Genomic DNA, 54402 nt, shown 5'->3' with positions numbered 1-54402 from the left:
CACCTGGAGGTCGCTCACCGGGTTGTGCGGCTCGGTGAGCGAGCTGGTGAGCAGGCCCGAGTCCGTCTCGCTGATCAGGCCGAGCCGCTCCGACTCCTCGATGAGACGGGTGAGCTGCTCGCGGTCGTGGACGGCGGCCAGCTCGTCGCGTGGCGTCACGCGGCACAGCCGTACCAGTGCGTTGCTCACCCTGTTCAGCAGCCCGATGACGGGTCGTACGGCTTTCACCACGCCGCGGAAGGCCGGCGCGAGCAGCATCGCCGACCGTTCCGGGTGGGCGATGGCCCAGGACTTGGGGGCCATCTCGCCGACCACCATGTGCAGGAAGACGACGACGGTCATCGCCACGGCGAACGCGATCGCGTAGCTCAGTGAGGCGGGCAGGCCCAACCGGTGCAGCAGGGGGTCGAGTTCGTGCGAGATCGCGGGCTTGGAGACCGAGCCGAGACCCAGCGTGCACACGGTGATGCCGAGCTGGGCGCCGGCCAGCATGAGCGACAGCTCGCGCATCCCGGCCAGCGCGGCCCCGGCGCCCCGCCTCCCCTCGGCCACCGCCTTCTCCACGCGGTGCCGTCTGGCGGCGACCAGCGCGAACTCGGCGGCGACGAAGAACCCGCTGCCGATCAGCAGCAGCACGGTGACGAAGAGCGCCATCGGGAAACTCATGCCTGCTCCTCCACCGTGTCCGCCTGCTCGTTTGATCGCTCGATGCGCACGCGCTCGGGCACGTGCCGGTTCAGCGTGTGCACGTCGATCACGGCACGGCCGCCGTCCGGCAGCCCGACGGTGACGCGGTCGCCGATCGTCGGGAAGCGGCCCAGCCGGTCGACGATCAGACCGGAGACGGTGTCGTAGTCCTCCTCCTCGGGCAGTGCGACGCCGGTGGCGTCGGCCACCTCGTCGAGCCGGCGGCCGGCGTCCACCAGCCAGCCCTCGCCGTCGCCGACGGCCAGTTCCGTGACGGTGTCGGACTCGTCGGCGATGTCGCCGACCAGTTCCTCGGCGATGTCCTCGTAGGTGACGATGCCCGCCACACCGCCGTGCTCGTCGAGAACGACCGCGAACTCGTCGCCCCGCTCGCGCATCCGTTCGACCGCGTGCGGGAGCGGCAGGGTGTCGGGCAGCAGCAGGGGTCGGCGGCCGAGAGCGCCGGCGGTGGTGGCGGTCAGCAGGCCGGCGGGCAGACGCGTCAGCTCGCGCACGCCCAGCACGCCGGCGACGTCGTCCGGGTGGTCGCCGAGGACGGGGTAGTTGGAGTGCCCGTGCGTGCCGATCAGGTCGATCGCCTCGGCGGCACTGGCGTCCTTGCGGACGAAGACGGCGTCGGCGCGCGGCACCATCACCTCGTCCAGGGTGCGCTCGGAGAAATCCAGCGCGTGGTCGAGCAGCGCGGCCGTGTCCTTGGGCAGTTCGCCCTGCTCGTGGGACTCGCCGATGAGGTGGCCGAGCTCCTCCAGGGTGGCGCCGTGGTGCAGCTCCTCGACGGGCTCGATGCCTACCCCGCGCAGCAGCCTGTTCGCCGCGCCGTCGAAGACGCGCACCAACGGGCCGACGACCCTCAGGTACGCGATCGTGGAACCGGCGAGTGACTTCGCCAGCCGTTCGGGCACGGCGATCGCGAGGTTCTTCGGGGCCAGCTCGCCCAGCACCATCTGCACGACCGTCGCGCCGACGAAGGCGATCACGACGGAGACGACGGAGGCGGCGGCGTCGGGCACGGCCAGGCCGGACAGTGCGGGCTCCAGGAGCGCGGACACGGACGGTTCGGCGATGAAGCCGACGATCAGCCCCGTCACGGTGATGCCGAGCTGCGCGCCCGACAGCATGAACGACAGCCGCTCGAGCACCGTCAGCGCACGGGCGGCCTTCCGGTCCCCCGCCTGCGCCTCGCGGGCGAGGGCGAGCCGGTCGGCGGAGACGTAGGCGAATTCCTGGGCGACGAAGTAGCCGGTGCCGGCGGTCAGCACGAGCACCGCCAGCAGGCCCAGTACGGCGCTCATGACACTCACCGGGCATCACCGCCCTGCCGTGCGCCGTACGGGGGCGGGGCGTGGCCGGACGGCTGGGGATCGTGCCCCGAGGGGTCCGTCGACGTGGCGGACAAGCGTTGCTCTCCTGAGGTAGCGGTGTGACTGGAGGAACGACAAAGTCCCCGTCAGGGTTCCCCGCGCCCGAGGGGCCCTCGCCGTTCGCCGTGGAAGCACGCTGATGCCGGTCGCCGTGGCAGCACGCCGGTGCCGTGGCCGGAACTAGGCGGAGCCGCGGACCGTGCCGACGGCCCTCAGGGTGCGTACCGCCGCGCCTTTGAGAGCGGGGTGTTCGCGCACCAGTCGGTGGGCCGCCCGCAGCGGCTCACGGCGGAGCCAGTGCAGGGCCGCGCCCGGGCCGGACGTGCGCAGTGCTCCTTCGTGGACCATGAGGTCGCCCGTCTTGAAGGAGTTCTTGTACGCGGCCTCGCCTCTGCCGAAGTCGACGAGCCGGATGCCGGACGCGGCGGCGGCCTCGATCATGCGCAGGTAGAGGATCCGGCCGGGTGAGAAGGTGGCGACGCTTCGGTCGTAGGAGGGGAACCAGCAGGAGAGGACCGTGCGGGAGCGCAGGCCGAAGTGGGCGGCGACGGGCCTGTCACCGGCGTAGAGCACCGAGAGGTCGCCGGAGCAGTGGGGTGAGTCCGAGTCGGCGAGCAGGGCGACGAGGTGGGCGATCCATGGCTGGGTGAAGGGGTCGCGGCGGCCGGTGCGCCGGTAGTGGGCGGACTTCCAGCCGACGAGGGTCCGCAGCGCCGCCGGGCCGCGTTCGCCGTGGACGAACCGCAGCGGGCCGAGGTGCCGGGCCAGGCGGCGCTCCTGGGCCCGGGTCGCCTTCAGCAGGCTGCGCGAGTGGGCGCGCAGGTGAGCCTCGTACGCCTCGTATCCGTGTGCGAGGTCGACGACGGGGGACGCGAACCGGCCCGTCGCGTACGGCAGGAAGAGGTCCTGGCCGCTTTCGAGGTGGTTGAACTCCCAGGCGTTCAGGGAGCAGGCGCGCAAGAGGTGGTGCGGGTCGAGGTGTGAGTCGTCCGGGTGCAGGACGGCGCCCTGGCAGTCGGAGACCCCCAGGCCGACCGCACGGCCGTGGCCCCATCGGCCCCGCTGATAGGGGAAGTAGCCGACCGCCTGCCGCTTGCGGCGCAGCACCGCCACGCGGGCGTCTCGGCGTACCCGGCCGACGGCCTGGGTGAACTCGGCGCTCATGAAGGGGTTGGCGGGGGCGGCGGTCGTGGCGCGTCGGAGTTCGTTCCAGAGGGCGAGGTCGCCCGGCGTGAGTTCGCCGGCGTGCACGATGTCGATGCGTGGAGTCGTCATGGGGGGTCCCTGGGTTCCTGGGTTCCTGGTTCGCGGCAAGAAGGTCGTCGTCCGCCGGGGCCGTGCGAGGCGCGCGACGGGTCGGACCCGCGGGGGGAGGCGTACGGCGCGACGGCGTGCGGTGCCATGTCGCGTGCGTGCGGGCGTTACCGGTCGGGCAGCGCTAGGGAGGGCCCCGTCGGCCGGACGCGCCGGTGAGCAGCACCTCGGAGCGGCACCGTTCGTCGGCGGGACGGCCTCCCGGGAAGCGGCTCGGGTCGACGGCGGGGACCGTGGACGTCCGCGCGGACAGCAGAGCGCAAAGGCGACGGAAAAGGCTCCGCAGACCCGACTGGACCATGCCCGAGAGCCGGAACCGCGAACGTGCCACGGCGCGCAGCGCGCACACCGTGACCAGGGTCATCGCCAGATGGATCGCGCCGCCCACGCCTTCGTGGAGCGTCCCTCCGGCGGGACCGGGACCGAGGCCGGGGCCGGGGGCGAAGGAGAACCAGCAGCTGGCCGCGACCTGTGCCGACACCATGGCGGCGAGGTCGGGCAGCAGGGCGCCGGACCCGGAGGCACGCGGCCGCAGCAGGGCGCCCGCGAAGAAGACCAGCGCCACCACCAGGCAGGCGGCGAACGAGGCGGTGCGCGCGAAGACCAGGTGATGGCCGGCGGCGGCCAGGGCCGTCGTGGTCGCGGCCAGGCCGACGGCCGACAGTGCTCCGGTACCGGCCGCGCCGTCAGCGTGCGGAAGGCCGCGGCAGGCGAGAGGGAGCGGGTGCGCGGTCATGTCTCGTCCATGGTCGAGGAGACACGCGTGCCGACGGTCCGGAACGGCGAAACCGCCCGGTGCGAACGTTCGGGCGACCGGTCACGTCTGCGGGTGAACCCGCGCGTGAGCGGTGCGGGTGCTCGAGGTGCCGCTTCCTCCCGTCCGGCAGACCCGCGGACCGGCCGACACGGCCGACACGGCCGACACGGCCGACTGAAAGTGCGGCAGCCCGGAAGCCCAGAAGCTGGCGGACCGCAAGTCCGGCAGTCAGCCGTCCTGCCGTGTCGTCGCCGTGTCCGGCCCGGCCGCCGCGTCGAGGAGGGGGCGAAGCTCGTGGGTGACGGCCTTCAGGGCTCGTACGTCCTGCTCGGCGCGGGCGATGAGGAGCGCGCCCTCCAGGGCGCTGATCATGAGGGTGGCGAGCGCGCGGGACCGCTCTTCGGGGACGCCCATGTCCGTCAGCGCACGGGCAACCGGCTCCGTCCAGGCGGCGAACGCGGCGGCCGCGGCGGCCCGGGTGGACGCCGCGGTCTGGGCGCAGTCCACCGTGGCGGCCGCCACCGGGCAGCCTCCCGCGAAGCCGGCGGACGCGTACTCGTCCGTCCACTGCCTCACCATCTCGGCCAACAGGCCGCCGGGAGTCGGCTCGGGCAGCGCGGCGAGGAAGCGGGCGACCCGGTTGCCCGCGTACCGGCCCGCCCAGCCCACCGCCTCGTTGACGAGCTGCTCCTTGCCCCCGGGGAAGTAGTGCTGGAGCGATCCGCGGGGCGCCCCCGCGTGGGCGGCGACCTCGCGCATGCCGGTCGCGGCGACACCGCCACGCCGGATGAGCTGGGCGGCACTGAAGACCATCCGCTCGCGCGGTCCTCGCTCGGACACCGCCATCGCCCGCCTCCCAGCCCGTGATCGGCACTCGCGTCGGCTCCCACTCTATGACCGGCGTCATAGAACGGACTACTATGACCGCTGTCATAGTCAGGGGCGGCGGCGGCAGCGGTCCGCCGGCCGCCCGGCGGAAAGCGCGGTGCATCGTGGACGACGTCAAATCCGCCGGTCTCGCCGGTCTCGCCGGTTTCATCGGGCTCGGGGTCATGGGGCAGCCCATGGCGCTCAACCTCGCCCGCACCGGTGTCCCCCTCCTGGTGTGGAACCGCACGGCGGGCCGGTGCGACCCCCTGCGCGCCGCCGGCGCCGAGGTCGCGGCGGGCCCCGCCGAGGTCTTCGCCCGTGCCGGGACCGTGATCCTCATGCTGGCCGACGAGGCCGCGGTCAACACGGTGCTCGCGCGCGGCACGGCGGAGTTCGCGGCACGCGTCGCCGGACGCACCGTCGTGCACATGGGAACGACCTCGGCGGAGTACTCGGCCGGCCTTCAGGACGACGTCCGGGCCGCGGGCGGCCGCTATGTCGAGGCACCGGTGTCCGGTTCCCGTGTTCCTGCCGAGCAGGGGGAGCTGGTGGGGATGCTGGCGGGCGACCCGGACGCCGTGTCGGCCGTACGGCCGCTGCTCGGCCCGCTGTGCCGGGAGACCTTCGCCTGCGGGACGGTTCCGGAGGCGCTGCTGATGAAGTTCTCGGTGAACCTGTTCCTGATCACGCTGGTCACCGGCCTCTCGGAGGCGTTCCACTTCGCCGACCGGCACGGGCTCGACCGGCGCCTGCTCCGGGACGTCCTGGACGCGGGCCCAATGGCCAGCGCCGTCTCCCGGACGAAGGCGGCGAAGCTGCTGACCCGGGACTTCAGCGTGCAGGCGGCCGCGGCCGACGTCCTGAAGAACAACCGGCTGATCGCCGAGGCCGCCCGCCGGACCCGGCTGGCCTCGCCGCTTCTCGACGTCTGTCACGCCCTGTACGGCGAGGCCGTCGAGCAGGGGCACGGCGGCGAGGACATGGCGGCCGTGCTGCACGCGCTCGAGACCCGGACCGGAACGGGCGTCGGCGTCGGAGCCGTCGACGGGGCCTGAGCCGGCCGGGCCGCGAGGGAACGGAAGAGCCGGTTCCCGACGAGGTCGTGTCGGCCTCCCGTCCTCGGGTACGCGGTGGTCGACGCACGGCGAACCGGCCGCGCACCCGGGGAATCTCGCGGAACTCCGCGGAACGCGGGAACCCGGAACCGACCCGGACCCGGAACCCGGAACCCGGGAAACAAGGATCACGCCGCAAGGACACGGAAAGGACGTGGGAAAACCATGCGCATCGCGTTTCTGACGGCGCCCGAGGGCGTCGAGCAGGTCGAGCTCACCGATCCCTGGCAGGCGGCGGTCGACGCGGGTCACGAGCCCGTTCTGGTGTCGACCGAGCCGGGCAAGGTCCAGGCATTCAACCATCTCGACAAGGCGGACACGTTCGGTGTGGACGAGGTCGTCGGCGAGGCGTCCGCGGACTCCTTCGACGGGCTGGTCCTGCCCGGTGGCGTCGCGAACCCCGACGCCCTGCGCTCCGACGACAAGGCCGTGGCGTTCGTCAAGGACTTCCTCGGCCAGGGCCGGCCGGTCGCCGCGATCTGCCACGCGCCGTGGACCCTCGTGGAGGCGGACGTCGTGCGGGGCCGGGTGCTCACCTCATGGCCGAGCCTGCGGACGGACATCCGCAACGCGGGCGGCACCTGGGTGGACGAGCAGGTGAAGGTCTGCGACCACGGACCCGGCAAGCTGGTCACCAGCCGCAAGCCGGACGACCTCGAGGCGTTCTGCGAGACGTACCTGCGCGTGTTCGCGCAGGAGGCGGCCTGAGGCGAAACCGGGTGGCCCCGCGTGCCGTCCCCGGAATCGGGTCCCGGATGCGGCCGAGGAATCCGGCCCCGGTGCGGGCTCACGCCTCGCCGGGGCCGCGCCTCGAGCCCGGGCCCCACTTGCCGACGGGCGTGGCCACGGGACCGGGCTCCCCGGTGGCCCTGATCCCGGCCGGGGTCTGACGGGCGCCGCCGTTCGCCCCGGGGCCCCGTTCCCTGGCCCCCTCGCGGGTGCGCCCGGGCGAGACGAACCGGCGCGGGTTGCGGCGCAGGTACTCGCCCTCCAGCTGGGCCATGCGGTCGTTGTGGGCGCGCAGGGCGTCGTTCGAGCCGTGCAGCAGGGTGTCGTGGCGCGTGCGGTGGATCGTCTCCAGCTCTTTCATCAGCTGCTGGTCGTCCAGCCGGTCCGGGTCGACTCCGGTCATCGTGGTGCCCCGCTCGTCGTGTTCGTCCATGCGGTCCGGGTACCCGCCCGGGAGTGGTGTCAGCACTCCGGCGCGGCGCAACCCGGGAGGGAACCGGGGAGCTCGTGTCTCTGCCTCCACTGTACGAACATTCCGGCCCCCGGGCCTCCGTGCACGTCGACGCCCCGGCGGCACGGGGAACGCCCGGCGCGGGCCGTCTCCGCACGGACCGCCTGGTGGCGACGGCCTGCGCGGGCCGTCTCTGCACGGACCGCCTGGTGGCGACGGCCTGCGCGAACGGCCCGCGGCGCCGGTCAGCGGGCGCGCTCCACGCGCCGTTCGTCCCACACCGGCTCCGGGGTCTCCCGGACGCGGCCGTCGCTGCCGAAGACCAGGTAGCGGTCGAAGGAGCGGGCGAACCACCGGTCGTGCGTGACGGAGAGGACCGTCCCCTCGAAGGCTTCCAGGCCCTCCTGGAGTGCTTCCGCGGATTCCAGGTCGAGGTTGTCCGTCGGTTCGTCGAGGAGCAGGGCCGTGACGCCCTGCAGTTCGAGCAGCAGGATCTGGAAACGGGCCTGCTGTCCACCGGAGAGGCGATCGAATGCCTGTTCGGCTTGCTGGGTGAGCTCGTAGCGCCGCAGCCGGGACATGGCCGCCCCCCGGTCCTGCGCGTGTTCGCTCCACAGGATGTCCAGAAGGGTGCGGCCCAGCAGCTCGGGATGGGCGTGGGTCTGGGCGAAGTGCCCGGGCACCACCCGCGCGCCGAGCTTCCACTCCCCCGTGTGCGCCACGGACTCGCCGGCCAGCAGCCGCAGGAAGTGCGACTTGCCCGAGCCGTTGGAGCCGAGGACGGCGACCCGCTCGCCGTAGAACACCTCCAGGTCGAAGGGCTTCATCAGGCCGGTGAGCTCGAGTCCCTTGCAGGTGACGGCCCGTACGCCGGTGCGGCCGCCCTTGAGACGCATCGTGATGTCCTGTTCACGCGGCGGCTCGGGCGGCGGACCCGCCTCCTCGAACTTGCGCAGCCGGGTCTGGGCGGCCTGGTAGCGGGACGCCAACTCATGGCTGATGGACGCGGCCTGACGGAGGTTCAGCACCAGCTTCTTCAGCTGGGCGTGCTTCTCGTCCCACCGGCGGCGCAGCTCCTCGAAGCGGGCGAAGCGTTCGCGGCGGGCCTCGTGGTAGGTGGTGAAGCCGCCGCCGTGCACCCAGGCGTCGGCGCCGGCCGGCCCCGGTTCGACGGAGACGATCTTCTCGGCGGCGCGGGAGAGGAGTTCGCGGTCGTGGGAGACGAAGAGGACCGTCTTACGGGTCTCCTTCAGCCGTTCCTCCAGCCACCGCTTGCCGGGCACGTCCAGGTAGTTGTCCGGCTCGTCGAGCAGCAGCACCTCGTCGCCGCCGCGCAGCAGCGCCTCCAGCACGAGCCGCTTCTGCTCGCCGCCGGAGAGGGTCCGCACGAGACGGAACTGGGCCTTGTCGTAGGGGATGCCGAGCGCGGCCGTGGTGCACATGTCCCACAGCGTCTCGGCCTCGTACCCGCGCACCTCGGCCCAGTCGGAGAGGGCCTGCGCGTACTGGAGCTGAGCGGCCTCGTCGTCGACGGTCAGGAGGGCGTGCTCGGCCTTGTCGACGGCCCCGGCCGCCTCGCGGATACGGGGCGGGGCGACGGACACCAGCAGGTCGCGCACGGTCGTCTCGTCCCGTACGGAGCCCACGAACTGGCGCATCACGCCCAGGCCGCCCGAGACGGTGACCGTCCCGCCGTGCGGTTTCAGCTCACCCGAGATCAGCCGCAGGAGCGTCGTCTTGCCGGCGCCGTTGGGCCCCACCAGGGCCACCACGGCCCCTTCGCCCACCCGGAAGGACACGTCGCCGAGCAACGCCCTCCCGTCGGGGAGGTAGTACTCGAGGTGCGCGGCTTCCAGGTGTCCCATGGTGAGGCATTCTGCGGGCCGCTCCCGACCCGCGGCAAACCGAATATCCGCGCCCCGCACGGTGTCCACATAATGGAACAGACTGTCTCATCATGCGAGCGGCGGCATACGGTGGTGACGCCGGGCGACCGGGCGGCCGGTTCGCCGAGCAGTCGAGAGGGGAACAGCCATGCCGAAGGCACGGGAGACCGCCGTCTACACGCACGGACACCACGAATCGGTGCTGCGGTCGCACACCTGGCGGACCGCGGCCAACTCCGCGGCCTACCTGCTCGGCTCTCTGAAGCCGCACATGAAGATCCTCGACATCGGCTGCGGCCCGGGCACCATCACCGCCGATCTGGCCGCCCTGGTCCCCGAAGGACACGTCACCGGCGTCGACCACGCCCCCGCGATCCTGGAGCAGGCCCGCTCCACCGCGGCCGAGCGGGGGCTCGCCAACGTGGACTTCGCGGTCGCCGACGTCCACGCGCTGGCCTACCCCGACGACACGTTCTGCGTCGTCCACGCCCACCAGGTGCTCCAGCACGTCGGCGACCCCGTGCGGGCGCTGCGCGAGATGCTGCGGGTGACCAGGCCGGGCGGCTTCGTCGCGGTCCGCGACTCGGACTACGCGGCCATGACCTGGTACCCCGCCTCGCCCGGCATGGACGACTGGCTGGACCTGTACCACCGGGTGGCCCGGGCCAACGGGGGCGAACCGGACGCCGGGCGCCGGCTGAAGTCCTGGGCCCTGGCTGCCGGGTTCACCGACGTGACGGCGACCTCCGCCACCTGGACCTTCAGCACGCCCGAGGAGCGGGCCTGGTGGGGCGGCCTGTGGGCCGACCGCACGGTCGCCTCGGCGTACGCTGAGCGCGCCACAGGGGGCGGGCATGCCACGCCGGAACAGCTGCGGGCCGTGTCACAGGCCTGGCGGGAATGGGGGCGGCGGGAGGACGGCTGGTTCAGCGTTCTGCACGGAGAGATCCTCTGCCGCAAGGCCGCCTGAAGCGCCGGCCCGTCATTCCCCCGGGGAACTGCCCGGCATCCCCCGGGGGAATCCGACCGTCATTTGGCCGGGGGAATCTGCCCGCCGTTCCCGGAGGGTCTGCCCGTCATTCGCGGGGAAGCAGCGGCCCGAGCGGCCCGAGGTCCAGATTGAGGTCTTCGGGTCGCAGTCCGTAGCGCTCGCGCAGTTCGGTCATGCGCTCGTCGAGCAGCATCAGGGTGAGTCCGATGCGCTCCTCCTGCTCCTCGCTCAGGTCCCCCGTGTCGAAGCGGCGCACCGCCTGCCGTTCCATCAGCTGGCGCAGCAGTTCCACGACGGTCAGGACGAGCTTGACCAGATCGCGCTCGACGGTGTCGGGCTCGAGGTCGACACGGTGGCGGCGGTCCGTCACAGCAGATCCTCCCAGGGCGACGGCACCTGCTCGTTCACCGAGCTGATCAGCGCGTTGAGATCGATGCGGACGAGATCGACGTCCGCGATGCGCAGGGTGATGTCCCCCGTGATCACGACCCCGCCGGCCAGCAGCCGGTCGAGCAGGTCGACGAGGGCGACCTCACGGCGCTCCACGACGGTCATGCGTCCTCCCCCGGCCCGCCGGCCCCGACTTCCTCCGTCATGTCCACGAAGGAATAGGCCGCCCACGGCCCGGTGAGCTCCACCCGTATCCCGGGCTCCTCGCCCTTTGTGCGGTCCACGATCTCCACGAACTCCTCGGACTGTGCGCGCGGCACCAGATAGGCGGCGTTCAGCACGTTCTGCCCGGACGCCTCGGAGAGCGCGGAGTTCTGCGGCGGGTGGAGCCTGGCGTCCTCGGCCCGCGCGGACAGCGTCGCGTGCAGCCGTGCGGCGAACTCCTCGGCCCGCTGCCAGGTGTCCTCCTGGGCCCGCGCCAGGGTGCGCCGCTGCCTGAGGTAGTCACGGCCCGAGACCGGCCTGGCGGCCGCCGGCTCGGGCTCCCGCGCCTCGGGCTCGACGTACACCTTCACGCCCCACTCGACCCGCCCGTCGAGCCGGTCCAGGGTGCGCAGGAAGTCCTGCTCGCGCTCCTCCATCATCACGCGGACCCCGCTGTCGTCCCGGAAGACCGTGGCGAGCCGGAGCGGCAGCGGCGTGGTGACGGCCGTCAGGGCGTCGATGACCTGCTGATGGGCCCTGGCGGTCTCCGTGAGCCAGTCCAGGTCCTCCAGACGGCGGCGGAGCGGCTCCTCCGCGAAGTCTCGCTCCGGCACATGGCTCACCACGGCGATCAGGCCGTGGTGAGCGAGCAGCCGGGGCGGATCCCCCGCCACACCCGACAGGGCGGTCTGCAGGGGCGCGCCGAGGGGGCGGCAGACGGCGTACACGTAGCGCAGTCCGTTCACGGGGACTCCTTCCTGGCGTTCCCACGGGCCTCACGCGGAGCGTCCCGCCGCGGTTTCTGCCGCGCGCGGGCCGGCTCCAGTTCCTCCGGTTCGGCCAGCTCCTCCGGCTCGGCCAGTTCCTCGGGCTCGGTCAGCTCCTCCAGCCGGGCGAGCCGCTCGCGCAGCTCGGCGTTCTCCCGCGCGAGCTCCTTGCGGCGGGCGCCGGAGGACAGGGCCGGGTCGTCCTCCCACCAGTCGATCCCCATCTCCTTGGCCTTGTCGACCGAGGCGACGATGAGCCGCAGCTTGATGGTGAGCAGTTCGATGTCGAGCAGGTTGATCCGGATGTCGCCCGCGATCACGATGCCCTTGTCCAGGACACGCTCGAGGATGTCGGCCAGGTTGGCTCCGCCGCCCTGGCCGTACGGCTCCGGCATCCGGCTCGCCATGGTCATCGACGACTCCTGCGCTTGTCGTCCACGTCCTCGTCCTCGGGCTCCTCCTCGTCGTACTCCTCGTACTCGTCCTCGGCCTCGGCGTCCGTCGGCTCGCCGCCCTCTTCCGCTTCGGGCCGCTCCTCGTCGTCGTACGCCTCGTCCTCGGCGTCCTCGTCGTCCTCGTACTCGTCCTCGGCGTACGGGGCGTCCTCGTCGTCCTCCTCATCGTCCTCCCGACGGCCGTCCTCGGCATCCCGCGGCTCGCCGTCGTCGTCGACCTCGCCGTCGTCCGCGCGGGCCTCGGCGTCCTCGTTCTCGTCGTCGTCCCGGTTCTCCTGCTCCTCCTCCTCGGCCATCGCGTCCTCATGGGAGGTGACGACCTCGCCGTCGCGGATCTCGCCGCGCCAGCTGTCCTCCGCCTCCCCCTTGATGGTGATGAAGCGGGCGAAGTTCTTCAGGTCGAGACGGGCACGGCGGCCCTGGGCACGCCAGATGTTGCCGGTCTTCTCGAAGAAGCCCGTGGGGTAGTACTCGATGACCAGCAGGATCCGGGTGAGGTTCTCGGCGAGCTCGTGGAAGGAGACGACGCCCTTCGTCGTGCCCTTGGCGCCCTCCGACGTCCAGGCGATCCGGTCGTCCGGCACCTGTTCGGTGGTCTTCGCCTTCCAGCTGCGGTTGGACCAGAAGACCTTCGCCTGCCAGTCGCTGGTGACGTCGTCGGCGCGGTTCGCGCTCTTGACGCCCTTGGCGAAGGTGCTGAAGTCCTGGTACTGCGTCCACTGGTCGTAGGCGGTACGCAGCGGCACGCCGACATCGATCGTCTCCATGATCACGGTCGGCTTCTTGCCCGCGCTCTTCTTGCCCTTACCGCCACCGAGGCTCTTGAAGGCGCCGGTCACCTTGTCCTTGGCCCGTGAGGCGCCGAGTTCCAGCGCGGAGCGCAGCGGCCCCTTGCCCTCGGCGAGCTTCTTACCGCCGTCGAGGGCCAGTTTGGCGAAGCCGGGGCTGTTGCCCTCGGCGATGTCGTTGAGCTTGGACGTGGTGTCGCCGAGCTTGTGGCCGACGCCGGTCAGCACGCGCGTGGCCTGGGCGGCGAGGTACTCCTGCACCTCTTCCTTGAGCCGGTCGGCGGCCTCGCTGTGAGCCAGTCCCGAGAGCGGGTTGCCGTTGCCGCCGGCTGTCTTGCCCGCGGTGTCGGAAGCCGCGGAGGTCGCGGACTTGGCGGATCCGAGAGTCTCGGTCATCGGTCGCCGCCTCCCTTCGGCCGCCGGGACCGGGACGCGGTGCCCGAGGCGGTCTTCGCTGCGGTCCTCGTGCCCGGCTTACCGGCCGACGCGGTCTTCTTCGCGGCCGACGTGCGGGCCGGGGCCTTCCTGGCGGGCGCCTTCTTCGCCGGTGCCTTCTTCGCCGACTTCTTGGCGGGCGCCTTCTTGGCCGGCGCCTTCCTGGCCGCGGTCTTCCTCGGCGGCGCCTCCTCCTCGTCGTCCTCCTCGTCGTCCTCGGCCGTGTCCTCGGCTTCGTCGTCCTCGGCCGCGTCCTCGGCTTCGTCGTCCTCAGCCGCGTCCTCGGCTTCGTCGTCCTCAGCCGCGTCCTCGGCTTCGTCGTCCTCAGCCGCGTCCTCGGCTTCGTCGTCCTCAGCCGTGTCCTCGGCGGTGTCCTCGGCGTCCTCGTCCTCAGCGGTGTCCTGAGGCTCGTCGTACTCCTCGTCCGCCTCGTCGTCCGCGTCCTTGCCCGGCACGACGCCCTCGAGCTGGTCGCGCACCTCGGCGGTGCGGCCGTGCAGACGGTCGGCCAGAGCCTCGATCTGGCGCTCGACCAACGCCCCGGAAGCCGCCTTGCCGACGCCGCGCAGGTCGTTGCGGAGCTGGTCGCCGATCTCCTTGAACTGCGGGTTCTCCTTCAGCTGCTGGGAGACCAGGTCGCCGATGCCCTTGGGCGTCAGGTTCATCTTCTTGCCCGCCACGAACGAGCCCACGGCCAAGGCCAGCTTCAGCTTCTTGGTACGTCCGAGGAAGTACCCGGCGCCTATCGCGAGGCCCAATCCCATTCGGTTCATCCTGACCACCCGTCGTCCGTTCCCGCGCTTCTGCGCGTCGCGCTCTCCATCCGGTCGAGGAGTTCGTCCTCTTGGCGGTCGAACTCCTCCTCCGTGATCTCACCGGCGTCCAACTGCTCCTCCAGCCGGGCGAGTTCGGCCCGAATGGTGCTCGGGTCGTAGTAGATCCGCTCGGCCTCCTTCAGCACCTGGCCCATCACCCAGCCGCTGCCGCGGACCGGGGCGAACGGCAGAAGAAGCACCTCTGAGATGAGTCCCATGACACGCCTACTCCCCAGTGGCGCCCGCGGGTTCGGGTTCGGCCGGACCGGGCTCCACGAAGCTGTACGGCGGAAGCGGCCCGTTGACCCGCACCTCGAGATGCGGACGGCTCTTGCGGAGCTCCTCCGCGGCCTCCAGGAAACCGGCCGCCGAGTCGCGATCCACCAGGAAGGACACGTTGACCAGCCAGCCCGTGGACTCGGGGCCCACGCTGACGTGCGCGGCGAGCGGCTCGAGGTGCTGCCGCACGTCCGCCGCGTCCTCGGCCTCCTTGGCCTTGACCGCGGCGGCCACCATCTCACCGAGCTGCAGACGCTCCTCGTAACTGCCACCGCCGGACTGGCGGTTTGCCTCGGCCAGGCCCCGCAGCTCGGGGCTCTCGGCCATCACCTGGTGCAGCACCGCCTCCTCGACGTGCGAGGCCTTGACGTTGTACTCCACCCGGCCCTCGAGGACGTCCAGACGCTCCTTGTAGTGGTCGGCGCGCTCGGCGAGGACCCCGGTGACGGAGCTGTCGTCCGGTGCGACGCTGCCGAACCGCATGGGCAGCACGCAGCCGCCGGCGCCCGCCTCGGCGAGCACGGCCTGGTGGGCGAGCAGCTCCCTGCGCTTGGGCCGCAGCCCCTCGGGGGCGTCGCTGACGATCGCCGCCAGCTCGCCCTCGGTCAGGACGCGCACCGGCAGCGGCGGCTCGCCGACACCGGCCAGGCCGTCGGGAAGGGCCGGGTGCGCGCCCGCGACGATGCCGTAGACGTAGGTGCTCACTCCTGCTCCTCCTTCCGGCGCGTGGAGGTGCTCTTACGGGCCCGGGGCCTGGCCTCGCGCTCACGCTCCCCCGAGGAGCCGTCGTCACGGGCCTGCTTGAACGCGTCGGAGATGGTCTCCGCCGCGCCCGACAGGGCTCCCTTGGACTTACCGCGGGCGCCGGACTCGGTCATCTCGCCGACCAGGCCGGGCAGGCCCGGGTCCTTGCGCGGCCCTGCCTCCAGGTCCAGTCGGTTGCACGCCTCGGCGAAGCGCAGATAGGTGTCGACGCTGGCCACCACGACCCTGACGTCGATCTTGAGGATCTCGATGCCGACCAGGGACACCCGCACGAACGCGTCGATGACGAGACCCCTGTCGAGGACGAGCTCCAGCACGTCGTAGAGGCCGCTGGAGCCACCTCCACCGCCGGACTGTTGTGCCGGGACAACGGTCATGTCTACCGCGCCTCCTTGTCTTGAAGATCTTGAAGTGGATGGTTGGACACCGGTACGAGCGGGCGGCCTAGCGACCGCCCTGCCGATGTGCGTCGGCCCGCCCGCGCTCGTAGCGGCGGACACGCCGGTAACCGGTGAGCTGTCCCGCGGAATCGAGGTCGACCTGGTAGCTCGCCATCAGGCTCATCGTGTCGGGCACCCGGGCCAGCTCCATGACCTCGATCTCCAGGGCCCAGCCGTCCTCGGTCTGCTCGAAGGACGAGACGCTCTCGGCGGTCATGCCGGTCAGCTCCGCGAGCTGGGCGCGCGCCTGTCGCAGCACGTCCATGGGGCCCGGCCGGTCTTCTGCCACGTCGTCTCCGCCTTTCCCGTGCCGAGGAGCCTTCGGCCTGTCCGGATTCCTCGAATCGTCAGAACTGTTCGAACTACGTGAACTGTGTGAGCCATGTGAGCTGTGTGAACTGCGTGATTCGCCTGAAGGGCGTGAAGAGCGTGAAGTATCGGTATCGTCCCGATCGCGCGAACGTTCGGGATCACGTGGTCTGTGTGCCGGTGATGTGCTTTTCGTGTTCACGATGGCCACCTCTTCCTCCGGGTGGCCGGAACTCCCTTGGCCAAACCTTCACGAGCCTCGCAGTGCGTCGAGCCGGCGCCGGGCGGGGCCCAGCGCCCGTCCCCGCCCCGACGTCCCGGACCAGGGCCGCGTCCGGGCCTGCTCGACGGCGTCGGCGATGGTCCAGCGGCGCGGGCCGAGGTCGGGATCGTCGAGCTGCTCCCAGCTGATCGGCGTGGCGACGGGCGCCCCCGGCAGCGCGCGCACCGTGTAGGGGGCGACGGCGGTCTGGGCGTACCCGTTGCGCTGGACGTCCAGGTACAGCCGGTCCCCGCGGTCCTTCTTGCGGGCTGCCGTGGTGAGCCGGTCGGGATGCCCTGCGGCGAGCAGCTCGGCGACGTCCCGGGCGAATCCGCGGACCTCGTCGAAGTCGTCCTGTCCGTCGACCGGGACCACCACGTGCAGCCCGCGCGAGCCCGTCGTCATCAGGTCTGCGGGCAGCCGCAGCTCGCCGAGGAGCTCGCGCAGCCACAGGGCCGTCTCGCGGACGGCGGCGAAGCGGGAGCCGTCGGCCGGGTCGAGGTCGAAGACCATCAGGTCGGGGCGGTCGGCCCGGTCGGACCGGGACAGCCACCGGTGCAGGGTGAGACAGGCCTGGTCGGCGAGGAACGCCAGCGTGGCGGTGTCGTCGCACACCGTGTGACAGACCGTGCCGCCCTCCTTCGCCAGCTCCACCCGCGTGATCCACTCGGGGTAGTGCTCCGGCGTGTTCTTCTGCATGAACCGCGGGCCGTCCACGCCGTCCGGATGCCGTTCCAGCATCAGCGGACGGCCGCGCAGCTGCGGCAGCATGAACGGGGCGACGTCGCGGTAGTAAGCGACGAGGTCGCCCTTGGTGTACTCCTTCACGTCCCCGCCGCCCGGGAAGAGCACCTTGTCCGGGCGGTGCACCTCGAGGGTCCGGCGGCCGGCGCGCACCGTGCGCACCCGGTCGCCGCTCACGGCGTGATCGCCTGCTCCACCAGCAGCCGTGCGGACGCGGCGATCGACTCGGCGTCGATGCCGGCGGCGTGCAGCTGCTCCGCCGGGCTCGCCGAACCGGGCATCGTCCGGACGGCGAGTCGCACCAGGCGGGGCACCGGGCGGCCGTCGAGGAAGGCGTCGAGGACCGCGTCCCCGAGGCCGCCCTCCGCGTGGTGGTCCTCCACGGTGAGCAGGCAGCCGGTCTCCTCGGCGGCCCGCCGCAGCGTGGCCCGGTCGACGGGCTTGACGGAGTACAGGTCGACGACCCGGACCGCGATTCCCTCGCCGTCCAGCGCCTCGGCGGCCTTCAGCGCCTCGTGCACGGTGACGCCGGCCGCGACGACCGTCAACCGGTCCCGGTCCGAGGAGCGCAGCACCTTGCTGCCACCGACCGGGAACTCCTCGTCCGGCCCGTAGAGGACCGGCGCGGCGCCGCGCGAGGTGCGCAGGTAGCGCACGCCGTCCAGGTCCGCCATGGTGGCGACGAGCCGGGCGGTCTGGTTGGCGTCGCACGGGTACAGCACGGTGGAACCGTGCACCGCCCGCAGCATCGCCAGGTCCTCCAGGCCCATCTGCGAGGGGCCGTCCTGCCCGATGGCGACCCCCGCGTGGGAGCCGACCAGGTTGACGCCGGCGCCGCTGACGGCCGCCATGCGGATGAAGTCGTGGGCGCGGCTCAGGAAGGCGGCGAACGTGGAGGCGTACGGCGTCCGGCCGCGCGCCGCGAGGCCGACCGCGGCGGCGACCAGTTGCTGTTCGGCGATGTAGCACTCGAAGTAGCGGTCGGGGTGCTCCTTGGCGAAGGCCTCGGCGCGGGTGGAGTCGCCGACCTCGCCGTCGAGGGCGACGACGTCCTCGCGGGCGGTGCCGAGAGCGGCGAGTGCCTTGCCGAAGGCGTCCCGGGTCGCCGCCTCCTCGCCCTTCTCCCAGCGGGGCAGGTCCGGTCGGCCGGAGGGGACGGAGTGCAGCAACCGGGCGTCGGGCGGCTCGGGCACGCGCACCCGCAGGTCGCGGACGCCGCCGAGCTCCTCGATCGCCAGGTCGGCGTCCGGCAGCGGCTTGCCGTGCAGGCCTTCACGGTCCTCGACGTCGGCCACGCCCTTGCCCTTGAGGGTGCGCGCGAGGATCGCGGTGGGCTGCCCGCTGGTGGAGAGCGCCTCGCCGTACGCGCGGTCGACCGCGTCCACGTCGTGCCCGTCGACCTCGACCGTGTGCCAGCCGAAGGCCTGGAAGCGGCGGGCGTAGGCGTCCAGGTCGTGGCCGTGCCGGGTGGGGCCGCGCTGGCCGAGCCGGTTCACGTCCACGATGACGGTGAGGTTGTCCAGGTGTTCGTGGCCCGCGTGCTCGGCGGCCTCCCACACCGATCCCTCGGCGAGCTCGCTGTCCCCGCACAGCACCCAGACGCGGTAGCCGGTGCGCTCCAGCCGCTTCCCGGCCAGCGCGATGCCGACGCCGACCGGCAGGCCCTGGCCGAGCGATCCGGTGGCCGTCTCCACCCACGGCAGCCGCTGCGGGGTGGGATGCCCCTCGAGCCGGCTGCCGAGCCCCCGGAAGGTCAGCAGTTCCTCGTCGTCGACGGCCCCGGCGGCCTTGTAGGCGGAGTACAGCAGCGGGGAGGCGTGGCCCTTGGAGAGGACGAAGCGGTCGTTGCCGGGGTGGGCCGGGCGGTCGAAGTCGTAGCGGAGGTGGTGGGCGATCAGGACGGCCATCAGGTCCGCGGCCGACATCGAGGACGTCGGGTGCCCGGACCCCGCGGCGGCGGACGCGCGCACGCTGTCCACCCTCAACTGCTGTCCGAGTTCGACGAGTTCGGCGGTGTCCATCGGGTCAGCGGTCTCCTTCCGCGCGGTCGTCGCGCTGGGCGGCCCCGGGAACGGGCTGGTTCTTCGCGGGCTCCCCGCCGGGCTGGTTCTTCGCCGGCTCTCCGCCCGGCCGGCTCTTCGCGGGTTCCGCGGCGGACTCGCCGTCGCGGCCGTCGTGCGACGTCCTCGCCGGTCCGGAACTGTGCTGTCCCACCTCGGGGGTGGGCACGTCGATCGACTGGGAGCCGTCCTCCGGTGACGACCGGTCCCCGGCGGGGCGGGCGTCGCCGTCTCCGTGCCGTCCCACCTCGGGCGTGGGCGCGGTGATCGACTGGGAGTCGTCCTCCGGGGAGGGACGCGCCGGGCCGGACTCGGCGGTCGCGTGGTTCTGGTCGTTCACGTCGTTCCCCTCATCGTTGTCGTCGGTGTGCCCGCCGGTGCCGACGGAGTCCCCGGCGCCCCCGCGCCGACGATCACGCTGCGGGGTCGGCTCACGGCGGGCCTCCGACGGTGCCGGGCGGGCGTCGTACGAGGGTTTCCGCGTCCCCCGGGCAGGGGCGGCCAAACGTGCGGCGGTTTCCCGCCCGGGCACCGGGTACTCGGGCGGCGACACCGAACCACCCAGTCGCGGAGGTACCCCCCCATGCCCGAGTACGGCTACTTCCTGGCCTGCGAGGAGTTCGCCCCCGCGGACCTCGTCGAGCAGGCGCGCATGGCCGAGCAGGCCGGATTCCAGGCGCTGTGGATCTCCGACCACTACCACCCGTGGAACGGCGCGCAGGGCCAGAGCCCGTTCGTCTGGTCGGTGATCGGCGCGCTGTCGGAGGCGGTGTCGCTGCCGATCGAGACGGCCGTGACCTGTCCGACGGTGCGGATGCATCCGGCGGTGGTGGCGCAGGCCGCCGCCACGGCCGCGGTGATGACGAACGGCCGTTTCCGTCTCGGCGTCGGCTCGGGCGAGGCGTTGAACGAGCACATCCTCGGCGACGCCTGGCCGCCCGCGAACGTGCGCCTGGAGATGCTGGAGGAGGCCGTCCAGGTGATGCGCCGGCTGTTCACCGGCGAGGAGGTCAGCCATTACGGGGCCCACTACACGGTGGAGAACGCCCGTCTGTACACGGTGCCCGACGAGCCGATCCCCATCGACGTCTCCGGATTCGGCCCGAAGGCGACCTCGCTCGCGTCCCGGGTGGGCGACGGCTACATCACGATGATGCCGGACGAGCCGATGGTCGAGCAGTTCCGCAAGGGCGGCGGGGGCGCGGGGCTCGTCAGCGGCGGCACGAAGGTCTGTTACGGCGCGGATCGCGCCGAGGCCGTCCGCACGGTCCGCCGGCTGTGGTCGAACCAGCTGCTCCCCGGCGAGATGGCCCAGATCCTGCCCACGCCGAGCCATTTCGAGCAGCTGGATCCGCTGGTCAGCGAGGAGATGGTCGGCGAGAACACGGTGTGCGGCGACGACCCCGACGAGCACCTCGCCGCCCTCACCGCCTTCTCCGACGCCGGCTTCGACCGCGTCTACGTCGGCCAGATCGGCCCCGAGCAGCGCGGCTTCTTCGACTTCTACCGCACCAAGGTGCTTCCGGGTCTGCCGTGAGCGGCCCCGGACGGCGCCGGGTGGAAAATTCCGGGTGGGCGACGGCCCCGCGGCCGTAGAGTCGCACCTCCGACGGCGTCGACGGCGCCGACGCCATGCGCGAGGGAGCGGCAGCGGTGACTGAGCAGCACACCTACCGGGTGATCGTCCGGGGCACGTGGGACGGCCTGCGTGAGGAGGACCGCGCGCGGCTGCTCGCCGGCGCCGCCGACCACGGGCTGTCGAGCATGCGGTTCGCCGAGGAGGGCACACTGACCTACGAGCCGTCGCCGCTGAAGCACTTCTCGATGCGCTACGTGGTGGTGTCGGACGCGGCGGACGGCGACGAGATGGCGGGCGCGCTCGCCGAGGAGCGCGCCGAGACGGCGCTGCGGAAGCTCGGGTACGGCTTCACCGGGCTGCGGTCGACGGTCACGGACCTCGACACCATGAAGATCAACCGGAAGTCCGGGGCCCGGTCCGCTTCCCGGCGGTGATCGCCCACCGCTCGTGGTCGCGCCACTCCCCGTCGATGTGGATCATCTCCGGGGAGAACCCCTCCAGACGGAAGCCGCAGGCGCGGGCGAGGGCGATCGAGGCGGCGTTGCCCGGCTGCACGTTGATCTCCAGCCGGTGCAGCCGCAGCGGTCCGAACGCGTACCGCACCACGAGGTCGAGCGCCTCGCGCATCAGCCCCCGTCCGGCCGCGTGCGCGAAGGCGCCGTAGCCCAGTGCGCCGCACTGGAAGGCGCCTTCGACGATGTTGTTGACGTTGACGAACCCCGCGATGGCATCGTCCTCACGGGTGCACACCAGGAAGCCGGCCTTGGACGGGTCCTCGATGAGCCGACCCGCGTAGGCCGTGTAGGCGTCGGCGGTGGCGGGCGGGAACAGCCACGGGTGGTGCAGGTCCTTGCTCTCCCGCGCGCGGGAGGTGAACTCCGGCCCGTCCTCGTAGGTGAAGTGGCGTATCCCCACCCGGGGGCCCTCGGCGAGGTAGCGCGATGCGGCGTGCGGCATCGGACCAGCCTACGAGGCATCGGACCGGCGTACGACCGGGTCACCTCCGCCGGGTCCGGGAGTACGCGAAGTACGACCCGCACAAGGCGCCGACGACCCCCGTGGCCAGCAGGGCCGCCCACAGCGGCATCGTCACCACGGGGACCAGCAGCCGGATCTCCGTCTCCTGGGTGTTCTCGAAGATGAAGACCAGGGCGAGGACGGCGAGCACCAGGACGGCGATCCGGCCGGGCGTCATCGGCGTCCTCCCCCGGCTCTCGGAGGTCCTCGCGCTCTTCGAGGTCTTCGGGCTCATGACACCAGGGTCGGCCCGGCGGCCCGCTCACGCGCGGCGAGGGCTGCTCTTCGGGTGACGCGCCGAGTGACCGGTCGCGGGGAACGAGGCAGGCCGGCGGGTGAGGTCAGCGCAGGGCCGGGGTGTCGAGGGCGAGCGTGCCCTCGTCGGCGTCGAGCACGGCGCTCACGCCGAACGGCACGGTCAGCGCTCCCTCGCAGTGCCCGAAGCCGAGTTCCTCGACGACGGGGACGCCCAGGCCGCCGAGCCGGTCGGCGAGGACCGGACGGAGTTCCTCGTAGGGGCCGCACCGGTCCCAGGAGCCGAGGGCGACGCCCGCGACGCCGTCCAGCCAGCCGGTGCGCAGCAGCTGGGTGAGGGCCCGGTCGACGCTGTACGGCGGCTCGCCGACGTCCTCGAGCAGAAGGAGCCCGCCGCGGGCGCCGGCCCGGGTGTGCGGGGTGCCGTACCCGGTGGCGAGCAGTGTCAGGCAGCCGCCCAGGGTGACGCCCCGCGCCCGTCCCGGCGCGAGGGCGGAGCCGGCGGCGCCGACGACGCGGACGGTCTCGGGGGCGAACAGGGTGGCCCGCAGATGGTCCTGCGCCCGGGCGTTCTTGATGAAGTCGATGCCCGCGGCCACCGGCCCGTACAGCGTGACCAGGCCGAGCCGGACGGCGAACGCCTCGTGCAGGGTGGTGCTGTCGCTGAACCCCACGAACACCTTCGGGCCGGCGGCCCGCATCGCGTCCCAGTCGAGCAGGTCGACGACGCGCTGGGCGCCGTAGCCGCCGCGTGCGCACAGCACCGCGTCGACGCCGGGGTCGCACCAGGCCCGCTGGAGGTCGGCGGCCCGGTCGGCGTCGGTGCCCGCGAGGTAGGGCAGGGCGCTGTGCCGGTCCAGCACATGAGGGGCGACCACGGGGTCGAGGTCCCAGCCGCGCAGCAGGTCGAGACCGGCCTGCAACCGTTCCTCCGCCACCGGCCCGCTGGGGGCGACGACCGCGACCCGGGCGCCGGGGGCGAGCCGGGAGGGCCGGACGAGTTCCTTCACGGTACGAGCTCCAGCCTGGGGACGCCGGGCGGGTGCGGCCCGAACACCTGAGCCTACCGCGCGGGCTCGGCGTCCGGCGCGCGCACCGTCGTGACGGCCTGCCGGAACCCGTGCCCCTCGCCCGCGAACGTGAGTAGGCGTGCGGCACGGTCCGCCGTGGCGCCCATGACGCGGTTCACGCCGTCCGCAGAAGCCGGTCGAGGACGCGGACGCCGAAGTGCAGCGCTTCGACGGGGACCCGTTCGTCGACCCCGTGGAAGAGGGCCTGGTGGTCGAAGCCGGGCGGCAGCTTCAGCGGGGCGAAGCCGTAGCCGGTGATGCCGAGTCGCGAGAACTGCTTGGCGTCCGTGCCGCCGGACATGCAGTACGGCACCACGTGCCCCTCGGGGGCGAACTCCTCCACCGCGGCCCGCATCCGGGCGAAGAGCGGCGCGTCCACCGGCGCCTGGAGGGCGACTTCCCGGTGGGCGAACTCCCAGTCGACGTCGGGCCCGGTGAGTGCGTCGAGCGTCGCCCGGAACTCCTCCTCGCCGCCGGGGAGATACCGTCCGTCGACGTACCCGACGGCCGTCCCCGGGATCACGTTGAGCTTGTAACCGGCGTCCAGCATCGTCGGGTTGGCGCTGTTGCGCACGGTGGCCTCGACGAGGGCGGCGGCCGGGCCGAGCTTCTCCAGCAGGCCGTCGACGTCGCTCAGGTCGGTCTCGATGCCGTACAGCGCGGCGAGTTCGGTGAGCGCGGCGCGGACGGTGGGCGTGAGCCGCAGCGGCCACGCGTACTCGCCGATCCGGGTGACGGCCGCGGCCAGCCGGGTCACCGCGTTCTCCCGGTTGACCTTGGAACCGTGGCCGGCGCGCCCGTGCGCGGTGAGCTTCAGCCAGCCGGTGCCGCGTTCGCCGGCGGCGACGGGGTAGATCTGGCGTCCGGCGCCGTCGTGGAAGGTGAACGCCCCGGATTCGCCGATGGCCTCGGTGCAGCCCTCGAACAGCTCCGGATGCCGGTCGGCGAGGAACCCCGAGCCGTCCACGGCGCTGGCCTCCTCGTCGGCGGTGAAGGCGACGACCAGGTCGCGCCGGGGCCGCACGCCCTGCCGGGACCAGGCCCGCAGCACGGCGAGGATCATCGCGTCCATGTTCTTCATGTCGACCGCGCCGCGGCCCCACACGACGCCGTCGCGCACCTCGCCGGAGAAGGGGTGCACGCTCCAGTCGGCGGCCTCGGCCGGGACGACGTCCAGGTGGCCGTGGACGAGCAAGGCGGCCGCGCGGGGGTCCGAGCCCTCGATCCGGGCCACCACGTTGGTACGGCCCGGCGTGCGTTCGAGCAGCGTCGGCTCGACGCCCGCCTCGGCGAGCAGCGCGGCCGCGTACTCGGCGGCGGGCCGTTCCCGGCAGTCGCCGCCGCCCCGGTTGGCGGTGTCGAAGCGGATGAGGTCGGAGGTGAACCGGACGACCTCCTCCAGTGCACGCGGGTCAGCCATACTGCTCCTCGATCGCGGCCGAGACGATCGTGGTGACCGCCTTGAAGGTTCGGATGCCCTCGTACATGGTGCCGCTGGTGTACGCGACCTTCCGCTCGCCGGTGCGGGCGACGCCGGGCACGACGGTGGCCGCCATCGCGAGGTGCTCGGCGTCGAACTCGACGGCGACGGTGAACGGCCCTGCGGCAAGCGGCTCCTGACGGATCGCCAGACCCGCCGCCTCCTCCGCCGCCGCCCGGATGTCGGCCGCGGTGCGGGCCGGGGTGCGGCACACGGCCGCGTAGCGTGAGACATGGTCCTTGACCGCGACCTTCAGCGCCCCGGGCGCGTAGCCGAGCGCGTCCTCGCAGGCGACGTCGTCGCCGGTGACGAGGACGACCGGCACGCCGTACTCGGCGGCCACGTGCGCGTTGAGCAGTCCCTCGCTGGCCCGCACGTCGTCGAGCCAGACGCCGGTGATGGAGTTGGCGAGGTAGGTGTGGGCGAGGACGCCCTCCATCCCGGCGCCCGCGTGGTAGCCCACGAACGCGATGCCGTCGACGTCGCCGTGCTGGACGCCCTCCATCATGGACAGCGACTTGTGCCGCCCGGTGAGCATCTCCGCCCGCTCGTCGAGCTGTTCGAGGAGCAGGTTGCGCATGGTCCAGTGGGCCTCGTTGATCAGGACCTCGTCGGCTCCGCCGGCGAAGAACCCCCGCACCGCGGCGTTGACGTCGGACGTGAACAGGGTCCGGCACCGCTCCCACTGCGCGGTCCCCGGCAGCACGTCGGCGGGCCAGGTGACGCCGGTGGCGCCCTCCATGTCGGCACTGATCAGGATCTTCACGTACGCGTCCCCCGTCCGGTCCAGGAAGTCCGAGCCTAGGACCTCCCCGGCCGATCACGGCGGAGAAAGGCCGCAACGCCCGTCGGTGCCGGTGAGCGGGGTGCGCGGGCCGGTGAGCGGGCGCCCGGCGCCGCTGAGCGGGGTGCGGTGAGCGGGGTGCGGTGCCGGGCGGCCGCGAGGCACGGGAGGGTGTCCGCGTGACGAGGCCCCCGCCCGTGCACGGCCGTTGGCACCACGCCACACGGGCGTGCTGTGATCTCCGCGTACACATCCGCACCGCGGTGACCGTATGTCCGCGCCGCGGTGACCACGAGGGGGATCCGGTCATGACCGCACACACCACGCTGGCGGCGGAGCGTTTCGAGGCCGACCGGCCTCGGCTGCGCGCCGTCGCCCACCGGATGCTCGGCTCGCTCAGCGAGGCCGACGACGCCGTGCAGGAGACGTGGCTGCGGGCGAGCCGGGCGGACGTCGGCGACGTGGCGAACCTCAGCGGGTGGCTGACCACGGTGGCGGGCCGGGTGTGCCTGAACATGCTGCGCTCCCGCGGCAGACGGCCCGAGACGCCGCTCGACGCCGAGACCGCCGACGCCGCCGGGTTCGCCGCAGTCCCGGCGGAGTCCGGTGACCCCGAGGAGGCGGCGCTGCTCGCCGACTCGGTCGGGGTGGCGCTCCTCGTCGTCCTGGAGACGCTGGCCCCGCCCGAGCGCCTGGCGTTCGTCCTGCACGACCTGTTCTCCGTGCCGTTCGACGACATCGCCCCGCTGATCGAGCGCACCCCGGCCGCCACCCGCCAGCTGACCGGCCGGGCCCGCCGCCGTGTCCGGGGCGGCGGCGCTCCCGCCGTCGACCGGGCGAGGCAGCGCGAGGTCGTCGACGCCTTCCTCGCCGCCACCCGCGGCGGCGACTTCGAGGCCCTCCTGGCACTGCTGCACCCGGACGTGGTCCTCACCGCCGACCGCTTCGTGATCCCGACGCCCGGGCCGGTCTCCGTGAGCGGCGCCCGCCCGGTGGCCGAGGGCGCGATGGCGGCGACCGGCCGGGCCCGCTTCACCGGTCCCGCCCTGCTGGACGGCACGGTGGGCCTCGTGATGGCGCCGCACGGCAGGCTGCGGCTGGTGCTCGTCTTCACCTTCGACGAGGGCCGGATCACCGCGGTCGACGTCGTCGCGGACCGGGAACGGCTGGCCGGGATCGAGGTGGCGGTGCTCGACGCCCCGGCGGCCGACGTCACCGGCCTCGACGACTGACGCGCCGCCGATCGGCGCGAGACGACCGGCGCACGGGCCACCAGGGCGGCCGGCGCACACGCGAGAGGGGCCGTCGGCGCACACGCGAGAGGGGCGGCCGCGTGTTTCCGCGGCCGCCCCTCTCGACGGTCAGAACGCCAGGATCAGCGAGGCCGCCGCCGGCGCCGCGTACAGCAGTGGGAACGGCACGTGCGAGAACCAGCGGGCCCGCAGCACGGTGACCGCCGCCCCGAGGAAGTACAGGACGAGGCCGACCGCGGCGGCCGCGCCGACCACGGGCACGAACAGCCCGGTCAGCAGACCGACCGCGCCGGCGGCCTTGGCGGCGCCGAGCCACGGCCCCCAGGTGCGCGGCACTCCGTAGTCGGCCAGCGGCTTGAGCACCCACTCGGCGCCCAGGAAGACCGAGGCGGCCGAGAAGCCCGCCATGGCTGCGGCGACGACGGTGACGACGACATAGGCAGTGGACATTTCAACAGCTCCTCTTGGGGGTTCCGTGTTTTCCTCACCCCCCTGACACCGCCCGCGGCGGAGATGTGACAGCACGAGAGGCCATTGCCTTGTGAAGGCGGTCACATGCTCCGGGCGGCCACCAGCCACCTGGACGGCAGTTCGATCCTGGTGCCGTCGGCGGTGAACTCGGTGGTGACGAGGGGCAGTTCACCCGAGGCCAGCACCGTGAGTCCGGCGTCCCGCAGATATCGGGGCACCGCGTCGTCGGCGACCTCGCCGGGGGCGATGCCGTGCCGGAAGACGGGCGCGAGCTTCGGCGGCGGCCCGGACGGGCTCTGCGCCAGCGCGCCGAGGACGGGACGCGCGGCCTCCGACGGTTCGACGAGGAAGACCCGGCCGCGCTCCCCCGCCAGCGCGGCGATGCCGTCCACCAGCGGCTGCCGGTCGGCGGGCTCGCACTGGTGCAGGACGCCCCGCACATAGACGTTGGCGTCCCCGAGTTCGGCGTGCAGCGCCTCGGCCGCGCCCTTCTCGACCGCGTCCAGCTCCCGGTACACGGCCTGTCCGGCGGGGTCGGCGCGCCGGGCGTGGTCGAGGGCGGCCGCGGACAGGTCCGCGCCGATCACCCGCGGGAAGCGGTCCGCGAGGTACCTGGTCTGGGTGCCGTTGCCGCAGCCGAGGTCCACCAACGCCAGTTCCGCATCGATGAGATGGGGCTCGAAGAGGGCGAGGTGGGGCGCGGCGGTGACCTTCGGGTCCGCGTCCCAGAACACCCCGCCCGGCCCCTCCGGGGCCTCCCGCCAGAAGCCCTCCCACGCCTGCCGGTACCGACTCGCCACGCTCATGCCCAACTCCCCTGGGTTCACAGCCGATCCGTCGTGAGCGACGGGCGAGTACGGTCTATCGTCCCCCGGTCGCCGCGACAAGCACGGTGCGCGTTCCCTTACGCCGCGTCCCTTTACCCCGCGTCCCTTTACGCCGCGTTCGCGATCCGCGGGGTGTGGCGCACTCTCGCCCCTGCCTCCGCTCTCCGTCCCCGGCGCGAAGTCGTGGCGTGTTCAGCGGCGCGGCAGCGTCAGTTCGAACCACACGGACTTCCCCGTGCGGGTACGGCTGGCGCCCCACTCGCGGGCCAGCGTGCTCACCACGCGCAGTCCCCGCCCGAGCTCGTCGCCGGGACCGGCGCTCAGCAGGGTGGGCAGCTCGTGGTCGTCGTCGTCGACCTCGCACAGCAGGGTGTCGCCGCGGACCAGGCGCACGGCGACGGGGCTGCGCCGGGAGTGCCGTACGGCGTTGGTGACGAGCTCGCTCACCATGAGCGCGGCGGGGCCTGCCTGCTCGCCGAGCCCCCAGTCGTGCAGCTGCTCACGGACCGCCGCCCGTGCCCGGCCGACCTCCGCCGGATCCAGGGGGAACCGCCATTCGGCGACGTCCCGCGGGGCGATGCCGCTCAGCCGGGCCATCAGCAGGGCGACGTCGTCCTTGCGGCCGCCCCGGGTGTTGAGGGCGCGGATGATGGTGTCGCAGGCGTCGTCCATCGAAGCGGCCGGATGGGCCGCGGACTCGCACAGGGTCGCCAGACCGACGCCGATGTCCTCGCCCCGCATCTCCACGAGCCCGTCGGTGCACATCACCAGCCGGTCGCCGGGCGCCACGGGCACCCGCACCGCCTCGAAGGGCACGCCGCCGACGCCGATGGGCGCGCCGGTGGGCAGTTCGAGGAGTTCGCTGCGGCCGTCGGCGGCGCGCACCAGCACGGGCGGGATGTGGCCCGCGTTGGCGAGGTGGAGTTCGCCGACGATCGGGTCGTACACCGCGTACAGACAGGTCGCGAGATAGCCGTCGCCCAGCCGCTGGGCCAGGTCGTCGAGGTTGCGCAGCAGTTGTGCGGGCGGCAGGTCCAGGGCGGCCATGGTCTGCACGGCGGTGCGCAACTGGCCCATCATGGCCGCCGAGTTGAGGCCGTGACCCATGACGTCGCCGACGACGAGGGCGGTACGGGCGCCGTGCAGCTTCACCGAGTCGAACCAGTCGCCGCCGACCCGTCCCAGCAGGGTGCCCGGCAGATAGCGGGTGGCGATGTCGCAGCCCGCCATCCGGCGCGGGATGTGCGGCAGCATGCTGTCCTGGAGGGTCTCGGCGACGGACTCCTGGTAGGTGTACATGCGGGCGTTGTCGAGCACGAGGCCGGCGCGAGCGGCGAGTTCGGCTCCGGTGACCCGGTCCATGTCGTTGAACTCGACGCGCTCGGGGTGACGCAGCAGGATCATGAAACCGAGGACGACGTTACGGGCCTTCAGCGGGACGACCAGCATGGAGCGGCCGGTGATGAGGGGCCGGATGTCGCGCTTGTCGAACTGCGAGGCGATGGCATGGCCCAGCTGCTCGCTGATGCGCGGCACGAGGACCGGCTCGCCGGTGGTCATGCACTGGAAGAACGGGGTGTGCGCGGGGAACGGCATGGCCTCGCCGACGGGCACGACGTCGTCCCAGCGGCCGGGTTCGTCGGTGTGCTCGAGGGCGACCCGGTGCCACATCGTGGTGGTGTCCGGCACGCCGTCGGGGAAGCCCTCGCCGGCGACGACCTGTTCGCGCAGGTAGGTGCCGGCCACGTCGGTGAAGCGCGGCACGACGGCTCTGCTGATCTCGACGATGGTGCGGGAGAGGTCGAGGGAGGTGCCGATCCGCCCGCTGACCTCGTTGAGGAACTCCAGGCGCTCACGGACGGCAACGTACTCGAGGTCGTCGCCCTCGTCGGCTACGTGGTCGGGTATCGGCAGCCCTTCGGCGGCGGCGCGGGCGGCGTGCTCGCGCCGCTCTCTTCGCTCGACGCGCCGGGCAACGCCCCAGTCGGGGGTCACGGGCACCCGTTGGTTCTGGCTGAACTCCAGCACCGGGTAGCCGAGTTCGAGGATCTGACCGACGATGCGGGCACTCTCGCCGACGCTCATGCTGGGCATGATCTCGGGCAGTCGGCGGGCGAGATCCGCCGCGCCGGGGAAGTCGGTGTGCACGGCGAAGCCGGGCGCGACGCGTTCCACGGCCAGGGCGTCCGCCGGTTCCGCCCGGCGCAGGACCGCCGCGTCGGCGGCCAGCACCAGCAGCCGCTCGGTGCCCGGCCCGGCCAGCGGGTAGGCCCACCAGAGCACGTCGACGCGGTCCCGCTCCGGCACGGTCAGCCGGGCCCGGCCGGCCGCCGGGTAGCCGAGCCCGCGGTCCAGGGAGGAGTCCAGCCCCGGCCCGAGGCCGTCGTAGGCGCCGTACTCGCTGTGGGCGCCGCCCGGGAAGTCGCCGTAGGGGAGGTCGTCGTCGGGCTCGGGGAGCGCGCCGGCGACGGGCAGCAGATCGATCGCCGGGCGGCCGATCGCCTCGTCCTTGCCGACGCCGAAGAGTCGGCTTGCGCCGGTGCTCCAGTGGGAGACGAGACCTTCGCGGTCCACCACGACCACGGCCAGCGGGACGCGCCCGGCGTCCACGGGCGGGTCGCCCTCCGGCCGTGCGGGCCCGCCCCCCGCGCGGTCCGCCGCCTCACCGCCGGCTCCGCGGCTGAAAGGCGCGTCCCTCTCGGTGCCACGGTCCATGGCCCAGGCCCTCTCTCCCCAGAGCTGTGCAAGATCTGTCCCGCGCCACCACCGTAAGGCCACGCCCGTGGGCATGTGCGGCAATCACGGAATTGGTTTCCCCCGGGCGCGCCGGGGTACGCCGCAGGTCGCGTGGCCGCTCGGAGCGGGTTCGGTCCTCGTGGCCGCACCGCGGATCGCGTTCCGCGCGGCCGCCGCCGGCCGTCTGGGGGCCGGCGGCGACCGGCGTCCTGCTCAGGGAAGAAGCACTCCGACCGGTGACCGTCGTCAACGCGCGGGGAGCGCGGCGGGTCGGGCTACTTCTCGACCTCGGCGGCGAGGTTGGCGAGGATCGCGTCGTAGATGCGGCCGAGGCCCTTGGGGGCGAAGGTCCGCTCGAAGAAGCCGCCGATGCCGCCGGCGCCGTCCCAGGTGGTGGTGACCACGACGCGGGACCTGCCCTCGCCGGCCGGGGTGACGCGCCAGACGGTGACCATCGAGGAGTTGCGGTCCTTCTCGACGAGTTCGCCGTCGGTCGGTTCGGCGACCTCCAGGAGGCAGTCCCGCACGCGCTTGCTGGTGGCCTGGAGCTTCCAGTGGACGAGGGTGCCCTCGCCGTCGCCGCCCTCGCGCACCTCGTACTCGCTGAAGTGCTCGGGCAGCAGCTTCGCGCGCGTGCCGCTGTAGTCGGCGATCGTGTCGAACACCTTCTCCGGGTCTGCCGCGACGACCCGCTCGGTGGTGGCCTCGACCTGCGCCATGGGGTTCCTCCAGGTCCGTGTTGCTCAGGGTTGTTCAGGGCTGTGCAGGGGTTCTTCGGGGTTCCTCGACTGCGGGGCAAGCCAACCACCCCGGTCCTCGACCGCCCAAATCGGGGGTCCGGCAGCGATCGCGGGGCGATCGAAAAGGGCCGCCGAACGCCCTTCGCACGATCATGGGAACACATGTTCTATTGTGGGGGCAGTGCTACCGAGGAGGCGTCATGCGCTGGGAGAACCTCACCGCGGAGACCGGCGGGACCCGTCACGACCGGCCGGCCGACGCCGCGCTGTTCGGTGCGGACGCGGTCACGACCAGGACGTTCGACACGCCCGAGTTCGCCGGCATCACCTTCCACGAGATCCGGGCCCGCACGATCCTCAACCGGGTGCCGGGCGCCTCCCGGATGCCGTTCGAGTGGACGGTGAACCCCTACCGGGGTTGCACACACGCATGTGTTTATTGCTTCGCGCGTAAGACGCACGGCTATCTCGACCTCGACACCGGGATCGGCTTCGACACCCAGATCGTCGTCAAGGTCAACGCTCCGGAGCTGCTGCGCCGCCAGCTGGCCTCGCCCCGCTGGCACGGCGAGCACGTGGCGATGGGCACGAACGTCGACTGTTACCAGCGCGCGGAGGGCCGCTACCGGTTGATGCCGGGCATCCTGGCTGCCCTGCGCGACCGGGCGAACCCCTACTCGATCCTGACCAAGGGCACCCTGATCCTGCGCGACCTGGACCTGCTGAGGCAGTCCGCCGAGGTCACCGAGGTCGGCGTCTCGGTCTCCGTCGGCTTCACCGACACCGAACTGTGGCGCACGGTGGAGCCCGGCACCCCGGCCCCGGCGCGGCGTCTGGACGTGGTGCGGACCCTCACCGACCACGGCATCGGCTGCGGCGTGCTGATGGCGCCCGTCATCCCCTTCCTCAGCGACGAACCGGCCCGGCTGCGCGCCACCGTGCGGGCGATCGCGGCCGCCGGGGCCACCTCCGTCACCCCCCTCGCGCTGCACCTGCGTCCCGGCGCCCGCGAGTGGTTCATGGCCTGGCTCGGGCAGCACCACCCCCACCTGGTGCGCCGCTACGAACGGCTGTACGCGGACGGCTCCTACGCCCCGAAGTGGTACCAGCGGCGGATCACCCGTCAGGTCCACGAGCTGGCCGAGGAGTACGGCATCGGACCCACGCGCGCGGGGATGCCCCGCCGGATCCCGCAACCCGGGCCGGCCGAGGAGCCCACCGGGTCCGGGCCGACCCAACTGACGCTGATCTGAACGCGTTCGAGCGCATCCGGCGACCCGAACGGGTCAACCGACGCCGGAACAGGTTCATCGAGGCGGACTTTCCGGGACGATCCGGCAGGGGCCGTGACCCGCGCGGTCCGACCACCTCCGTCCTGGGAGCCCTCCATGAACCCACGCGCAGCCTCGCTGTGCGCCGCCGTCGCCGTGGTGGCCGCGACCGTCACGGCCGTGCCCGCCGGCGCGAGCCCGTCGCACCCCTCCGCGCCCGCCCCCGCGGCGAAGCTCGCCTGGAAGGGCTGCGGGACCACCGACCAGCCCAGGCTCCAGTGCGCCTCGCTGAAGGTACCGCTCGACCACGCGCGGCCCGGCGGGAGACAGATCACGCTGGCGCTGTCCCGCGTCCCGCACACCGCGAAGACGTACCAGGGGCCGCTGCTGGTCAACCCGGGCGGCCCCGGCGGCCGGGGGCTGAGCCTCGCCGGCTTCGTCGCCTCGGCGCTGCCGAAGGCGGTGTCGGCGCAGTACGACGTCATCGGCTTCGACCCGCGCGGGGTGGGCAGGAGCACGCCGGCCCTGAACTGCAAGCCCGGTCACTTCGCCGCCGTCCGACCGGACTCGGTGCCGCTCACCGAGGCGGTCGAGCAGGCCAACCTGACGCGCGCCCGGTCCTTCGCCGAGGCCTGCGCCGCGAAGTACGCCGACGTCCTGCCGTACATCGACACGCTCGGCGCGGTCCAGGACATGGACGCGATCCGTGAGGCGGTGGGCGCGGCGCGGCTGAACTACTTCGGCTACTCGTACGGCACCTACCTCGGCACGGTGTACGCCAGGCTGTACCCGCAGCGGGTGCGGCGGCTGGTCCTGGACTCGGTCGTGGACCCCACCGGCGTCTGGTACGAGGACAACCTCACGCAGGACCTCGCCTTCAACGACCGCCATCGCGCCCTGATGGCCTGGATCGCCAAGCACGACACCGCCTACCGGCTGGGCTCCGACCCCGCCGAGGTCGAGACGAAGTGGTACGCGATGCGGGCGGCGCTCGGGAAGAAGCCGGCCGAGGGCACGGTGGGCGCCTCGGAGCTGGAGGACACCTTCCTGCCCGGCGGCTACTACAACGGCTACTGGCCCCACCTGGCCGAGGCGTTCGCCGCCTACGCGAACGACAGGAACACCGGGCCGCTGGTCAAGGCGTACAAGAACCTCGCGGCCGTCGACGCCGCCGGGGACAACGGCTACAGCGTCTACACCTCGGTGCAGTGCCGTGACGCCTCCTGGCCGGGCGACTGGGACCAGTGGCGCTCGGACAACTGGTCGGCGTACGCGAAGGCGCCCTTCATGACGTGGAACAACGCCTGGTACAACGCGCCGTGCGCGTTCTGGCCGACCCGGCCGCGGGGCCCGGTGAACGTGACCAACGGCTCGCTGCCGCCGGTCCTGCTGTTCCAGGCGACGAACGACGCGGCCACGCCGTTCGAGGGCGGCGCGACGGTCCACGCGCTGCTGCGCGGCTCCAGCCTCGTGGTCGAGGAGGGCGGCCAGAACCACGGCATCACGCTGAGCGGCAACGCCTGCCTGGACAAGCACCTCGCGGCGTACCTGGCCGACGGCACGGTGCCGCGCGGGAACGGCGAGGCCGACGCGGTCTGCGCGGCGCAGCCCGACCCCGAGCCGCTGGGTTCGAAGGTCACGCAGTCCTCGGCGCGCGGCTCCACCCTGCACGGGCTGCTGGGCTTCCGCGGCTGAGCGGTCCGCCCGACCCGTCCGGGGCGTTGTCGGACCCGTGGTCCATCATGGACGCATGAGTGAACCGATCAGGATGCCCGCCCCTGCCGGGGTCGCCCCGGCGGCCCCCGCGGGGCCGTTTCGTCCGAAGTCCCCGACGCGGGTCGAGGCTGCGGCGGTGGCGGCCCGGTGAGCTTCCCGATCGCTGTACGGGACATGCGGCTCGGCGACGTCGACCGGGTCTCCGAGATCCGGGTCCGCGGCTGGCAGACCGCCTACCGGGGCCTGCTCCCCGATTCCCACCTGGACGCGCTGAGCGTCGCCGAGGACGCCGAGCAGCGGCGCGCCTTCTTCGCGCGCGGCGGCCCCGCCGTGGTGAACCTGGTCGCCGAACGGGGCGGCGCGGTGGTCGGCTGGGCCGCCCACGGCCCCTACCGCGACGGCGAAGTGCGCACGACGGACGCGGAGTTGTACGCGATCTATGTGGACCCGGGGCATCTCGGCAGGGGCGTCGGACACGCCCTGCTCCAGGAGTCGGTACGGCGGGCCGGCGCCCTCGGGCACTCCCGTATGTACCTCTGGGTGCTCAAGGGGAACGTCGCGGCCCGCCGCTTCTACGAGCGCGCGGGGTTCGGGGCGGACGGCGCCGAGGAGGCCTTCGAGGTGGACGGGGTCGCGGCGCCCGAGGTGCGCTACCGCGGGGACCTGCCGTCCGTCCCCCGCTCCGGCTGACCCGCCCGCGCGGCCGGACCCCGCCGGGTCCGGTTCCGTGTGCTCACCGCTGCCGGGGTATGCGCCCCAGCGCGTGCACGGCCGCCTCGGCGAGGACCGGGTGGGCGAGCGCGTCGTTCAGCACCGGCCGGGCGCGGCCGTCGCCCAGCGTGCCGAGCCCCTCCACACAGGCGAGCGCCACCCGCCGGTGGGGGTCGTGCGGCCGCAGCCGCCGCCGCAGCGTCGTGATCAGCGCGGGCACGGACTCGGGCGCGCGCAGTTCCACCAGCAGCCGGACGGGCTGCAGGGCGTAGGCCACGCGCAGTTCGTTGGTGGCCAGGGCGGCGGCCGCACGGGCGGTGCGCGGATCGTCGAGGCGGGCCAGCGCGTGTGCGGCGCAGACGCAGCGCGGCGGGTCCCGGTGGTTGAGCAGCAGGACGAGCGCCTCGAAGGCGCGGCGGTCCCCGGCCACCCCCAGCCGGAACGCGGCCAGTTCGCGGGCCCACAGCGGCTGTCCCGGCTCGGTGAGCACCTGCGCCAGCGCGTCGTGGTCGGCGGTGGCGGTGAGCCGCTCGTAGAGTGCCGTGCCCCCCGACTCCCGCCGTAAGCGCTCCGTGAGCGATCGCAACTCTTCGTCCATGTCGCCGAGCCTAGGTGGTCGTCCCGGAAGGGAGGTGCATCACAGCCAAAGGGCTGGCGCGCTCGTTACCCACCGGTTAAGCTCATTCGAGCGAGTCACCCACTCGCAGCACCTCCTCGTGGCGGCCTGGTGACGCAGTCGCCGCGAGATGTCGGTTCGGTACCGCGTGTACCGCTGTACGACCCGGCCACGGGACAGGGCCGGTCGGAACTTTCGTTCGTCATGGGGCGTGTGCACGCCCGCAGTGACGACACCGGGCGTGTGCGCTTGCAGCCCGGCATCACACCCGCACTCCTTTTCTCCGCACCCGGTGCGCCCGGCCCTCTCGAGGCCCCCGGCGCACCGGGGGGCGTTCCCAGTCGTCACCTCATTCCTGGAGTCCGCGATGGCCGCTCCCCTGTCCGACACCCCTCTGTCCCCGCTCCAGACGATCGCCGTCATCGGCCTCGGCACCATGGGCTCCGGCATCGCCGAGGTCCTGGCCACGGCCGGCCGCGACGTGATCGGCGTCGACGTCAGCGAGGCCCAGACCGCGCGCGCCGTCGCCGCGCTGGAGGCCTCCACCGAGCGCTCCGTGCGGCGTGGGCGGCTCACCGAGCAGCAGCGCGCGGACGTCCTGGCCCGGGTCCGCGTCTCCACCGACCTGCGCACCGCGGCCGACGCCGACCTCGTGATCGAGGTCGCGCCGGAGTCGTACGAGGTCAAGCAGCAGATCTTCCGCGAGCTGGACTCGATCGTGCGTCCCGGGACCATCCTCGCCACCGGCACCAACGCGCTGTCCGTGACCCGTCTCGCCGCCGACTCGGCCCACCCGGAGCGGGTGCTGGGCCTGCACTTCTTCAACCCGGCGCCGGCCATGAAGCTGGTCGAGGTCGTCTCCTCGGTGCTGACCGCCCCGGCCGCCGTCGCCGCCGTCACCGACCTCGCGCTCGACCTGGGCAAGGAGCCCGTCGCGGTCGGCGACCGGCCCGGCTTCGTCGCCGACGGGCTGCTGTTCGGCTACCTCAACCAGGCCGCCGCGATGTACGAGGCCCGGTACGCCTCCCGCGAGGACATCGACGCGGCGATGCGGCTCGGCTGCGGACTGCCGATGGGCCCGCTGGCGCTGCTGGACCTGATCGGCGTCGACACCGCCCGTACGGTGCTGGAGGCCATGTACGCCGAGTCCCACGACCGTCTGCACGCCCCCGCGCCGATCCTGGGGCAGCTCAGCGAGGCCGGCCTGACGGGCCGTAAGGCGGGCCGCGGCTTCTACACCTACGAGGCCCCGGGCAGCGCGACGGTCGTCCCGGACGCGCTGACGCCGCTGTCGGGCGGCTCCGGGGCCGCGGGCCGTGCGGTCGCCTCGGTCGGCGTCGCCGGCTCCGGCACCATGGCCTCCGGCATCGCCGAGGTCTTCGCCAAGGCCGGTTACGACGTCGTCCTCGCCGCCCGCAGCGAGGAGAAGGCGCAGACCGCCAAGGCCCGGATCGGCAAGTCGCTCGCCCGTTCCGTCGACAAGGGCCGGCTGACCGCCGAGGCCGCCGCGCAGATCCTGGACCGGATCACCCCGGCCGGCTCCTACGACGCGTTCGCCGACGTCGACCTGGCGCTGGAGGCCGTCGCCGAGGACCTCGATGTCAAGCAGCAGCTCTTCGCGACGCTGGACAAGGTGTGCAAGCCCGGCGCGGTCCTCGCCACGACGACCTCCTCGCTGCCGGTCGTCGCCTGCGCCCGCGCCACCTCGCGCCCGCAGGACGTGATCGGGATGCACTTCTTCAACCCGGCGCCCGCGATGAAGCTGGTCGAGGTCGTGCGTACGGTGCTGACGGCCGACGACGTCCACGCGACGGTCCGCGAGGTGTGCGCGCGGATCAAGAAGCACGCCGTCGACTGCGGCGACCGGGCGGGCTTCATCGTGAACGCGCTGCTCTTCCCGTACCTCAACAACGCGATCAAGATGGTGCAGGAGCACTACGCGACCCTGGACGACATCGACGCCGCGATGAAGCTGGGCGGCGGCTACCCGATGGGCCCCTTCGAACTGCTGGACGTGGTCGGGCTCGACGTCTCGCTGGCCATCGAGAAGGTCCTGCACCGCGAGTTCCGCGACCCGGGACTGGCGCCGGCGCCGCTGCTGGAGCACCTGGTGGCCGCGGGCTGCCTCGGCCGCAAGACCGGCCGCGGCTTCCGCGAATATGCCCGCCGCTGACGGCGCCGGCGACGGGTTCGGCACGACGGAGGACTGGGGCGGCCTGCTCGACCCCGTCGGAGCGCCCCCGCCCGCCGAGGGCGGGGGAAGCCCCGGACAGGCGCACCGAGCTGCGCACATGCAGTACGTTCGGGTCATGTCCCAGCCCGCCAGGTCCTCACGTACACCAGCCACGCCCGACGCGCCGGAGAGCGCCGCAGGCAGCCGCGCGGCCGCCCAGCGGCTCAAGATGCGCCGAGAACTGGCGGCCGCGGCCATGGAGCTGTTCTCGACCAAGGGGTACGAGGCGACCACCGTCGACGAGATCGCCGCGGCGGCCGGGGTCGCCCGCCGCACCTTCTTCCGTCACTTCCGCTCGAAGGAAGAGGCGATCTTCCCCGACCACGACGACACCCTGATCCGGGCGGAGGCCGTGCTGAACGCGGCCCCCGCGCACGAGCACCCGCTGGACACGGTGTGCCGGGGCATCAAGGAGGTCATGCGGATGTACGCGGCGCGTCCGGAGATCTCGGTCGCCCGCTACCAGCTCACGCGCGAGGTGCCCACCCTGCGCGAGGCCGAGATCGCGTCGGTGGCCCGCTACGAGCGGCTGTTCACCCGTTATCTCCTCGGCCACTTCGACGAGCACGCGCACGACGACGACGCCAACGACGACCCGCTGCTCGCCGAGGTCGCCGCCTCCGCCGTGGTCACCGCCCACAACCACGTGCTGCGGCGCTGGCTGAGGGCCGGCGGCCAGGGCGACGTCGAGAGCCAGCTCGACCACGCCTTCGCGATCGTGCGCAAGACGTTCGGGACGGGCATCGGAGCCGGCCGCGGCAGCGCCGGCGCCCCGCAGCCGGTCGCGGCGGCGGTCTCCTCCGCCCAGGGCGAGGTGCTGGTCACCGTCGCCCGGACCGACGCGTCGCTGGACGAGGTCATGCGCACCATCGAGCAGGCACTCAAGGAGCGCTGAGAGCCCTCCGCGCCCCTTCTCGGTCCCCTTCGCGCTGTGATGACGGCCACCCCTCGGGGTGGCCGTTTTGGCATGTCAGAGCACCTTTTCGCGCGGAATTACGTCCCCGTTCGATCGATCATCGCTCATGTGTTACGTAAAGATTTCAGCTGAGAGGAAGTTCTGGCACTCAGTGCCTTGCGAGGTGACACGCGGTGTCATACGTTGAAGGTGTCCGGGCGGCCGGCGTGCAGAGACCATGCGTACGTCGGCTGTCCCCGCAACCCCATGGATTGCGCGCCCGGACGCCTGCGTCACAGGCAACCTCCCGCGCCACAAAGCGCTGCCGAACCACACCAGCCGAACCGACGGCACTTCCCCGAACCCTCAGCAGCACCGACGTACACCCCAGCGCCCCTCCCTCAGGGCGCTCACCGCCGGAGGCAACACCGTGACCATGAACAAGATCCTGGACGCGATCCAGTCGCCGGAGTCCACGCCGGACGACTTCGCCGCTCTGCCGCTCCCCGAGTCCTACCGCGCGATCACCGTGCACAAGGACGAGACGGAGATGTTCGCGGGCCTGGAGACCCGCGACAAGGACCCGCGCAAGTCGATCCACCTGGACGAGGTGGCCCTGCCCGAGCTCGGACCGGGCGAGGCCCTGGTGGCCGTCATGGCCTCCTCGGTCAACTACAACTCCGTGTGGACCTCGATCTTCGAGCCGGTCTCCACGTTCTCCTTCCTGGAGCGCTACGGCCGCCTCAGCGAGCTCACCAAGCGGCACGACCTGCCGTACCACGTCATCGGCTCCGACCTCGCGGGCGTCGTGCTGCGCACCGGCCCCGGCGTCAACGCCTGGAAGCCGGGCGACGAGGTCGTCGCGCACTGCCTCTCCGTCGAACTGGAGTCCTCGGACGGCCACAACGACACGATGCTCGACCCCGAGCAGCGCATCTGGGGCTTCGAGACCAACTTCGGCGGCCTGGCGGAGATCGCCCTGGTCAAGTCCAACCAGCTGATGCCGAAGCCGGACCACCTGTCGTGGGAGGAGGCGGCGGCCCCCGGCCTCGTCAACTCCACCGCCTACCGGCAGCTGGTCTCCCGCAACGGCGCCGGCATGAAGCAGGGCGACAACGTCCTGATCTGGGGCGCCAGCGGCGGACTCGGCAGCTACGCCACGCAGTTCGCGCTGGCCGGCGGCGCCAACCCGATCTGCGTCGTCTCCTCGCCGCAGAAGGCCGAGATCTGCCGGGCCATGGGCGCCGAGGCGATCATCGACCGCACCGCCGAGGACTACCGGTTCTGGAAGGACGAGAACACCCAGGACCCGAAGGAATGGAAGCGCTTCGGCAAGCGCATCCGCGAGCTCACCGGCGGCGAGGACATCGACATCGTCTTCGAGCACCCCGGCCGCGAGACCTTCGGCGCCTCCGTCTACGTCACCCGCAAGGGCGGCACCATCACCACCTGCGCCTCGACCTCGGGCTACATGCACCAGTACGACAACCGCTACCTGTGGATGTCCCTGAAGCGGATCATCGGCTCGCACTTCGCCAACTACCGCGAGGCCTGGGAGGCCAACCGGCTGGTCGCGAAGGGCAAGATCCACCCGACGCTGTCGAAGGTCTACTCCCTGGAGGAGACCGGCCAGGCCGCCTACGACGTGCACCGCAACCTCCACCAGGGCAAGGTCGGCGTCCTCGCGCTGGCACCCCAGGAGGGGCTGGGCGTGCGCGACGAGGCCAAGCGCGCCCAGCACATCGACGCCATCAACCGCTTCCGCAACATCTGAGACACCCGGGGTCATAGATGACTGAGCGTCAGTCCGCCGCAGGACAGCGGGAGAAGGACCGGCCGTGGCTCATGCGCACGTACGCCGGTCACTCCACGGCCGAGGCGTCCAACGAGCTGTACCGGCGCAACCTCGCCAAGGGTCAGACGGGTCTGTCGGTCGCGTTCGACCTGCCCACCCAGACCGGTTACGACTCCGACCACATCCTCGCCCGCGGCGAGGTCGGCCGGGTCGGCGTGCCGGTGGCCCATCTCGGCGACATGCGCAGGCTGTTCCAGGACATCCCCCTGGAACAGATGAACACCTCGATGACGATCAACGCCACCGCCATGTGGCTGCTGGCGCTCTACCAGGTCGTCGCCGAGGAGCAGGGCGCGGACGTCACCCTGCTCCAGGGCACGACCCAGAACGACATCGTCAAGGAGTACCTGTCCCGGGGGACGCACGTCTTCCCGCCGGGGCCGAGCCTGCGCCTGACGACGGACATGATCGCGTACACGGTGTCCCACATGCCGAAGTGGAACCCGATCAACATCTGCAGCTACCACCTGCAGGAGGCCGGGGCCACGCCGGTGCAGGAGATCGCGTACGCGATGTCCACGGCGATCGCCGTGCTGGACGCCGTCCGGGACTCCGGGCAGGTGCCGGCCGACAAGTTCGGCGACGTCGTCGCCCGTATCTCCTTCTTCGTGAACGCGGGCGTCCGCTTCATCGAGGAGATGTGCAAGATGCGCGCCTTCGGCCGCATCTGGGACCAGGTCACCCGAGAGCGCTACGGCATCGAGAACCCCAAGCAGCGGCGCTTCCGCTACGGCGTCCAGGTCAACTCCCTGGGCCTGACGGAGGCGCAGCCGGAGAACAACGTCCAGCGGATCGTGCTGGAGATGCTCGCCGTGACGCTGTCGAAGGACGCACGCGCGCGTGCCGTGCAGCTGCCGGCCTGGAACGAGGCCCTGGGCCTCCCCCGGCCCTGGGACCAGCAGTGGAGCCTGCGCATCCAGCAGGTCCTCGCCCTGGAGAGCGACCTGCTGGAGTACGAGGACATCTTCGCGGGCTCGCACGTCGTCGAGGCGAAGGTCGCCGAGCTGGTCGAGGCGTCCCTCACGGAGATCGAGCGGATCCAGGAGATGGGCGGCGCGATGGCCGCCGTCGAGTCCGGCTACCTCAAGTCGCAGCTGGTCTCCTCGCACGCCGAGCGCAGGGCCCGGATCGAGTCCGGACAGGACAAGATCATCGGCGTCAACGTCTTCGAGACGACCGAGCCCAACCCGCTGACCGCGGATCTCGACACGGCCATCCAGACGGTCGACCCGGCGGTCGAGGCCCGTGTCATCGCCTCGCTGGAGAACTGGCGCGACACCCGCTACCAGCCGCCCTTCAACCACCCGCGTCCGTGCAAGGCGCTGGAGAAGCTGAAGGAGGCCGCCAAGGGCACCGCCAACCTCATGGAGGCGACCCTGGAGTGCGCCCGCGCCGGCGTCACGACCGGCGAGTGGGCCGGGGCGCTGCGCGAGGTGTTCGGCGAGTTCCGCGCGCCGACGGGCGTGTCGTCGGCGCCGGTGGCGGTCCCGGCGGAGGAGGGCTCGGCCATGGCCGACGTCCGCCGCAGGGTCGACCTGACCGCGAAGGACATGGGTGTCGGCAAGCTGCGCTTCCTGGTCGGCAAGCCGGGCCTGGACGGTCACTCCAACGGGGCCGAGCAGATCGCCGTGCGGGCCCGCGACGCCGGGTTCGAAGTGGTCTACCAGGGCATCCGGCTGACGCCCGAGCAGATCGTGGACGCGGCGCTCGAGGAGGACGTGCACGCCGTCGGCCTGTCCATCCTCTCCGGATCGCACGCCCAACTGGTGCCGGACGTCCTCGAACGGCTGCGTGTGGCCGGTGCCACAGACATCCCGGTGATCGCCGGTGGCATCATCCCGAATGGAGACGCCGAGCAGCTCAGGGCCGCCGGCGTGGCCGCGGTCTTCACCCCGAAGGACTTCGACATCACCGGAATCATCGGCCGCATCGTCGACGAGATCCGCAAAGCGAACAAGCTCGACCCCCTGGAGGTCCCCGCATGACCGTCAACCGTCTTCGTCCGCGGCGCTCCTGTCTCGCGGTCCCGGGAAGCAACCCGCGATTCCTGGAGAAGGCCCAGGGCCTGCCCGCCGACCAGGTCTTCCTGGACCTCGAGGACGCGTGTGCGCCGCTCGCCAAGCCCGAGGCGCGGCACACCATCGTCAAGTTCCTCAACGAGGGCGACTGGACCGGCAAGACCAGGGTCGTGCGCGTCAACGACTGGACGACCGAGTGGACGTACCGCGACGTCGTGACGGTCGTCGAGGGGGCCGGGCCCAACCTCGACTGCATCATGCTGCCGAAGGTGCAGAACGCCCAGCAGATCGTCGCCCTCGACCTGCTGCTCACGCAGATCGAGAAGACCATGGGCTTCGAGGTCGGCCGCATCGGCATCGAGGCGCAGATCGAGAACGCCCAGGGCCTCAACAACGTCAACGAGATCGCGCAGGCCTCCCCGCGCGTCGAGACGATCATCTTCGGCCCGGCCGACTTCATGGCCTCCATCAACATGAAGTCGCTGGTCGTGGGCGAGCAGCCGCCCGGCTACCCGGCGGACGCCTACCACTACATCCTGATGAAGATCCTGATGGCCGCCCGCGCCAACGACCTCCAGGCGATCGACGGCCCCTACCTGCAGATCCGCAACGTGGACGGCTACCGCGCGGTCGCGCAGCGCGCCGCCGCGCTCGGCTTCGACGGCAAGTGGGTGCTGCACCCCGGCCAGGTCGAGGCGTCCAACGAGATCTTCTCGCCGTCGCAGGAGGACTTCGACCACGCCGAGCTGATCCTGGACGCGTACGACTACTGCACGTCCGAGGCGGGCGGCAAGAAGGGCTCGGCGATGCTCGGCGACGAGATGATCGACGAGGCCAGCCGCAAGATGGCGCTGGTCATCTCCGGCAAGGGACGGGCGGCCGGCATGCGGCGCACGTCGAAGTTCGAGATCCCCGACAACTGAGGAGCCCTGAGCGCGATGCAGTTCGGACGCACCTACGAGGAGTTCGAGGTCGGGGCGACGTACAAGCACTGGCCGGGAAAGACGGTCACCGAGTACGACGACCACCTGTTCTGTCTCCTCACCATGAACCACCACCCGCTCCACATGGACACGAACTACGCCGAGAAGACGACCGACTTCGGCAAGAACGTCGTCGTGGGCAACTACATCTACTCGCTGCTGCTCGGCATGTCCGTGCCCGACATCTCCGGCAAGGCGATCGCCAACCTGGAGATCGAGTCGCTGCGGCACGTGGCCCCGACCTTCCACGGCGACACGCTGTACGGCCAGACGACCGTGCTGGACAAGTGGCCGTCGAAGTCGAAGAACGACCGCGGCATCGTCTACGTCGAGACCAAGGGCTACAAGCAGGACGGCACGCTGGTCTGCGTGTTCCGCCGCAAGGTCATGGTGCCGACCGAGACGTACATCAAGGAGCGCGGCGGCGAGCAGCCGGGCCGCCCGGAGCTGAACGACCCTTCGGAAAAGACGGAGAAGTAGCCATGGCGCGCCTCGCCCAGACCGCCGGTCTGACCGACATCCAGCAGGAGATCCTCTCCACGGTCCGCGACTTCGTGGACAAGGAGATCATCCCGGTCGCCACCGAGCTGGAGCACCGCGACGAGTACCCGCAGCAGATCGTCGACGGCCTCAAGGAGTTGGGCCTGTTCGGTCTGATGATCCCCGAGGAGTACGGCGGTCTGGGCGAGTCGCTCCTCACCTACGCCCTGTGCGTCGAGGAGATCGCCCGCGGCTGGATGTCGGTCTCCGGCATCATCAACACCCACTTCATCGTGGCGTACATGCTCAAGCAGCACGGCACCCAGGAGCAGAAGGACCACTACCTGCCGCGCATGGCGGCCGGCGACATCCGGGGCGCGTTCTCGATGTCGGAGCCGGGTCTCGGCTCCGACGTGTCGGCGATCACGTCGAAGGCGGTGAAGGACGGTGAGGAGTACGTCCTCAACGGCCAGAAGATGTGGCTGACGAACGGCGGAACGTCGTCCCTGGTGGCCGTTCTCGTGCGAAGTGACGAAGGACACCCCGAGGGCACGGCGCCCCACAAGTCGATGACCACCTTCCTCATCGAGAAGGAGCCCGGCTTCGGCGAGGTCCGCCCCGGCCTGACCATCCCGGGCAAGATCGACAAGATGGGCTACAAGGGCGTCGACACCACCGAGCTCATCATGGACGGCCTGCGGCTTTCCCCCGATCGCGTGCTCGGCGGGGTCACCGGCCGCGGTTTTTACCAAATGATGGACGGCGTCGAGGTGGGTCGCGTGAATGTCGCGGCGCGTGGCTGCGGCGTCGCTCAGCGTGCCTTCGAGCTGGGCGTCCGGTACGCCCAGCAGCGCCACACCTTCGGCAAGCCGATCGCCCAGCACCAGGCCATCCAGTTCAAGCTGGCCGAGATGGCTACCAAGGTCGAGGCCGCGCATGCGATGATGGTGAACGCCGCACGCAAAAAGGACTCCGGAGAACGAAACGACCTCGAGGCAGGGATGGCGAAGTACCTCGCCTCCGAGTACTGCAAGGAGGTCGTGGAGGACTCCTTCCGTATCCACGGGGGCTACGGTTTCTCCAAGGAGTACGAGATCGAGCGCCTCTACCGCGAGGCCCCGATGTTGCTGATCGGTGAAGGCACCGCCGAAATCCAGAAAATGATCATCGGGCGCCGGTTGCTCGAGGAGTATCGGTTCCAGGGCTGATTGTCCGAGTTGGGGGTGTTTTCTTCGAGAAGAAGATCACACCCTGTCAACTTCCCTGTCCCGTCGACTCGGCTTCCTGACTTACCCAGTTGTGGCCCCGAACCGCTACGATCGCGGAAAGCCGCCGTCCCCCCGTCGAAGCGCGGCATCATCCGCTACGAAGGTCATCCATGCCCCACAGCCAAACCTCTGCACACCGCGACAGCCTGGTAGGCGCACGCCTCGCGCGCGGAGCATCGCCGTGGCTTCTGCCGACCGTCGCCACCGCAGCCGTCAGCCTCCTGCGCGCCCGCCGCTCGGGTGCCGCCAAGGCCGTCGCCGTGCCCGCCACCGCTCTCGCGGCGGGCATGCTGTGGTTCTTCCGCGACCCCGAGCGAGAGATCGCGGAGGGCCGGGTCATCTCCCCCGCCGACGGTGTGGTGCAGAGCATCATGCCGTGGAAGGACGGGCGCACCCGGGTCGCGATCTTCATGAGCCCGCTCAACGTCCACGTCAACCGCGCGCCGCTGGCCGGCACCGTGACGTCGGTCGAGCACATCCCCGGCGGATTCGTGCCGGCGTTCAACAAGGAGAGCGAGAACAACGAGCGCGTCGTCTGGCACTTCGACACCGAGCTCGGTGACATCGAGATGATCCAGATCGCCGGAGCCGTGGCCCGCCGCATCGTCCCCTACATCCCCGAGGGCACGAAGGTCGAGCAGGGCGAGCGGATCGGCCTGATCCGCTTCGGCTCGCGCGTCGACATCTACCTGCCCGAGGGCGTGGACGTCGCGGTCGAGGTAGGGCAGAAGACCGTGGCAGGGGTGACTCGCATTGACCGTGATTGACCCGGAGACCCAGGCGGGCTGGGTGCCCGAGGCCGACGAGGTGGACGACGAAGAGGAGATGCCGCTCTCCCTGCGTCTGTCGATAGCGGACACCCTCACCCTCGGCAACGCCACGTGCGGCTTCATGGCGGTGTACTTCACCACCACCGGCATCCTGATCCCGCACCTCACCGGCAGCCAGGAATCCGGCATGGCCCGCCACAGCGCGGCCACGGCGGTCATCCTGATGCTCTGCGCGGCGATCTTCGACCTCTTCGACGGCCTGGTCGCGCGCAAGCTGCGCTCCTCCCCGATGGGCGCGGAGCTGGACAACCTGTCGGACCTGATCAGCTTCGGTCTGGCGCCGGCGTACTTCGTCCTGGTCTACGGCATGGTCGCCGACGACGCCCACCAGCGGGTGGCGGCGGTCGGCGCGATCGTGGTCCTGCTGGCGGTGGTGCTCAGGCTCGCGAGATTCTCGTGCGTCACCGTCAAGGACGGCACCTTCCAGGGCATGCCGTCTCCGTTCGGCGCACTCACGGTCGTCTCGATCGTGCTGCTCGGCCTGCCGTTCGAGGCGACCCTGATGGCCATCCTGGGCACCGCCTGGCTGATGGTGAGCCGGGTCGAGTACCCGAAGCCGCGGGGGCGCCTGGCCGGGGCGGTGCTCATCTGGATCGTGCTGTCGATGGGCCTTCTGGCGGCCTGGGCGTTCGACGCCCCGAGCGGTCAGCTCCTGCTCCAGACGGGCTGCGCGCTGCAGCTGGTCATGGGCGCGGTCATCCCGCTGTTCGCCACGGCACGCCGGGTGAACAACTTTCGCGGCAACCGCCGCGAGGCCCGCGCGGGGCAGCTGCCGTAGCGCACCAGCGGTCGTACGACGGCGAAGGGGCCCGAACCTCATGGTTCGGGCCCCTTCGCCTTTTCTGCCGCTCCACGCGCCGTCACCGGTCGGACCGGGACACCACCGTTCCGGTCGAAGCGGGAAGGCGTTCCGGCCGGATCGGGGCGTCGTCGCCGGTCAGCTCAGGAAGTCGCGGCCGATCCGCTCCGCGACGCGCTCCAGGATCGGGCCGGCGTCCGCGATGCACGTGGCGACGTCCGGCTCGACGTCGGTCAGCGGATACGCCCGGCGGATGCCCGCCCGGCCCAGCTCCGCGGGCGGCAGTGCGAGGCGGCCGCAGACGGCGACGACCTCCTTGCCGGCGGCCCGGGCCGCGGCGGCGACGCCCGCGGGCGCCTTGCCGTGCAGGGTCTGCTCGTCCAGCGAGCCCTCCCCGGTGATCACCAGCTCGGCCCGCTCGAGCGCCGGCGCGAAGCCCAGCACGTCGAGCATGACCTCGATCCCGGCGCGGAAGCGGGCGCCCATCAGCAGCGCCCCGTAGCCGATGCCGCCCGCCGCGCCGGCGCCCGGCGCGTCGGCGTACTCGGCGGCCCGCGCCCCGACCGACGCCTCGAGCACGCGCGCGTAGTGCGCGAGCGCCGCGTCCAGCGTCTCGACGTCGTCCGGCGAGGCGCCCTTCTGCGGCCCGTACACCGCCGGCGCGCCCTTGGGCCCGGTCAGCGGGTTGTCGACGTCGCTCGCCAGCACCAGTTCCACGGCGGCGAGGCGGGGGTCCAGCGCCGAGAGGTCCGCGCGGGCCAGCCGCGCGAGGCCGCCGCCGCCCGGCGCCACCGGCTCGCCGTCCTCGTCGAGGAACCGCGCGCCGAGCGCCGAGAGCATGCCCGCGCCGCCGTCCGTGGTCGCGCTGCCGCCGACGCCGAACACGATCGTGCGCACACCCGCGTCCAGCGCGGCCCGCAGCAGCTCGCCCGAGCCGTACGTCGACGCCGTGAGCGGGGTGAGGACGCCGGCCGGGAGCCGTTGCAGTCCGCTCGCCTCCGCCATCTCCACCACCGCGGTGTCGCCGCGCACGGCGAACGCGGCCGTCACCTCCTGGCCGAGCGGCCCGGCGACCCGCACCTCCCGGCGGGTGAACCCGGCCGCGACCGCCGCGGCCACCGTCCCGTCGCCGCCGTCCGCGACGGGCAGGGCCTCCACCTCGACGTCCGGCACGGCCCGGCGCAGCCCGGCCGTCACCCGCTCGGCGACCTCCACGGCCGTCAGCGAGCCCTTGAACTTGTCCGCGGCCACGAGCACCCGTCGGGTGCCCTGCCGTGCAGCGTCCGCCACCTTGCCATCCCCTTGCTCTCCGGGCCCCGCGCACGTCAGGGCCGGTCGCGCCGTTGTGACCTTAACCGCAGCGGGCCCGCGCCGTCATGCGGTGCCCGGCCCCTGGACCCGTGCCGGGCGCCGGGCCCGGCACGTACCCTTCCCGGATGACCGCCTCCAGCACGCCCGACTATGCCGCGTACGTCGCCTCCCTGCCCCGCGTCCTGGCCGGAGCCGCCGCGCTGTTCCGCGACGCGCGGGGGCGGGTCCTGCTCGTCGAGCCGAACTACCGGGCCGGCTGGGCCCTTCCGGGTGGCACGATCGAGTCCGACGAGGGCGAGAGCCCCCGGCGGGGCGCGCGGCGCGAGACGCTCGAGGAGATCGGGCTCGACCGCGAGCTCGGCCGGCTGCTCGCGGTGGACTGGGTGCTCGGCCCGGACCGTCCGCCGCTGGTGGCGTACGTCTACGACGGCGGGGTCCTCGACGAGAACGACCTCGGGGCGATCCGGCTGCAGGAGTCGGAGCTGCTGTCCTGGCGGCTGGTGCCGCGCGAGGAGCTCACCGGCCATCTGCTGGGAGAGCTGGGCCACCGGGTGCTGGCCGCGCTGGACGCCTTGGCCGACGGCTCGGTGACGGCCGAGCTGGAGAACGGCCGTCCGGCACGCTGACCTGCGGGCGCGGCTGCGCCGCTCACCCCTCGACGTCGGGCTGCCTGCCGTCCACGTCCCGCAGCGCCTCGTCGCGGGCGGCGGTACGGGCCTCCGTGCGGTGACCGCGCTCGATGTAGTCGCGCACGACCAGCTCGACGGCGTCCTGCGGGCTGCCCACACCGGTGAGCACCATGACCTCGACGACGAGTTCGGCATCGAGCGAGACGGATACCTTGGCCATGCCGGGAAGGTAGCACCGGCCACCCCGTCCCGGGCGGATAATACGCTCGCGGCCGCCGAAGGCCCGCCCTACGCTCGAACGCATGAGCAAGCCCCTTGTCGCCATCCTCAGCGGTGCAGGCATCTCCACCGATTCCGGCATCCCTGACTACCGCGGTCCGAACGGGCTGTGGCGGCGGGATCCGGAGGCGGAGAAGCTCGTCACCTACGAGTACTACATGGGCGCCCCGGAGATCCGGCGGCGCTCGTGGCAGATGCGGCGCACGAGCCAGGCCCTGAAGGCCGAGCCGAACGCCGCGCATCTGGCCGTCGCCGAGCTGGAGCGGTCCGGGATCCCCGTTCGGGTGATCACCCAGAACGTGGACGGGCTCCACCAACTCGCCGGCGTGCCCGCCCGCAAGGTCCTGGAGCTGCACGGCACCGCCCGCAGCGTCGTGTGCACGAGCTGCCGTGCCCGCGGGCCGATGGAGGACGCCTTAGCCCGCCTCGAGGCCGGCGAGGAGGACCCGCCCTGCCCGGAGTGCGGCGGGATCCTCAAGTCGGCCACCGTCATGTTCGGCGAACGGCTCGACCCGGTCGTCCTCGGCGAGGCGCTGGCGATCAGCAAGGCCTGCACCGTGTTCATCGCCGTCGGCACCAGTCTGCGCGTCCAGCCCGCCGCGGGACTCGCCGGCGTCGCCGCCGATCACGGAGCCCGCCTGGTCATCGTCAACGCCGAGCCGACCCCGTACGACGACATCGCCGACGAAGTGGTCCGCGAGCCCATCGGCACCGCCCTGCCCCAGCTCCTGCGAAGCCTGGAGAGGGAGAGCGCGTAGGCCCCTTCCGGGCGGACCGCACGGCACGCCCCTAGAACAGGGTCCGCCCGGCCGTGGTGGCGCCGCTCTCGAAGTCCAGCAGCCGGCGTTTGCGGTGCAGGCCGCCGCCGTAGCCGGTGAGGCCGCCGCCGGCGCCGATCACGCGGTGGCAGGGCACGATGATGCCGATGGGGTTCCGGCCGTTGGCCAGGCCCACCGCACGGGAGGCGCCCGGACTGCCGAGGGCTTCGGCGAGCTCGCCGTAGCTGCGGGTCTCGCCGTACGGGATCGCGCGCAGCCCGGCCCAGACACTGCGTTGGAACGGCGTTCCGTGCAGGTGCAGTTCGAGGGTGAACTCCGTCAGCTCGCCCGCGAAATAGGCCGTCAGCTGCTCCTCTGCGGCGCCGAAGCGCGTGTCGTCCCGGGAGCCGAAATTCTCCTCGGGCGGCCGGTGGCGCTGGTCGGCCATGTAGAGGCCGCACAGGACCCCGTCGTCGGCGACGAGGGTGAGCGGGCCGTACGGGCTGTCGATGATCGTGTAGTGCTTCACGGAACGTCCTTATACCGGAAGGAAGTTGATCGGGTGGCTGTCGGTCGCCCAGAGGTACTGGACGGCGTACGCGCGCCAGGGGCGCCAGGCCGCCGCCCGCGCGGTGAGCGCCGCCGGCGTCGAGGGCAGGCCCAACTCCTGTGCGGCGCGCCGGATTCCGAGGTCGGTGGGCAGGAAGGCGTCGGGGTCGCCGAGGGCGCGCATCGCGATGACGTCGGTGGTCCAGGGCCCGAAGCCGGGCAGCGCGAGGAGCCTCGCGCGGGCTTCGGGCCAGTCGCTCTCCGCGCCGAGACGCAGGGTTCCGGCGGCGAGTTCGCGCACCAGGGTGGTGAAGGTGGCACGGCGGGTGCGGGGCATGGCGAGGGACCCGGGATCGAGCTCGGCCAGGGCCTCGGGGGTCGGGAAGAGGTGGGTGAGGCCGCCCTCGGGATCGTCCACCGGGTCGCCGTGGGCGGTGACCAGGCGGGCGGCGTGGGTGCGCGCGGCCGCGGTCGACACCTGCTGGCCCAGCACGGCGCGGACGGCGAACTCCGCCTCGTCGACCGTGCGCGGCACCCGCCGGCCGGGCGCCTTGTCCACCAGGGGCGCGAGCAGCGGGTCGGTGCGCAGCTGCTCGTCGACGGCGACCGGGTCGGCGTCCAGGTCCAGCATCCGCCGGCAGCGGCTGATGGCCACGGTGAGATCGCGCAGGTCGCTGAGGGTGAGACGGCAGCCGATGTGGTCGGCGTTCGGGGTGAGCGCCACCACTCCGTGCCCGTACGGCAGCCGCAGCGTGCGCCGGAACGCGCCGTCCCGCCACTCCTCCACGCCGGGGACGCCGGTCGCGGCGAGGTGCCCGAACAGGTTGTCGGGGTTGAGGGGTGCGCGGAAGGGGAGGCGCAGGGCGAGCGTTCCGGGCGTCGCCGGGTGGGCGGGGGCGTTCTTGCGCGGGACGCCGGCGCGCAGTGCGCTCGGAGCGAGGGCGAACACCTCGCGCACGGTGTCGTTGAAGGTGCGCACGGAGGCGAAACCGGCGGCGAACGCGACGTCCGCCATGGAGAGTCCGGTGGTCTCGATGAGGAGGCGGGCGGTCTGGGCGCGCTGGGCGCGGGCCAACGCCAGGGGTCCCGCGCCGAGTTCGCCGACGAGTTGACGTTCGATCTGGCGGGTGCTGTATCCGAGCCTGGCGGCGAGTCCGGGAACGCCCTCGCGGTCGACGACGCCGTCCGCGATCAGCCGCATGGCCCGCGCGACCAGGTCGGCCCGCAGGTTCCACTCCGGGGAGCCGGGGCTGGTGTCGGGCCGGCAGCGCTTGCAGGCGCGGAAGCCGGCCTGCTGGCAGGCTGCGGCGCTCGGCCGGAACACCATGTTCTCCGGTTTGGGCGGTACCGCCGGGCAGCTCGGCCGGCAGTAGATCCCGGTGGTCAGGACTGCCGTGAAGAACCAGCCGTCGAAGCGCGCGTCCTTGGACCGGACGGCGCGCACGCAGCGTTCGCGGTCGGTGTGCATGCCGTTCTGCATGGGTCCAGCATCGTCCGGGGGGCGCGCCGGCGCTGGCGGGAATCCGACATCAACGTGGTGTGCCCTGGGCCGCTCCGCGCTCCTGCCAGGAGACCAGCGACCAAATCACGAAGGCGTCGATCGCCATGACGACGACCGACCACAGCGGCTCGTACGGCAGGAACAGGAACTGCAGGACGAGGCTCAGCGCGGCGAGGAAGACGCCGGTGAAGCGGGCCCAGGTCATCCCCCTGAGCAGGGCCGCCCCGGTCGCTGCGGCGAGGACGCCGAGCGCGAGGTGGATCCAGCCCCAGCCGGTCAGGCTGAGCTCGTAGACGTAGGAGCCGATACGGGCGTAGACGTCGTCCTCGGCGATGGCCGCGACGCCCTGGAGGACGGCGAGCACCCCGCCGCAGAGCATCAGGACGCCGGCGAAGACGATGCCGTCGCCCAGCCGCCCGTGGCCCGGCTCCGGCGGGCGCGGCCCGCCGCGCGGCGCGGACCAGGCGCTGCCGATCTCGCCGTGCGGGTCGCCGGCCGGGGGGTGCGCGCTCATGCGGGGAGGTCCTTTCGGCGGGGCGGGACGGCGAGGAAGTCGACGACTGCGAGCGCGAAGAGCAGGGCGAGGGCGAGACCGACGACGACCCAGCCCGTCGGGTAGGGCCACAGGAGGAAGGCCAGGACGGCGCCCGCGGCCAGGATCCACGTGATCCAGGTGCGGTAGCGGTCCACCCACGGCCCGACGGGGCCGGTGCGCAGTCCGGCGTGGTCGGCGGTCGTGCGCACGGCGCCGATGCCCGAGTGCCACAGCCGCCGTACCAGAGCGGCGTGACGTCCGGGCCCGGTCAGCCAGGCGGCGAGGGCGACCACCACGGCGAGGGCGACCACCGACCGCACGGAGGTGCGCAGGAAGCGGACCAGCGTGTCGTACACGGACCCGGCGGCCGGCTGGGAGACGCCGGCCGGCAGGGCGTCCAGGTAGACGACCCGGAAGACGGTCAGCGCGATGCCCAGGAGGAGCGTGGCGAAGGCGAAGCAGAGCGCGGCGACGATCAGGACGCGGCGGCGGTGCGTCGACAGCAGGACGCCGGCCGCGACCAGCAGGACCGCGACGACGGGCAGCCAGAGGCCCACCAGTTGCAGCACCCGGAAGTACGTCTTGACCTTGCCGATGTCCTCGGACCTGACGAGGGTGAAATCGGTGTGGATCTCGGGGATCTTCCCCGCGACCGTCATGCCGGAGTCGACGAGACGTTGCTTGACCTGGTCGACGACCGGCGCGAGGTCGAGTGTCACCGTGTCGTTCCGGATCTTCACCGCGCCGCCGCCGCTGCCCGTGAGCGCCTTCTCGACGGAGCTGTGGATCCTGCGGTTGGCGTCGGTCCAGATCTTCTGGAAGGCGTCGGAGGCGACGATCGCCTGCGCCTTGTCGTGCACGAAGCTGCGGACGGCGTCCTCGAGCGAGGGGCCGAGCTTGCCGAGGGCCTTCTCCAGCAGGGGCCGCTGGGCGGGGGCGGCGTCCTGGAGGAGCGCGGTGAGGTCGATGCGCTCCATCAGCGCGTCCGTGACGCGGTCGGCGGCCGCGTTCTGGATGTCCTTGTCGGCGGCCAGGGGGCGCACGGTGTCGACGTAGCGGTCGGTGTCGCCCACGATGCTGGACGTCCAGGCCGCCACCAGGCCCAGCGGGGCCAGGACGCAGCCGAGGACGATGAAGACGACCGCGAAGACCGAGCGGACCCGGTGGTGGGCGGGTGGACGGCTGCGCTCCGCCTCCAGCGCCGCGACGCGGGCCCGGAGCGTCTCCAGTTCCGCGTCGGCGGGAACACCGCTGTCGGGCATGCCGTACTCCCTCGCCGCAGGCTCCGCCGGTCCGGATGGGTCCGGTCGGTGCCAGCACACCCCGGCCGTGCGGCGACGGCGAGCGCGGCGGGGCCGTCCGGGTGAACGACCCCGCCGCCCGCGTCGGGCCGACTACATGTTGATCATGTGTCCGGCCAGGCCGTGCACCGCCTCCTTGACGGCCTCGCCCAGCGTCGGGTGGGCGTGGACGTTGCGGGCGACCTCGTGGACGGTGAGGTCCCACTGCTGGGCCAGCGTGAGCTCGGGCAGGAGTTCGGTGACGTCGGGGCCGATGAGGTGGCCGCCGAGCAGCTCGCCGTACCGGGCGTCGCTGATCAGCTTCACGAAGCCGGTGACGTCGCCGAGGCCGTGCGCCTTGCCGTTCGCGGTGAACGGGAACTTCGCCACCTTGACGTCGTGGCCGCGCTCCCGGGCCTGGGCCTCGGTGTACCCGAAGCTGGCGATCTGCGGCTGGCAGTAGGTGGCGCGCGGGATCATGGCGTAGTCCAGTTCCATGGTCTCCGCGCCGGCGAGGGTCTCGGCGGCGACGACGCCCATCGCCTCGGCGGTGTGCGCGAGCATGAGCTTCGCGGTGACGTCGCCGATGGCGTAGATGTGCGGGACCGAGGTGCGGCAGCGGCCGTCGACGTCGATCGCGCCGCGTTCGGTGACCGCGACCCCGGTGTTCTCCAGGCCGAATCCGGTGACGTTCGGGGCGAAGCCGATCGCCTGGAGGACCTTGTCGGTCTCGAGGACCTGCTGGGCGCCGTCCTTGCCGGTGACGGTGACGCGGACC

At 72.2% G+C, this 54402-nt stretch carries 55 protein-coding genes and 2 pseudogenes (2 of these 57 only partly in view); 20 read left to right on the top strand and 37 right to left on the bottom strand.

Features of this window, described 5'->3' with window-relative positions; genetic code table 11:
* The 5 genes from QF032_RS33030 to QF032_RS33010 form a co-directional block, all read right to left on the bottom strand.
* A protein-coding gene (locus QF032_RS33030; RefSeq protein WP_307047521.1) for a hemolysin family protein crosses the window boundary here: on the bottom strand, positions 1 to 666 show its 5' portion. Its footprint begins 408 nt before the window's first position; only the first 666 of its 1074 coding nucleotides appear in the window; the start codon lies at positions 664 to 666; its stop codon lies off the left edge, out of view.
* Positions 663 to 2000 (bottom strand): hemolysin family protein, encoded by a 1338-nt coding sequence (locus QF032_RS33025; protein WP_373430410.1) that lies wholly within the window; start codon positions 1998 to 2000, stop codon positions 663 to 665. The genes QF032_RS33030 and QF032_RS33025 overlap by 4 nt, the downstream gene beginning before the upstream one ends.
* 249 nt (positions 2001 to 2249) lie before the next feature.
* Entirely contained in the window at positions 2250 to 3344 is a 1095-nt protein-coding gene (locus QF032_RS33020; RefSeq protein WP_307058898.1) for a GNAT family N-acetyltransferase, read from the bottom strand.
* Positions 3345 to 3507: 163 nt separating this feature from the next.
* Positions 3508 to 4119, bottom strand: a complete 612-nt coding sequence (locus QF032_RS33015; protein WP_307058896.1) for a hypothetical protein — start codon at positions 4117 to 4119, stop codon at positions 3508 to 3510.
* 249 nt (positions 4120 to 4368) lie between these two features.
* The gene (locus QF032_RS33010; protein ID WP_307047511.1) at positions 4369 to 4986 is read right to left on the bottom strand and encodes a TetR/AcrR family transcriptional regulator; all 618 of its coding nucleotides are present in this window, start codon (positions 4984 to 4986) and stop codon (positions 4369 to 4371) included.
* 74 nt (positions 4987 to 5060) lie between these two features.
* Between QF032_RS33010 and QF032_RS33005 the strand changes: the two genes are divergently transcribed.
* Positions 5061 to 6065: an NAD(P)-dependent oxidoreductase gene (locus QF032_RS33005; protein ID WP_307058894.1), complete on the top strand. Its 1005-nt coding sequence runs from the start codon at positions 5061 to 5063 to the stop codon at positions 6063 to 6065.
* 225 nt (positions 6066 to 6290) lie between these two features.
* Positions 6291 to 6833: a type 1 glutamine amidotransferase domain-containing protein gene (locus tag QF032_RS33000; RefSeq protein WP_307058893.1), complete on the top strand. Its 543-nt coding sequence runs from the start codon at positions 6291 to 6293 to the stop codon at positions 6831 to 6833.
* Between the two features lie 199 nt (positions 6834 to 7032).
* On the opposite strand, the pseudogene QF032_RS32995 reads toward QF032_RS33000, so the two are convergent.
* Positions 7033 to 7287, bottom strand: a pseudogene (locus tag QF032_RS32995) (DUF6158 family protein); the annotation flags it as partial.
* A 263-nt stretch (positions 7288 to 7550) separates the two neighbouring features.
* Positions 7551 to 9170 (bottom strand): ABC-F family ATP-binding cassette domain-containing protein, encoded by a 1620-nt coding sequence (locus tag QF032_RS32990; protein WP_307058891.1) that lies wholly within the window; start codon positions 9168 to 9170, stop codon positions 7551 to 7553.
* Positions 9171 to 9339: 169 nt separating this feature from the next.
* On the opposite strand from QF032_RS32990, the gene QF032_RS32985 reads away from it, so the two are divergent.
* The gene (locus QF032_RS32985) at positions 9340 to 10161 is read left to right on the top strand and encodes a class I SAM-dependent methyltransferase (protein WP_307058889.1); all 822 of its coding nucleotides are present in this window, start codon (positions 9340 to 9342) and stop codon (positions 10159 to 10161) included.
* 106 nt (positions 10162 to 10267) lie between these two features.
* On the opposite strand, the gene QF032_RS32980 is transcribed toward QF032_RS32985, so the two are convergent.
* From QF032_RS32980 to QF032_RS32920, 13 genes and pseudogenes are all read right to left on the bottom strand, one after another.
* Positions 10268 to 10552 carry a gas vesicle protein K gene (locus QF032_RS32980; RefSeq protein WP_057582193.1) on the bottom strand — a complete coding sequence of 95 codons (285 nt, stop codon included), beginning with the start codon at positions 10550 to 10552 and terminating at the stop codon, positions 10268 to 10270.
* Positions 10549 to 10737, bottom strand: coding sequence for a gas vesicle protein (locus QF032_RS32975; RefSeq protein WP_107446739.1), 189 nt, complete (start codon positions 10735 to 10737; stop codon positions 10549 to 10551). The genes QF032_RS32980 and QF032_RS32975 overlap by 4 nt, the downstream gene beginning before the upstream one ends.
* The gene (locus QF032_RS32970; protein ID WP_306947604.1) at positions 10734 to 11522 is read right to left on the bottom strand and encodes a GvpL/GvpF family gas vesicle protein; all 789 of its coding nucleotides are present in this window, start codon (positions 11520 to 11522) and stop codon (positions 10734 to 10736) included. The genes QF032_RS32975 and QF032_RS32970 overlap by 4 nt, the downstream gene beginning before the upstream one ends.
* Positions 11519 to 11956: a gas vesicle protein gene (locus QF032_RS32965; protein ID WP_307047501.1), complete on the bottom strand. Its 438-nt coding sequence runs from the start codon at positions 11954 to 11956 to the stop codon at positions 11519 to 11521. Before QF032_RS32965 ends, QF032_RS32970 begins: the two co-directional genes overlap by 4 nt.
* Positions 11953 to 13182, bottom strand: a complete 1230-nt coding sequence (locus QF032_RS32960) for an SRPBCC family protein (RefSeq protein WP_307058887.1) — start codon at positions 13180 to 13182, stop codon at positions 11953 to 11955. Before QF032_RS32960 ends, QF032_RS32965 begins: the two co-directional genes overlap by 4 nt.
* Positions 13179 to 13994, bottom strand: coding sequence for a DNA primase (locus tag QF032_RS32955; protein WP_307058885.1), 816 nt, complete (start codon positions 13992 to 13994; stop codon positions 13179 to 13181). Before QF032_RS32955 ends, QF032_RS32960 begins: the two co-directional genes overlap by 4 nt.
* Positions 13991 to 14254 carry a gas vesicle protein GvpG gene (locus QF032_RS32950; protein ID WP_307047495.1) on the bottom strand — a complete coding sequence of 88 codons (264 nt, stop codon included), beginning with the start codon at positions 14252 to 14254 and terminating at the stop codon, positions 13991 to 13993. Before QF032_RS32950 ends, QF032_RS32955 begins: the two co-directional genes overlap by 4 nt.
* A 7-nt stretch (positions 14255 to 14261) precedes the next feature.
* Complete coding sequence (locus QF032_RS32945) at positions 14262 to 15020, bottom strand: GvpL/GvpF family gas vesicle protein (RefSeq protein ID WP_307047493.1); 759 nt, start codon at positions 15018 to 15020, stop codon at positions 14262 to 14264.
* Positions 15017 to 15457 carry a gas vesicle structural protein GvpA gene (locus QF032_RS32940; protein ID WP_307047491.1) on the bottom strand — a complete coding sequence of 147 codons (441 nt, stop codon included), beginning with the start codon at positions 15455 to 15457 and terminating at the stop codon, positions 15017 to 15019. Before QF032_RS32940 ends, QF032_RS32945 begins: the two co-directional genes overlap by 4 nt.
* A 67-nt stretch (positions 15458 to 15524) precedes the next feature.
* A pseudogene (locus QF032_RS32935) lies at positions 15525 to 15806 on the bottom strand (gas vesicle protein GvpO); the annotation flags it as partial.
* Between the two features lie 273 nt (positions 15807 to 16079).
* Positions 16080 to 17012 carry a non-homologous end-joining DNA ligase gene (gene ligD / locus QF032_RS32930; protein ID WP_306947618.1) on the bottom strand — a complete coding sequence of 311 codons (933 nt, stop codon included), beginning with the start codon at positions 17010 to 17012 and terminating at the stop codon, positions 16080 to 16082.
* The gene (locus QF032_RS32925) at positions 17009 to 18856 is read right to left on the bottom strand and encodes a transketolase (protein WP_307058884.1); all 1848 of its coding nucleotides are present in this window, start codon (positions 18854 to 18856) and stop codon (positions 17009 to 17011) included. Before QF032_RS32925 ends, ligD begins: the two co-directional genes overlap by 4 nt.
* A 4-nt stretch (positions 18857 to 18860) precedes the next feature.
* Positions 18861 to 19235 carry a hypothetical protein gene (locus tag QF032_RS32920; RefSeq protein ID WP_307058882.1) on the bottom strand — a complete coding sequence of 125 codons (375 nt, stop codon included), beginning with the start codon at positions 19233 to 19235 and terminating at the stop codon, positions 18861 to 18863.
* A gap of 243 nt (positions 19236 to 19478) precedes the next feature.
* Here QF032_RS32920 and QF032_RS32915 point away from each other — a divergent pair, with 243 nt between their 5' ends.
* A complete protein-coding gene (locus tag QF032_RS32915) occupies positions 19479 to 20432 on the top strand; it encodes a TIGR03557 family F420-dependent LLM class oxidoreductase (protein WP_307047485.1) in 954 nt (317 codons plus the stop codon).
* Between the two features lie 116 nt (positions 20433 to 20548).
* On the top strand, positions 20549 to 20908 hold the full coding sequence (locus QF032_RS32910; RefSeq protein WP_307047483.1) for a DUF6204 family protein: 360 nt from the start codon (positions 20549 to 20551) through the stop codon (positions 20906 to 20908).
* Here QF032_RS32910 and QF032_RS32905 read toward each other — a convergent pair.
* From QF032_RS32905 to QF032_RS32885, 5 genes are all read right to left on the bottom strand, one after another.
* Positions 20868 to 21431: a GNAT family N-acetyltransferase gene (locus QF032_RS32905; RefSeq protein WP_306947627.1), complete on the bottom strand. Its 564-nt coding sequence runs from the start codon at positions 21429 to 21431 to the stop codon at positions 20868 to 20870. The two genes, QF032_RS32910 and QF032_RS32905, sit on opposite strands and share 41 nt — an antisense overlap.
* Positions 21432 to 21471: 40 nt before the next feature.
* Entirely contained in the window at positions 21472 to 21726 is a 255-nt protein-coding gene (locus QF032_RS32900) for a LapA family protein (protein WP_306947628.1), read from the bottom strand.
* Between the two features lie 106 nt (positions 21727 to 21832).
* Positions 21833 to 22756, bottom strand: coding sequence for a S66 peptidase family protein (locus tag QF032_RS32895; protein WP_307047481.1), 924 nt, complete (start codon positions 22754 to 22756; stop codon positions 21833 to 21835).
* A gap of 175 nt (positions 22757 to 22931) precedes the next feature.
* A complete protein-coding gene (locus QF032_RS32890) occupies positions 22932 to 24236 on the bottom strand; it encodes a M20/M25/M40 family metallo-hydrolase (RefSeq protein WP_307047479.1) in 1305 nt (434 codons plus the stop codon).
* Positions 24229 to 25062 carry a M55 family metallopeptidase gene (locus QF032_RS32885; RefSeq protein ID WP_307047477.1) on the bottom strand — a complete coding sequence of 278 codons (834 nt, stop codon included), beginning with the start codon at positions 25060 to 25062 and terminating at the stop codon, positions 24229 to 24231. Before QF032_RS32885 ends, QF032_RS32890 begins: the two co-directional genes overlap by 8 nt.
* A 326-nt stretch (positions 25063 to 25388) precedes the next feature.
* Here QF032_RS32885 and QF032_RS32880 point away from each other — a divergent pair, with 326 nt between their 5' ends.
* Entirely contained in the window at positions 25389 to 26312 is a 924-nt protein-coding gene (locus QF032_RS32880; protein ID WP_307058880.1) for a sigma-70 family RNA polymerase sigma factor, read from the top strand.
* A gap of 129 nt (positions 26313 to 26441) precedes the next feature.
* Here the strand turns inward: QF032_RS32880 and QF032_RS32875 are convergent, their stop codons facing one another.
* The 4 genes from QF032_RS32875 to QF032_RS32860 form a co-directional block, all read right to left on the bottom strand.
* A complete protein-coding gene (locus QF032_RS32875; protein ID WP_307058879.1) occupies positions 26442 to 26783 on the bottom strand; it encodes a DoxX family protein in 342 nt (113 codons plus the stop codon).
* A 101-nt stretch (positions 26784 to 26884) separates the two neighbouring features.
* On the bottom strand, positions 26885 to 27610 hold the full coding sequence (locus tag QF032_RS32870) for a class I SAM-dependent methyltransferase (protein WP_307047472.1): 726 nt from the start codon (positions 27608 to 27610) through the stop codon (positions 26885 to 26887).
* Positions 27611 to 27823: 213 nt separating this feature from the next.
* Positions 27824 to 30346: an ATP-binding SpoIIE family protein phosphatase gene (locus QF032_RS32865; RefSeq protein WP_307058877.1), complete on the bottom strand. Its 2523-nt coding sequence runs from the start codon at positions 30344 to 30346 to the stop codon at positions 27824 to 27826.
* 296 nt (positions 30347 to 30642) lie between these two features.
* Complete coding sequence (locus QF032_RS32860; RefSeq protein WP_057582223.1) at positions 30643 to 31086, bottom strand: SRPBCC family protein; 444 nt, start codon at positions 31084 to 31086, stop codon at positions 30643 to 30645.
* A 221-nt stretch (positions 31087 to 31307) separates the two neighbouring features.
* Here QF032_RS32860 and QF032_RS32855 point away from each other — a divergent pair, with 221 nt between their 5' ends.
* From QF032_RS32855 to QF032_RS32845, 3 genes are all read left to right on the top strand, one after another.
* A complete protein-coding gene (locus QF032_RS32855) occupies positions 31308 to 32360 on the top strand; it encodes an Rv2578c family radical SAM protein (protein WP_307047467.1) in 1053 nt (350 codons plus the stop codon).
* 135 nt (positions 32361 to 32495) lie between these two features.
* Entirely contained in the window at positions 32496 to 34073 is a 1578-nt protein-coding gene (locus QF032_RS32850) for an alpha/beta hydrolase (RefSeq protein WP_307058875.1), read from the top strand.
* A gap of 195 nt (positions 34074 to 34268) precedes the next feature.
* Entirely contained in the window at positions 34269 to 34784 is a 516-nt protein-coding gene (locus tag QF032_RS32845) for a GNAT family N-acetyltransferase (protein ID WP_307060471.1), read from the top strand.
* Between the two features lie 43 nt (positions 34785 to 34827).
* On the opposite strand, the gene QF032_RS32840 is transcribed toward QF032_RS32845, so the two are convergent.
* A complete protein-coding gene (locus tag QF032_RS32840; RefSeq protein ID WP_307058873.1) occupies positions 34828 to 35403 on the bottom strand; it encodes an adenylosuccinate lyase in 576 nt (191 codons plus the stop codon).
* Positions 35404 to 35788: 385 nt separating this feature from the next.
* On the opposite strand from QF032_RS32840, the gene QF032_RS32835 reads away from it, so the two are divergent.
* The 9 genes from QF032_RS32835 to pssA all read left to right on the top strand — a co-directional run bounded on the left by QF032_RS32835 (position 35789) and on the right by pssA (position 46761).
* On the top strand, positions 35789 to 37594 hold the full coding sequence (locus QF032_RS32835; RefSeq protein WP_307058871.1) for a 3-hydroxyacyl-CoA dehydrogenase family protein: 1806 nt from the start codon (positions 35789 to 35791) through the stop codon (positions 37592 to 37594).
* Between the two features lie 136 nt (positions 37595 to 37730).
* Positions 37731 to 38549 carry a TetR family transcriptional regulator gene (locus QF032_RS32830; protein ID WP_057582271.1) on the top strand — a complete coding sequence of 273 codons (819 nt, stop codon included), beginning with the start codon at positions 37731 to 37733 and terminating at the stop codon, positions 38547 to 38549.
* 436 nt (positions 38550 to 38985) lie between these two features.
* Positions 38986 to 40323 (top strand): crotonyl-CoA carboxylase/reductase, encoded by a 1338-nt coding sequence (ccrA, locus tag QF032_RS32825; RefSeq protein ID WP_307050411.1) that lies wholly within the window; start codon positions 38986 to 38988, stop codon positions 40321 to 40323.
* A 17-nt stretch (positions 40324 to 40340) separates the two neighbouring features.
* Positions 40341 to 42389 (top strand): protein meaA, encoded by a 2049-nt coding sequence (locus QF032_RS32820; protein WP_307058869.1) that lies wholly within the window; start codon positions 40341 to 40343, stop codon positions 42387 to 42389.
* Entirely contained in the window at positions 42386 to 43345 is a 960-nt protein-coding gene (locus tag QF032_RS32815; protein WP_307047456.1) for an HpcH/HpaI aldolase/citrate lyase family protein, read from the top strand. The genes QF032_RS32820 and QF032_RS32815 overlap by 4 nt, the downstream gene beginning before the upstream one ends.
* Before the next feature lie 15 nt (positions 43346 to 43360).
* Positions 43361 to 43885 carry a MaoC family dehydratase gene (locus tag QF032_RS32810; protein ID WP_306947659.1) on the top strand — a complete coding sequence of 175 codons (525 nt, stop codon included), beginning with the start codon at positions 43361 to 43363 and terminating at the stop codon, positions 43883 to 43885.
* A gap of 2 nt (positions 43886 to 43887) precedes the next feature.
* Positions 43888 to 45093, top strand: coding sequence for an acyl-CoA dehydrogenase family protein (locus tag QF032_RS32805; protein WP_306947661.1), 1206 nt, complete (start codon positions 43888 to 43890; stop codon positions 45091 to 45093).
* Between the two features lie 170 nt (positions 45094 to 45263).
* Positions 45264 to 45920 (top strand): phosphatidylserine decarboxylase, encoded by a 657-nt coding sequence (locus QF032_RS32800; protein WP_057582234.1) that lies wholly within the window; start codon positions 45264 to 45266, stop codon positions 45918 to 45920.
* A 22-nt stretch (positions 45921 to 45942) separates the two neighbouring features.
* Positions 45943 to 46761, top strand: coding sequence for a CDP-diacylglycerol--serine O-phosphatidyltransferase (gene pssA, locus QF032_RS32795; protein ID WP_107446705.1), 819 nt, complete (start codon positions 45943 to 45945; stop codon positions 46759 to 46761).
* Between the two features lie 159 nt (positions 46762 to 46920).
* Here pssA and QF032_RS32790 read toward each other — a convergent pair whose 3' ends face one another.
* Complete coding sequence (locus tag QF032_RS32790; RefSeq protein WP_307060468.1) at positions 46921 to 48039, bottom strand: glycerate kinase; 1119 nt, start codon at positions 48037 to 48039, stop codon at positions 46921 to 46923.
* 179 nt (positions 48040 to 48218) lie between these two features.
* Here QF032_RS32790 and QF032_RS32785 point away from each other — a divergent pair, with 179 nt between their 5' ends.
* Positions 48219 to 48719 (top strand): NUDIX domain-containing protein, encoded by a 501-nt coding sequence (locus QF032_RS32785; protein ID WP_307058866.1) that lies wholly within the window; start codon positions 48219 to 48221, stop codon positions 48717 to 48719.
* Positions 48720 to 48741: 22 nt separating this feature from the next.
* Here QF032_RS32785 and QF032_RS32780 read toward each other — a convergent pair whose 3' ends face one another.
* Entirely contained in the window at positions 48742 to 48942 is a 201-nt protein-coding gene (locus QF032_RS32780) for a type II toxin-antitoxin system VapB family antitoxin (RefSeq protein WP_307047452.1), read from the bottom strand.
* An 82-nt stretch (positions 48943 to 49024) separates the two neighbouring features.
* Here QF032_RS32780 and QF032_RS32775 point away from each other — a divergent pair, with 82 nt between their 5' ends.
* Positions 49025 to 49759: an SIR2 family NAD-dependent protein deacylase gene (locus QF032_RS32775; RefSeq protein WP_306947668.1), complete on the top strand. Its 735-nt coding sequence runs from the start codon at positions 49025 to 49027 to the stop codon at positions 49757 to 49759.
* 31 nt (positions 49760 to 49790) lie between these two features.
* On the opposite strand, the gene QF032_RS32770 is transcribed toward QF032_RS32775, so the two are convergent.
* The 5 genes from QF032_RS32770 to lpdA form a co-directional block, all read right to left on the bottom strand.
* Entirely contained in the window at positions 49791 to 50288 is a 498-nt protein-coding gene (locus QF032_RS32770) for a methylated-DNA--[protein]-cysteine S-methyltransferase (RefSeq protein WP_307047450.1), read from the bottom strand.
* Positions 50289 to 50297: 9 nt separating this feature from the next.
* Positions 50298 to 51788, bottom strand: a complete 1491-nt coding sequence (locus tag QF032_RS32765) for an AlkA N-terminal domain-containing protein (RefSeq protein WP_307058864.1) — start codon at positions 51786 to 51788, stop codon at positions 50298 to 50300.
* A gap of 49 nt (positions 51789 to 51837) precedes the next feature.
* On the bottom strand, positions 51838 to 52323 hold the full coding sequence (locus tag QF032_RS32760; RefSeq protein WP_307058862.1) for a DUF7144 family membrane protein: 486 nt from the start codon (positions 52321 to 52323) through the stop codon (positions 51838 to 51840).
* Entirely contained in the window at positions 52320 to 53606 is a 1287-nt protein-coding gene (locus QF032_RS32755; protein WP_307047445.1) for a hypothetical protein, read from the bottom strand. The genes QF032_RS32760 and QF032_RS32755 overlap by 4 nt, the downstream gene beginning before the upstream one ends.
* A gap of 132 nt (positions 53607 to 53738) precedes the next feature.
* Positions 53739 to 54402: the 3' end of a dihydrolipoyl dehydrogenase gene (lpdA, locus tag QF032_RS32750; protein WP_307047443.1), read on the bottom strand. It continues 749 nt past the right edge of the window; only the last 664 of its 1413 coding nucleotides appear in the window; the start codon falls outside the window, past its right edge; its stop codon occupies positions 53739 to 53741.

The sequence above is a fragment of the Streptomyces achromogenes genome, from assembly GCF_030816715.1.
GTDB lineage: Bacteria > Actinomycetota > Actinomycetes > Streptomycetales > Streptomycetaceae > Streptomyces > Streptomyces achromogenes_A.
Note: the sequence above shows the minus strand (reverse complement) of the source record. Positions and strands in the feature narration are given on the sequence as shown.

Excerpts from the sequence above, each read along its gene's own strand:
- QF032_RS32845 (WP_307060471.1), top strand. The coding sequence starts at position 34,269 with ATGCGGCTCGGCGACGTCGACCGGGTCTCCGAGATCCGGGTCCGCGGC.
- QF032_RS33020 (WP_307058898.1), bottom strand. The coding sequence starts at position 3,344 with ATGACGACTCCACGCATCGACATCGTGCACGCCGGCGAACTCACGCCG.
- QF032_RS33015 (WP_307058896.1), bottom strand. The coding sequence starts at position 4,119 with ATGACCGCGCACCCGCTCCCTCTCGCCTGCCGCGGCCTTCCGCACGCT.
- QF032_RS32800 (WP_057582234.1), top strand. The coding sequence starts at position 45,264 with ATGCCCCACAGCCAAACCTCTGCACACCGCGACAGCCTGGTAGGCGCA.
- QF032_RS32870 (WP_307047472.1), bottom strand. The coding sequence starts at position 27,610 with ATGAGCGTGGCGAGTCGGTACCGGCAGGCGTGGGAGGGCTTCTGGCGG.
- QF032_RS32850 (WP_307058875.1), top strand. The coding sequence starts at position 32,496 with ATGAACCCACGCGCAGCCTCGCTGTGCGCCGCCGTCGCCGTGGTGGCC.
- QF032_RS32820 (WP_307058869.1), top strand. The coding sequence starts at position 40,341 with ATGACTGAGCGTCAGTCCGCCGCAGGACAGCGGGAGAAGGACCGGCCG.
- QF032_RS32760 (WP_307058862.1), bottom strand. The coding sequence starts at position 52,323 with ATGAGCGCGCACCCCCCGGCCGGCGACCCGCACGGCGAGATCGGCAGC.
- ccrA (WP_307050411.1), top strand. The coding sequence starts at position 38,986 with ATGAACAAGATCCTGGACGCGATCCAGTCGCCGGAGTCCACGCCGGAC.
- QF032_RS32955 (WP_307058885.1), bottom strand. The coding sequence starts at position 13,994 with ATGAACCGAATGGGATTGGGCCTCGCGATAGGCGCCGGGTACTTCCTC.
- QF032_RS32840 (WP_307058873.1), bottom strand. The coding sequence starts at position 35,403 with ATGGACGAAGAGTTGCGATCGCTCACGGAGCGCTTACGGCGGGAGTCG.
- QF032_RS33025 (WP_373430410.1), bottom strand. The coding sequence starts at position 2,000 with ATGAGCGCCGTACTGGGCCTGCTGGCGGTGCTCGTGCTGACCGCCGGC.
- QF032_RS32915 (WP_307047485.1), top strand. The coding sequence starts at position 19,479 with ATGCCCGAGTACGGCTACTTCCTGGCCTGCGAGGAGTTCGCCCCCGCG.
- QF032_RS32950 (WP_307047495.1), bottom strand. The coding sequence starts at position 14,254 with ATGGGACTCATCTCAGAGGTGCTTCTTCTGCCGTTCGCCCCGGTCCGC.
- QF032_RS32830 (WP_057582271.1), top strand. The coding sequence starts at position 37,731 with ATGTCCCAGCCCGCCAGGTCCTCACGTACACCAGCCACGCCCGACGCG.
- QF032_RS32805 (WP_306947661.1), top strand. The coding sequence starts at position 43,888 with ATGGCGCGCCTCGCCCAGACCGCCGGTCTGACCGACATCCAGCAGGAG.
- QF032_RS33005 (WP_307058894.1), top strand. The coding sequence starts at position 5,061 with ATGACCGCTGTCATAGTCAGGGGCGGCGGCGGCAGCGGTCCGCCGGCC.
- QF032_RS32865 (WP_307058877.1), bottom strand. The coding sequence starts at position 30,346 with ATGGACCGTGGCACCGAGAGGGACGCGCCTTTCAGCCGCGGAGCCGGC.
- QF032_RS32855 (WP_307047467.1), top strand. The coding sequence starts at position 31,308 with ATGCGCTGGGAGAACCTCACCGCGGAGACCGGCGGGACCCGTCACGAC.
- QF032_RS32815 (WP_307047456.1), top strand. The coding sequence starts at position 42,386 with ATGACCGTCAACCGTCTTCGTCCGCGGCGCTCCTGTCTCGCGGTCCCG.
- QF032_RS32835 (WP_307058871.1), top strand. The coding sequence starts at position 35,789 with ATGGCCGCTCCCCTGTCCGACACCCCTCTGTCCCCGCTCCAGACGATC.
- QF032_RS32960 (WP_307058887.1), bottom strand. The coding sequence starts at position 13,182 with ATGACCGAGACTCTCGGATCCGCCAAGTCCGCGACCTCCGCGGCTTCC.
- QF032_RS32775 (WP_306947668.1), top strand. The coding sequence starts at position 49,025 with ATGAGCAAGCCCCTTGTCGCCATCCTCAGCGGTGCAGGCATCTCCACC.
- QF032_RS33010 (WP_307047511.1), bottom strand. The coding sequence starts at position 4,986 with ATGGCGGTGTCCGAGCGAGGACCGCGCGAGCGGATGGTCTTCAGTGCC.
- QF032_RS32965 (WP_307047501.1), bottom strand. The coding sequence starts at position 11,956 with ATGACCATGGCGAGCCGGATGCCGGAGCCGTACGGCCAGGGCGGCGGA.
- QF032_RS32940 (WP_307047491.1), bottom strand. The coding sequence starts at position 15,457 with ATGACCGTTGTCCCGGCACAACAGTCCGGCGGTGGAGGTGGCTCCAGC.
- QF032_RS32810 (WP_306947659.1), top strand. The coding sequence starts at position 43,361 with ATGCAGTTCGGACGCACCTACGAGGAGTTCGAGGTCGGGGCGACGTAC.
- QF032_RS33000 (WP_307058893.1), top strand. The coding sequence starts at position 6,291 with ATGCGCATCGCGTTTCTGACGGCGCCCGAGGGCGTCGAGCAGGTCGAG.
- QF032_RS32780 (WP_307047452.1), bottom strand. The coding sequence starts at position 48,942 with ATGGCCAAGGTATCCGTCTCGCTCGATGCCGAACTCGTCGTCGAGGTC.
- QF032_RS32785 (WP_307058866.1), top strand. The coding sequence starts at position 48,219 with ATGACCGCCTCCAGCACGCCCGACTATGCCGCGTACGTCGCCTCCCTG.
- QF032_RS32905 (WP_306947627.1), bottom strand. The coding sequence starts at position 21,431 with ATGCCGCACGCCGCATCGCGCTACCTCGCCGAGGGCCCCCGGGTGGGG.
- QF032_RS32875 (WP_307058879.1), bottom strand. The coding sequence starts at position 26,783 with ATGTCCACTGCCTATGTCGTCGTCACCGTCGTCGCCGCAGCCATGGCG.
- QF032_RS32860 (WP_057582223.1), bottom strand. The coding sequence starts at position 31,086 with ATGGCGCAGGTCGAGGCCACCACCGAGCGGGTCGTCGCGGCAGACCCG.
- QF032_RS32925 (WP_307058884.1), bottom strand. The coding sequence starts at position 18,856 with ATGGACACCGCCGAACTCGTCGAACTCGGACAGCAGTTGAGGGTGGAC.
- QF032_RS32890 (WP_307047479.1), bottom strand. The coding sequence starts at position 24,236 with ATGGCTGACCCGCGTGCACTGGAGGAGGTCGTCCGGTTCACCTCCGAC.
- QF032_RS32765 (WP_307058864.1), bottom strand. The coding sequence starts at position 51,788 with ATGCAGAACGGCATGCACACCGACCGCGAACGCTGCGTGCGCGCCGTC.
- QF032_RS32975 (WP_107446739.1), bottom strand. The coding sequence starts at position 10,737 with ATGACCGTCGTGGAGCGCCGTGAGGTCGCCCTCGTCGACCTGCTCGAC.
- QF032_RS32990 (WP_307058891.1), bottom strand. The coding sequence starts at position 9,170 with ATGGGACACCTGGAAGCCGCGCACCTCGAGTACTACCTCCCCGACGGG.
- QF032_RS32755 (WP_307047445.1), bottom strand. The coding sequence starts at position 53,606 with ATGCCCGACAGCGGTGTTCCCGCCGACGCGGAACTGGAGACGCTCCGG.
- QF032_RS32985 (WP_307058889.1), top strand. The coding sequence starts at position 9,340 with ATGCCGAAGGCACGGGAGACCGCCGTCTACACGCACGGACACCACGAA.
- QF032_RS32880 (WP_307058880.1), top strand. The coding sequence starts at position 25,389 with ATGACCGCACACACCACGCTGGCGGCGGAGCGTTTCGAGGCCGACCGG.
- QF032_RS32900 (WP_306947628.1), bottom strand. The coding sequence starts at position 21,726 with ATGAGCCCGAAGACCTCGAAGAGCGCGAGGACCTCCGAGAGCCGGGGG.